Source organism: Xanthomonas theicola, from assembly GCF_014236795.1.
Classification (GTDB): Bacteria; Pseudomonadota; Gammaproteobacteria; order Xanthomonadales; family Xanthomonadaceae; genus Xanthomonas_A; species Xanthomonas_A theicola.
Genome location: NZ_CP049017.1, coordinates 3,278,378 through 3,336,048, shown reverse-complemented (window position 1 = coordinate 3,336,048; position 57,671 = coordinate 3,278,378). Strand labels below are relative to the sequence as shown.

Below are 57,671 nucleotides of genomic sequence, written 5' to 3'. Positions count from 1 at the left end.
GGGTCCAGGCGTTCGGCGCGCGGGGGAACCCGGACCTCCACGCGGTTCGACGCGCTACTCATGCCGCCGTGGGGGCGTCGGGGGTGCGGGCCATCATGGGGGGTCTACGCAGCGCAGCCGTGTGGGGTGCGACATCCTACCGCGTGCCGGGCCGGGTTCACCCGCGTGGCGCGGAGGTCTTCCGGTGCGGGCGGCAGCGGGTGTTCAGCGCGCCTGGCCTGATGAGCACCTCGAACAACTCATAATTTCATTGAGATGAGCGGCGAAGGCGCCGCTGCCGCGTCCTGCCAGACCGCCTGAGGGCATCGCCGGTCGCTGGTCAGAGGGTCGCGGTGCTGGCCCACCAGACTGGTCCACTCCGTTAACCGAAGCACGACGAGAACGCGCCAGGCCGTCTCATACCCGGCCCGCTGCCCCAGTGGGGTTAGAGGTGGGATAGCGGCGCAACTGTCCCAGGTTTGCCAGCGGACTGATGCCCTCTGCGGAACGCAGCATACGCAGAACCTGCCAGCCGTTGCGCTCCAGCGGCGTGAGGTGGGCGTCGAGCATGAGCGATGCGGGCGTAGTGAACAGGGCGTCTTGCCCCAGCGGATTGTGGCGGGCGTGCTGGTCTGCCATGAGAAGTAGGGCCCCAGCGGCCCGTTCCCCTGCACCTCATCGCGTGCCATCTCGAACGTCAGCCAACAATGCGGTCTGCGCCACAACCGTTTTATCCGGCTGGGCGCAGCGCTGGCACCGGCATCCAGACTGATCTATCATCCCCACCCCGATATCCCCTTTGGGGGGTACAACTGGGGGTACTTCCAGCGATTCCTGCAAAGACCGTGGCCCGAACTTCTCCACGAAACCTAGCATTCACGGCCCTTTGCCGACCGATCAAGGTTTAAACGTGTGATCGGCGTCTGGATCTCAGTAGCGTTCGGTAGCGGATCAAACAGCGCAATCTGGCGGTGCTGGAGGAACGCGAGCGCGTCCGTGAAAGCTCGTTCGCCATGGTGGTGCATGCTTACCTTGCGGACATGAAACTTGTTTTCGCATTCAGCTTCTACCGAGCCAAAGAGTCGCGCATCAGGAAACAGCCGTCTCCCAAGTTCGACGGGTTGCCGATAAGCGACATTGGCGTCAAGCAGATTCGCCCGCCGCTGGAAGTGCAAGTCCCATGGCGCGTGGGCGGCCATCCATATCGAAGGCGAGCTGTCGGCCATCTTCGAGTCTGCGGTGGGGCGGGGTCAGGTTGAAGCCCATCCGATTCCCCGCTTGCGCGGGCTGCTGCGTGCGCCAGCGAGCGAGTTCGACGATGCCGCGTGGTGTCGGCCTGCGGCCATGATGGCTTCTTGGCGTCTGTTTTGGAGGGGGCAATACAGCCGTGTGCACTGAAGTCACTGCCGACTCTCAGACACCCGATCCCGGGTAGTTCCAGGGCATGCGCATCAGCACGTGGGCCAAGCCGCAGAAGCCTGTAACGCCGGCGAATACGAGGCCTGCTCCCACGAAGCCCGAAAGCAAGAGAAACCACGGCGAGACACCTGCACCCAGCACGGTACCGAGCACCGCCAACGTGCCTGCGGCGATCTGAACCTGACGTTGCCGTTCCAGAGGCTGCGACCCACCCCCGTTGCCGCAGTCGGCGCTGCGCAGCAAAACGCCTGTGCAGGCCATGAAGAACGGGTGCCAGGAGCATCCGATCCTGTTCCACAAGCGGCCAGATGATCGGCCGGGATGCGACAAATCACGCGCTGCACTCGATTCTTGAGACCGCCCCCCTACCCGAGAACTTTCACATGACCCAAGCCAATGGATACGCCGCACGGGCGTCCGATCAGCCGCTGACCCCCCTACGCGTTCGAGCGCCGCGCGAATGGACCGCACGCGTCAGCATCGAGATTCTCTACTGCGGCGTCTTCCCTTCCGACCTGCATACCGCGCGCAACGAATGGCACAATACCCCGTATCCATCCGTGCCCGGACACGAGATCGTCGGGCGCGTGACCGCGGTCGGCGACCAGGTCAGGCCTTCAAGGTCGGCGATCTGGCCGGGGTCGGTTGCATGGTCGACAGCTGCCGCCAGTGCCTGTCCTGTGCCGACGGCGAAGAGCAGTATTGCGAGAACGGCTTCGTGGGCACCTACAACGGTCCCATGTTCGGTGGCGAGAACACCTATGGCGGCTATTCCGACCACATCGTCGTCGATCAGAAGTATGTGCTGCGCATCCGGCATGGCGAGCAGGACCTGGCCGCGGTGGTGCCGCTGCTGTGCGCCGGCATCACCACCTATTCGCCGCTGCGCCATTGGAAGGTCGAGCCAGGGAAGAAGGTCGGCATCGTCGGCCTGGGCGGGCTGGGCCATATGGGCGTGAAGATCGCGCATGCGATGGACGCGCGTGTGGTGCTGTTCACGACTTCGGTGAACAAGAAGGAGGATGCGCTGCGCCTGGGCGCCGATGAAGTGGTGGTGTCCAAACTGCCGGAAGAGATGGCAGCACACCCCAACAGCTTCGATTCATCCTCAACACGGTCGCTGGGCCGCACGACTTGGACGCGTACCTGACGTTGCTCAAGCGCGATGGCACCATGACGCTGGTCGGCGTACCGGCCGAACCGCATCCGTCGCCGGCAGTGTTCAACTTGGTCATCAAGCGCCGGCAGCTGGCCGGCTCGCTGATCGGCGGCATCCGCGAGACCCAGGAGATGCTCGATTTCTGCGCGAAGCATGGCGCCGTGCCCGACATCGAGATGATCGAGACGGCGCAGATCAACGAGGCCTACGAGCGCGTGCTTAAGGGCGACGCGGAGTACCGCTTCGTCATCGACATGGCCACCCTGGAGAAAACCAGGGTGGCGGCCTGATCCCAGACGTGTGGCAGGACGCCTCGACGCGCGGCCTGCCACACCGGTCGAGCCGCGTCACGCTGCGCCCGGACACGCAAGTGCCCGGGCGTTCCTGTACATGGGGCCGTGCCGTGTGCCGTGTCGGCATCGACGCGCAACCTGACGGTCGGCTGCGCGCGGTTGCGGTTGCGGTACGGACGATGCGAGGGTTTGAACGACAACGGCGCCGCAGCGCCGTCCTCGCCAACGCGGGGGTCGGCCGTTCATTTGCCCGGCGCCGTCGTCGCCGGCTCGGCGCCGCCCATCATGCCGTCGCGTGCCGCCTTGAACGGGTTGTCCGGATACCAGTTCGGCCAGGCGTCGCCTGCCGCCAGTTCCTTGCCGACCCCGTACACGGCCTGCAGGTCGTCCATCACCCCATCGAGCTTCCAGGTGGCCGGATCGTACTGATCGGCGGGCGTGTGGTAGCGGTGCTTGCTGTAGTCCGCGGAGGCGCGCTTGCCGGCATCGATGCCGCCATCGACCAGATCTTCGCCGCCATCGATGTACAGCGCCGGCACCCCGGCCTTGGCGAAGTTGAAGTGGTCGGAACGGAAGTAGAGGCCGCTCTGCGGCGACGACTCGGCATGCAACACGCGGCCCTGCGCGGCGGCGATCGGCTTGAGCAGGTCCTCCAGTTCGGAACTGCCGAAGCCGTTGACCACCAGGTCCTTGGCGCGGCCGGCGACCGCCATGGCGTCGAGATTGATGACGCCGGCGATCTTGTTCAGCGGAAAGGTCGGATGGGCGACGTAGTACTTGGAACCGAGCAGGCCCGATTCTTCCAATGTCACGGCCAGGAACACCACCGAGCGCTCCGGCCTGGGCTGCTGGTGCGCGAAGGCATCGGCGATCTCAAGGATGCCGGCGACGCCGGTCGCGTTGTCGACCGCACCGTTGTAGATGTTGTCGCCGGGTTCGCCTTCATGCTTGCCGAGGTGATCCCAGTGCGCCATGTAAAGCACCGCCTCGTCGGCGCGGCGGCGGCCGGGCAGCACGCCGACCACGTTGCGGGACGTCTTCGCGGAGATCGTGCTCTTCAGGTCCACCGACAGCTTGGTCTTCAGCGGTACCGGCTTGAAGCCGCGCTTGCCGGCGTCCTTGTAGGCCTGCGCCAGATCCAGCCCGGCGTCGGCGAACAGTTGCCCGGCGGCGTCGGCGGTGATCCAGCCCTGCGCCGGGATGCGTGGCTCGGGATCGTCCTTGGCCGGCAGGTCGTACTGCGCGCCGGACCAGGAATGCTTCACCACGTCCCAGCCGTAGCTGGCGCCGGCAGCGTCGTGCACGATCAGTGCGGCGGCAGCGCCCTTGCGCGCGGCTTCCTCGAACTTGTAGGTCCAGCGTCCGTAATAGGTCATGCGCTTGCCTTCGAACAGCGTGCCGTCCTCGCTGTGGAAGCCGGGGTCGTTGACGAACATCACCACCGTCTTGCCCTTCCAGTCCTGGCCCGCGTAGTCGTCCCACTTCTGTTCCGGCGCGTCCACGCCATAGCCGACGAACACCATGTCGCTGGCATCGATCTTGACCTCGGCCTGTCCGCTGCGCGTGCCGATCACCATGTCGGTGCCGAACTTCAGTTCGCGCGGCTTGCCGTTGTGTTCCAGCTTCAGCGTGGTGCCCGGGTCGGCCGTGGTCTCGGTCATCGCCACATCCTGGAACCAGCTGTCGCCGTTGCCCGGCTGCAGGCCGATGCGCCGCATCTGGTCGCGGATGTAGGCGACGGTCTTGTCCTCGCCGACGGTGCCGGGACCGCGGCCTTCGAACGCGTCCGAGGACAGGGTCTTGACCAGCTCGCCGAAGTCGGCCGGGGTGATGCCTGCGGAAAATGCGTGGACCGCGGGGGGCGCCGAGGCGGTCGCCGGGGCGGTATCGGCAGCCGGCGCCGGTGCTTCGCGCTTGCACGCGGTCAGTGCGGCGGCCGCAACCAGGCACAGCACGAGCTTGCGGGACATGGGGCGTCCTGGGGTCTGGGGAATCCCGATTCTATAGGCAAGCCCCACGCTCGCGGCGCCGCCGGCGGCGCTGCCGGATCAGTTGTCCGGCGCGGTATCGCCGTCGAACGACTGCGCGGTGGCGCCGCTGATCGAACCGATCTTGGCGCTACGGTGCACGAGCAGGGTCACCTCGCGTTCGAAGTGCAGCGGGCCGTCGATCACCGCGCGCGGGCCGATGATGACGCGTGGTTTGCGCGACGGTTTGAACGACATGCTGAAGCTCGGCTTCTTGATCTCGATTGCGCCGCCGACGTGCGAGTCGTGGCCGACGGTGATGTCGCCGTTGACCGTCTCGATGCCGCGCTCCAGTTGCGTGGCGACCAGGCCGATGTTGCCGTTGACGCTCTCCACGCCGCCGCCGACGCGGCCGCCGCGGTCGACGAAGATGCCGCCGTTGACCGTCTGGATGGAACCGGCGATCTGCGCCTGCCGGCCCACGCGGATGCCGCCGTTGACCGTGGACAGGTCCCGGGCCTGCGCGTTGCCGGCGAGTTTGATGCCGCCGTTGACGGTTTCCACGTTGCCAGCGGTGGCCCCTGATTCGATGGTGATGCTGCCGTTCACGGTTTCCAGGTCGCCGTATTGCTTGCCGGACTCGGCGGTGATGCTGCCGTTGACCTTGCTGATGTCTTCCGCCGCCAGGGCCGGGCCGGCGGCCAGGGCCAGCGCCAACATGGCCGAGAAATGCGTACGCTTCATCATCCCCTCCAGGGTGCTGGCTGGTCGCGGTGCCAATCGTGGGGCGATCACAACACGCTTCGCTACAATCCGCATCTGCCTGAAGTCACTGGACCACGCCCTTGCCCGCGACTGTCTTCGTTCCGTTGCGTCCCGCGTCACCCGCCGCGGCGGGACGGCGCCCGCGCGGACGCCGGCGCGTCGCGCCGCGGCTACTGGCGGCGACGGCGTTGCTGCTGGCCGCGGCGCTGGCGGCGGCGCAGAACCCGCGCGACGCCGCGCACCGCCTGGAGAAGGTGCGCAGCGAGCTGAAGAACGTGGCCGAGGAGCGGCGCCAGCTCGAAGGCAAGCGCGGCGACGCCGCGCGCCAGTTGCGCGACGCCGACGAGAAAGTAGCCGCCACCGGACGCAGCCTGGCGCAGACCCAGCAGGCGCTGCGCCAGCAGCAGCAGACCCTGGCCGAACTGCAGCGCAAGTGCGACACGCTGCGCGGTGGTCTGCTGCGGCAGCGTGCCGAACTGGCGCAGTTGCTGCGCGCGGCGTATGCGATCGGTAGCAATGCACCGCTGAAGTTGCTGTTGGCGCAGGACCGGGTGGCCGACGCCAACCGGCTGCTGGCCTACCACCGCTACCTGCAGCGCGAGCGCGCGCAACGGATCGCCGCGCTGACCCATGCGCTGCAGGCGCTGGAACAGGTGCAGCGCGACGTGGTGATGCAGCAGCAGCAGCTGAGCGCGGCGCAGCGCAAGCAGCAGGAACAGGCGCTGGCACTGGCGCGCGACCGCAAGCAGCGCGCCAGCCTGGTTTCGGAACTGGACCAGCGCTACCAGGACCGCAGTGAACGCGAGAAGGCGCTGGGCCAGGACGCCAAGGCGCTGGAGACGCTGCTGGCCAATCTGCGCGCGGCCGCCGCGCGGGCCGAGGCCGAGCGCCGTGCGGCGGCCAAGCGCGCCGCCGCGGAGCAGGCCGCGCAGGCCAAGGCCGCGGCGAAGAATCCGACGCGCGGCGGCAGCAAGGCGCCGCCCAAGGTGGTGGCCTTGGCGCCGGCGCTGAAGGTCGGCGGCCTGGGCTGGCCGTTGTCCGGCGACCTGCTCGCGCGCTATGGCGGCAAGCTGCCCGATGGCCGTACCAGCAGCGGGGTGCTGATCGCCGCGCCGGCCGGCAGCACGATCACGGCGGTGGCCGACGGCACGGTGGTGTTCTCCGACTGGATGACCGGTTACGGCATGATCCTGATCCTGGACCACGGCAACGGCTACATGAGCCTGTACGCCCACAACGATGCGCTGTTGCGCGATCCCGGCGAGCGGGTCAAGCGCGGCGATGCGGTGGCCAAGGTCGGCAATTCCGGCGGCCAGGGACGCCCGGCGCTGTATTTCGAATTGCGCCGCAACGGCCAGCCGGTGGATCCGGCAGCGTGGCTGCAGCGGCGCTGAACGCCGCCGCGGCGGTCCAGCCAACGCGAATTCAGTCTGGCTTCGCGCATAATCCAGGCAGTTGCGCCGCCAATGGCGCAGGCCATCCCCCAACCGGAGTGCTTCATGCGCGTAGTCCTGTCCGCTGCCCTGTTGCTGGCCCTGGCGCCGCTGCCGTCGATGGCGCAGCGCGCCGGCGAGCAGACGCCCATGGCCCCGGCGGCCAGCGCCGACGATCCGAATGCCACCGAATCGGCTACCTCGCGCGTGCCGCTGGACGAGATCCGCCGCTACGTGGCGGTCTACAACGCGGTGAAAGAAGCCTATGTCGATCCGGTCGATGACAAGAAACTGATGCAGTCGGCGATCCGCGGCCTGCTGCTCGACCTGGACCCGCACAGCACCTATTTCAGCAAGGAAGACGCCGCGGCCTTCGACGAACAGGCCAGCGGCGCCTACGACGGCATCGGCGTGGAGCTGCTGCAGTTGCCGGACAACACGCTCAAGGTGGTGTCGCCGATCGACGACACCCCGGCCGCACGCGCCGGCCTGCGCTCGGGCGACATCATCGTCGCCATCGACGGCAAGCCGATCAGCGCGGTCAAGGCGATGGAGCCGTTGCGCGGCGAGTCGGGCAGCAAGGTGGTGCTGACCATCGTCCGCGAGAAAGTGGACAAGCCGTTCGATGTGACCCTGACCCGGCAGACCATCCGCGTGGCCAGCGTGCGCAGCCGCATGCTCGAGCCGGGCTACGGCTACATCCGCATCAGCACCTTCCAGGCCGATACCGGCGCGGACTTCCACAGGCAGCTGCAGCAGTTGCAGACGCAGGCCGGCGGCAAGGTGCGCGGCCTGGTGCTGGACCTGCGCAGCAACCCCGGCGGCCTGCTGACCGCGGCGGTGCAGGTCGCCGACGACGTGCTCGACAAGGGCACCATCGTGACCACGCGCGGGCGCATCTCGGTCAGCGATTCCAAGTTCGATGCCACACCCGGCGATGTGCTCGACGGTGCGCCGATGGCCGTGCTGGTCGACGCCGGGTCGGCCAGCGCCTCGGAGGTGCTGGCCGGTGCGCTGCGCGACAACAAGCGCGCGCGCATCGTCGGCAGCCGCACCTTCGGCAAGGGGTCGGTGCAGACCGTGCTGCCGCTGGACAACGGCGACTCGGTCAAGCTGACCACGGCGCGCTACTACACGCCCAGCGGCAAGTCGATCCAGGCCAGCGGCATCGTGCCGGACGTGGTGTTGCGCCCGGAAGGGAGCAAGCAGGACGCGAACCCCCCGGCGCTGCTGGCCGACTACAGCGAAGCGACGCTGCCCGGCCATCTGCATGGCGATGACGAAGGCGCCGAGGGCTATAGGGCCGGCGACGTGCTGCCCGGCGACGCGCCGATCGCGCAGGCGCTGGCCGAGCTGAAGCAGCCCGGCGCAGTGGCCAAGGCTGCCGCCGCCAAGTCGGCCAGGGCGAAGCCGAGGCCGGCCGCGCCGTCCGCGCCGAGGTCGGCCGCGCCCGCGGCACCGAACACCGATGCGCCCAAGGTCGAGGTGCCGGCGTCCGGCGACTGAGCCAGGCGCGGCGGCCGCGCTGCGCCAGCCGCGCGCCCATGCTGCGCGGCCGGGCCAAGCTTCCCAGCGTGGTGTGGGGAGGAACCAATGCGGGTGTCCTGGCTCATGTGTGGCAACCGTTATCGGTCTGGCCTGTCGCGATTGAAGGGCACCTCTAAAAACCGCTCTGTTTTGGCATCGTAAAGGCATGAAAGAACAGCCGATGCCCTGCGATGATCAGCTTGTTTGCCGGACACGAGCGCGAGTCCAAGCGCCAGCAGATGGGCGATTGGCTGGCGCTGCTATCACGCCATATGAACTTGCCCCCTGACAACGGACGCCAAGAAGCTTCGGTCAAGCGGCTTGCCTGAAGCGCTTGGCATAGTCGTTTGGCGACAGGTAGCCGAGCGCGCTATGCAGGCGGATGGAATTATAGAAGCCGTGGATGTAGCTGGCGATGGCGGCGTGTGCATCGGCCTTGGTCGCGTACACGCCAGTGGCTTCTTCGTTCTTGAGCGTGGCGAAGAAACTCTCGGCCACCGCGTTGTGCCCCGAGGGCAGGCTGCGCGCTCCCAGCAGTTGCCCTTGCGGCTCATGCTCTGAACCAGGCCGTGCGCGACCAACGTTTTGCCGAAATCACCGCTAGCGTACTGGCTGCCGCGGTCGGAGTGGAACAGCGTCCCGTCAGTGGCCGGGTGAATCGCGCAGGCATTGAGCAGGGCCTGCTGCACCAGGTCGTCGAGCATGCGCTCGGCCACGCTGTAACCGAGAATCTGGCCGGTGCGCAGGTCGATGACCGTGGCCAGGTACAGCCAGCCTTCCCGGGTTGGCAGGTAAGTGATGTCGCCGACCCACGCCGGCACCTTGCTGTGCACGGCAACCTGGCGAGCAAGCCGGTTGCGGCCACTGGGCGCAGATGCCGGCTGCCGGTGATGCGAGGCTTGAAGCGGCCCTTGGCCTTGCCCCGCAAGCCCTCCTCACGCATCAGCCGGGCCACACGCTTGTGGCCCACCGCATGGGCACGGACACGCAGCGCCTGCACCATGCGGGGCCGGCCATTGCTCCGAGGGCTGGTCGCATAGACAGTGTGCAGTCCGAGCTGGGCACTGTGCATCCGCGCAAGATCCTCGCCCTGGTCGGGCTGGCGCCGTTCAATCGCCCTAGAACACTTCCGATCCAAGTGATGCCACTTGTGGAAGCGACTTCAGTCGCCAATGGCTCTACTTGCAAAGCTTGTCGCGACTGAAGTCGCTCCCACAACACGCCAGTGGCGGCAAATACCCGAATCGAAAATGCGCTAGCGGCCGCTGGCGCGGCCAACGCCGCATCCAGGGCGGACGCGCCGACGTGCGGCGGGGGCTGTCCATGGCCACTTGGGCCTCGATCCACACCGGCTCCCCATTGGCCCACCCCACGCCCGCCTGACCGTCGCAGGCAAACCCGCCGAGATCGCCCTCGTCGCCTGCATGCACAAGTACCTACGATGGCTCGATGCCATCGCGCGCGATCGAGCCCTTACCCCCCTCCTGTCATCGCTTCTGCACGACAGTCGACTTCTACAGGGTGGTTTGCAGAGCAGGGACCGCAATGCCTCAGTCGCACGCCTGCATCCGCGCCTGCTCCGCCAGCGCCGCCCGCAGCGAAAAGATCTGCAGCGCCTCGCGCCATTTCTCGCCCGGCGCCGAGCCCGGCAGCGGTTTCTGGAAGCGCCACATGAGGGCTTCCCACGCCTGCACGCGCGGATCGGCCGTGTCGGCGGCGGCCTTGGCCGCAGGCGCGTAGTCCACGTCCACTTCCATCAGCATCACCAGGCGGTCGCCGCAGCGATGGATGTCCAGTTCGCGGATGCCGGCGGCGCGGATCGAAGCGACGATCTCAGGCCATACCGTGTCGGCGCGATGCCAGCGCTCGTACTCGGCGATCAGCGCCGGGTCGTCGTGCAGGTCCAGCAGATAGCAGTGACGCGGCATCTCAGGCTCCCGTGGGCACGCCAGACGCCGCGGCGGCCGCGCACGGCGCACGCAGCGCGAAGCCGAGGATCACCGCGAAGCACAGCGCCGGCACCGCCATCGCCCAGTGGATGCCGGCATGGTCGGACACCGCGCCCATCAGCGCGGTCAATGCGGCGCCGCCGATGATCGCCATCACGATCAGCGAGGAGCCGAGCTTGCGCGCGTCGTCGTCCAGCCCGTCCAGGCCCAGCGCGAAAATGGTCGGGAACATCACCGACATGAACAGGCTGCTGGCCACCAGCGCGTACAGGCCGGTCCAGCCCGGCAGCGCGATCGCCACGCTGCACAGCAGCAGGTTGAACAGCGCGAATGCACCCAACAGCCGCGCCGGCGCCACATAGCGCAGCAACCCAGTGCCGACGAAGCGGCCGGCCATGAACAGCACCAGCGAGACGGTCAGGAAGCTGGCCGCGGTCTTCTCCGGCGTACCCGGCACCGCGTCCTGCAGGTAGCGGATCAGATAGCTCCAGATGCCGACCTGCGCGCCGACGTAGAAGAATTGCGCGACTACCGCGAACACGAAGCACCCGTTGCGCAGCAGCGGGCCGAAATAGGCCTTGCCGCCGCTGGCGGCGGCGCCGTTGTCGCGGGTGACCGGGAAGCGGGTCAGCGCGATCAACAGCGCCCACAGCACCACCACCGCGCCGATGATGAGGTACGGCGTCTGTACCGCCGCCGATTCGGCGGCGAAGAAGCTGGCGCGCGCGGCCGGCGCCATCGCCTCCAGTTCTTGCGGCGTGTGCTCCACGCCGGACAGGATGAAATGCTGGCCGATCAGCACGCCGGTGATCGAGCCCAGCGGATTGAACGCCTGCGCCAGGTTCAGCCGCCGCGCCGCGCCCTCGGCCGGGCCGAGCACGGTGACCAGCGGATTGGCGGTGGTTTCCAGGAACGCCAGGCCGCTGGCGATCACGAACAGGGCCAGCAGGAACAGCCCGTAGGTGTGCTCCTGCGCGGCCGGGTAGAACAGGAACGCGCCGGCCGCGTACAGCAGCAGCCCGAGCACCACCGCCGCCTTGTAGCTGAAGCGGCGCATGCACATCGCCGCCGGGATCGCGAACACGAAGTAGCCCAGGTAGAACGCGCTCTGCACCAGCCCGGCCTGCAGGTCGGACAGCGCGAAGGCCTTCTTGAACTGTTTGATCAGGATGTCGTTGAGGTTGTTCGCCATGCCCCAGAGGAAGAACAGGCTGACGATCAGGACTAGGGGCATGATGGCGGTACGCGCCAGACTGCCGCCGGGCGCCGCTGTGGCGGTGTCGCTGCTGTGGTGCATGCTGCCTACCCCTCCCAGGATGTGCCCGCGTGGCGTTGGATTGTGCCCGGAGCGTACTGCGACCGCTGGCGCCATGCAAATATAAAATTCGTATTTATATTTGCATGGCCCGCAAGCGTGTTCGATGCTTGGCGCGTGCCGCCGTCGCCGGCGACAGCACCGGTGGGCGCGGGTCGCAACGAACGCGCTATCCGGCCGTCGGCGCGCCGGCCGCGGACCCGATTCGCCGCGCTTCTGTCCACGGACATTCCCTGTACCCTAGCGCCCTTCCACACCCCCCTGCCGGGCCTCGACGGAATGACCACGCCCCCGCCCAAGTACCGTGCCCCCGCCCTGGACAAGGGCCTGGACATCCTCGAATTGCTGGCGCGCGACGCGCGGCCGATGACGATGGGCGAGATCTCGCAGGGGATCGGCCGCTCGCGCGGCGAGATCTTCCGCATGCTGCAGGTGCTGGAGGAGCGCGGCTACCTGACCAAGGGGCCGGGCGAGGGCGGCTACGTGCTGACCAATCGCTTGTTCATGCTGGGCATGCAGCAGCCGCAGGTACGCAACGTCACCGAGGTGGCGCTGCCGGTAATGCGCCGACTGGCCGACGCGATCCGCCAGCCGTGCCACCTGGTGGCGCCGTCGGACGACCAGATCGTGGTGATCGCGCAGATGGACGTGCCCAGCGACCTGGGCCTGGTGGTGCGCCCCGGCCACCGCCGCCCGCTCGCCCATTCCACCTCCGGCCTGGTGCTGTTCGCGTTCCAGCACGCCGACGCGCAGGCGCGGCTGCTGCAGCGCCTGGACGCCGGCGAGGTGGCCTACGACCGCGCCGGCTTCCTCGCCGCCGCCGCGCAGGTGCGCGCGCTGGGCTACAGCATCCACCCCAGCGAAGCGGTGGTCGGGGTGGTCGATCTGACCGCGCCGATCCTGCAGCACGGCAGCGCCGGCTACACGCTGACCGTGCCCTTCATCGAGCGCCGCCCGCAACAGATCGACGCGCAGGCGGCGATGCAGGCGGTGTGCGCGGCGGCGGCGCAGATCAGTGCGGCGTTGGGCGTGTAGGACTTATGGATCGCACTCATGGACGCGAAAGCTAAGGCGAACATCGAAGCACGTTGCCTTCAATCAAGGCAGCGCTGTGTTGATTTGGGTCGGCTCTTGCCTACAACCCGTCCATCTCTGTTACGGGCTGACTTTGCTCGTAAAGCCATTGATCTGGCAATCGAGCATCATTCCGCAATCAAAGGTGCGGGCACTTGGTTGCATAAGTTCATGCACGGTGGCTTGCTTCAACTGGGGCGTCGAGGTAGCGACCAGATGTGGAGTGAACGAGAAATTCTTACGCATCTCGTCATCGGAGATTTGTTCCTTAGGGATGGTCTGAACAACTCCCTCTGATCCTGCGACAATCGTACAAAGCCCAACAGGACAACGACGATGCAATTGTCTTTCGGCGACGCGGAGTACAACGGCAAGCGCAAGCAGACGCGGCGCGAAAGGTTGCTGGCCGAGATGGATCAGGTGGTGCCGTGGAAAGACCTGCTGGCGCTGATCGCGCCGCACTATCCGAAGTCGGGCCATCCGGGCCGTCAGCCGTACCCGCTGGAGACAATGCTGCGCATCCACTTTCTGCAGCAGTGGTACGCACTGAGCGACCCGGGCGCGGAAGAAGCCTTGTACGACACGGCGTCGATGCGCCGTTTCGCCAGGATCGGCGGGTTGGATGAGGTGCCGGACGAGACCACGATCCTCAACTTCCGCCGGTTGCTGGAGACGCACGATCTGGCGCGCACGCTGTTCAACCGGGTCAACGCGCACCTATCGCGCAAGGGCCAGAGCCTGCGCGGCGGCACCATCGTGGACGCCACGATCATTGCCGCGCCCAGCTCGACCAAGAACAAGAACGGCGAGCGCGACCCGGAAATGCACCAGACCAAGAAGGGCAATCAGTACTACTTCGGGATGAAAGCGCACATCGGCGTGGACGATGAGTCCGGGCTGGTGCACCACTTGGAATGCACGGCGGCCAACGCCGCAGATATCACCCAGGCGCACAAGCTGCTGCACGGCAAGGAAGACACGGTATGCGGCGACAGCGGCTACACCGGGCTGGCCAAGCGCGAGGAGATGGCGAGCAAGCGCAAGCTGCGCTATCTGATCGCGGAGAAGCCCTCGAAGCTGAAGCAGATCAAGAGCAAGCGCGAATTGAAGTGGGCACAGCGCTGGGAGCACGCCAAGGCCAGCCTGAGGGCGAAGGTGGAGCATCCGTTCCGGGTGATCAAGCGCCAGTTTGGCTACGTCAAGGTGCGCTATCGCGGCTTGGCGAAGAACACCGCGCAGGTGCTGACGCTGTTTGCGCTGTCGAACCTGTGGCTGAAGCGAAAGCAGTTGCTGCCTGTCGTGGGGAGGGTGTGCCTGTAACCCGGGCAATACCCCGGAAATGCGCCGGAAACGGCGAAAAACCGAGGGTCTGAGCGCCGTGGGCGTGGTCGATATGGCTTGCCTCATCCTCCGACCGCGTTGATCAGACTATCCTTAGTGACCGCGATATCGGTCGGGTCGCTTACCTACGATGTTCCGGAGTTGGGGGCACTTTCTTTCTGGCATCGAGATATGCTCGCTAAGGAATCAGCCGCGCTGCAAGGCCTACAAGATGTGCCGCCGCAAATTCCCAAGTTGCTGCCCCCTCTGAAGTGACTATGGCCTGTTAACACTAATGGCCCGAGCGTTTAAACTATCGGGCATGGAGATCACGCCAGCACAATTTTCCCTACTCGAACACTGCCTGCCGGCACAGCGCGGCAATGTCAGCATGACCAACCTGCAAGTGGTCAACGCCATCCTTTACGTTGCCGAGCATGGCTGCAAATGGCGCGGCCTGCCCAAGCGCTTTGGCAACTGGCACACGGTGTACACACGCATGAACCGCTGGGCCAAGGCGGGTGTGCTGGACCGGATGTTGGCCCAATTGCAGAAGTCCCAGATCGTGCGCATCAAAATCGAAGCAATCTCGCTGGACTCCACCAGCATCAAGGTGCATCCCGATGGCACGGGCGCATTAAAAAAAACGGTCCGCAGGCCGTCGGCAAGTCCCGCGGTGGATGGAACACCAAGATTCATATGGTTGCCGCAGATGCTCGAACAGCCATCACCTTTGGATTGACGCCTGGTAACGTGCATGACGCACCTGCAGGCCGCACGTTGCTTGAACACCTGGGGCCAGTGGAGCGGCCGATTCATTTGTTGATGGACCGTGCCTACGAAGGCAACCAAACCCGCCAGTTGGCGCTCGATCTTGGCTTCGTGCCGGTGGTCCCGCCGAAATCCAATCGGGTCGAGCCTTGGGAATACAACCGGGAGATGTACAAGCGGCGCAACGAAGTGGAGAGACTGTTCCGTCGCCTGAAAGGCTACCGCCGGATTTTCTCGCGCTTCGAGAAGCTGGATGCCATGTTCCTTGGATTCCTCAGCTTCGTCCTGGTCGTTGATGGGCTTCGGATGTGTTAACAGGCCCTAGGTGCACCTAGTCAGAGAGTTGCGCCAGCGCTTCTTGCGTTAGTAGAAGCGCCTGTTGCAGCGCAGCGTGCATTGGTCACGGTTTCATAATTATATCGTAATTACAATTTCGACCGGCCCCGCTGCGAGGTGGGGCCGCCCCTTCATCGGCCGACGGAAAGCCTCATGCCTCAAGACTGGAATACGTTCGCCGACAATCGCCGGCAACGCATGCAGCGCGCCGCCGCACTGGCGCGTGGGCGGCTGGTGCAGGCCGAGGACGCGGTCGCGCTGCTGGAGGCGGTGATCGAGCCCGGCGACCGCGTCTGCGTGGAAGGCAACAACCAGAAGCAGGCCGATTTCCTGTCGCAATGCCTCACCGAGGTCGACCCGGCGCGGGTGCACGGGCTGCACCTGCTGCAGTCGGTGCTGGCGCTGCCCTCGCACCTGGACGTGTTCGAACGCGGCATCGCCCAGCGCCTGGATTTCTCCTTCTCCGGGCCGCAGGCGCTGCGCCTGGCGCGGCTGGTCGCCGACAACCGCATCGAGATCGGCGCGATCCACACCTACCTGGAACTGTTCGGGCGCTATTTCGTCGATCTGACTCCGCGCGTGGCGCTGGTCGCGGCGCAGGCGGCCGATCGCCACGGCAATCTCTACACCGGGCCGAACACCGAGGACACCCCGGTGATAGCCGAGGCCACCGCGTTCAAGGGCGGCATCGTCGTCGCCCAGGTCAATGAGATCCTCGACACGCTGCCGCGCGTGGACATCCCTGCCGACTGGATCGGCTACGTGATGCAGGCGCCGCGCCCGCACTACATCGAACCGCTGTTCACCCGCGACCCGGCGCAGATCTCCGAGATCCAGGTGCTGATGGCGATGATGGCGATCAAGGGCATCTACGCCGAGTACGGCGTGGACCGGCTCAACCACGGCATCGGCTTCGATACCGCGGCGATCGAGCTGCTGCTGCCGACCTACGCCCAATCGCTGGGCCTGCGCGGCAAGATCTGTCGGCACTGGGCGTTGAATCCGCATCCGGCGCTGATCCCGGCGATCGAGTCGGGCTTCGTCGAGTCGGTGCATTCGTTCGGCTCGGAACTGGGCATGGAGCACTACATCGCCGCGCGCGCCGACGTGTTCTTCGCCGGTCCGGACGGTTCGATGCGCTCCAACCGCGCGTTCTCGCAGACCGCCGGCCTGTACGCCTGCGACATGTTCATCGGCTCCACCCTGCAGATCGACCTGCAGGGCAACAGTTCCACCGCCACCCGCGACCGCATCGCCGGCTTCGGCGGCGCGCCGAACATGGGCTCGGACGCGCGCGGGCGCCGCCACGGCAGCAATGCCTGGCTCAAGGCCGGGCGCGAGGCCGCGCGCCCGGGCGAGATGCCGCGTGGTCGCAAGCTGGTGGTGCAGATGGTGGAGACCTTCCGCGAACACATGGCGCCGGCCTTCGTCGAGCGACTCGACGCGTGGGAACTGGCCGAGCGCGCGAGGATGCCGCTGCCGCCGGTGATGATCTACGGCGACGACGTCAGCCACGTGCTGACCGAGGACGGCATCGCCAACCTGCTGCTGTGCCGCAGCGCGGAGGAGCGCGAACAGGCGATCCGCGGCGTGGCCGGCTACACCGCGGTGGGCCTGGGCCGCGACAAGCGCATGGTCGAGAACCTGCGCGATCGCGGCGTGATCCGCCGCCCCGAGGACCTGGGCATCCGCCTGCGCGACGCCAGCCGCGACCTGCTGGCCGCGCGCAGCGTCAAGGACCTGGTGCGCTGGTCCGGCGGCCTGTATGCGCCGCCGCAACGTTTCCGCAACTGGTAGGGACGCCGATGGAAACCCTTCGCTATCGCTACGACGGGCGCCTGGCGCCGAACGGCCGGCGCGACCACGTGCTGGTCGGCGTGGTGTCGTCCGGCAACCTGGAAGTGCTGATCGAACCGCAGGAGCTGGGCGGGGCGATGCAGATCGAGATCGTCACCGCCGCGCACGGCTTCGGCACGATCTGGCAGGCGCTGCTGGACGATTTCGCCGCGCGCCATCCGCTGCGCGACGTGCGCATCTCGATCAACGACGTCGGTGCCACACCGGCGGTGGTCGGGCTGCGCCTGGACCAGGCGGTGGAAGCCTTGCAGGAGGATGCGTGATGCATCGAATCCCGACATCCGCAATCGCGGTGCTTTCTGTAGCAGGGGCTTTGGGTGGCCTCGGGCCGTCAGCCCCGATGGTGTCTGGAGCCAGCGATATCTCGGCGTCGTTCGTCGCCACTGAAGTCGCTCCCACAGGAGACTTCGCGCTATCGAAGGTAGCTTCGGGCGGGGGCGTCATGTACAGGGTTTCAGTGCTTGCGGTTGTGGTGGGGATCGGGTCGCAGCATCGGTGCGCCGCATTCCCTATGGGAGGAGCTTCAGCCCCTATCGTTTTCGTAGCCGGTGATATCAGGGCTGCGTTCGTCGCGGCTGATGGCCCGAGGCCACCCAAAGCCGCTCCTGCAGGAGGCATCGCCGCGGCCAACCATCATTCCGTTCGTCCTGCGCCGCACGCCTATCGCCCACACCGGAGGTGCGCATGAGCGCGATCCCCGACAACCGCCGTCCGCGCAGCTTCTACGAAGCCGATGCGCGCGAGCGCATCGCCGGCGTGCTCGATCCCGGTTCGTTCCGCGAGTTCGTCGGCCCGCGCCAGCGCGCGATGAGTCCGCACCTGGCGCAGCTGGACCAACCCGGCGCGTTCGACGACGGCATCGTGGTCGGCGAGGGCCGGCTCGACGGGCGCGCGGTGCTGGTCGCCGCGCAGCAGGGCCAGTTCATGGGCGGCGCGGTCGGCGAGGTGCACGGCGCCAAGCTCACCGGGCTGCTGCAGCGCGCCGTCGCGACCCGGCCGGCGGCGGTGCTGCTGTTGCCGGATACCGGCGGCGTGCGCTTGCACGAGGCCAACGCCGGCTTGATCGCGATCTCCGAGATCATGCGCGTCACCCTGGACGCGCGCGCCGCCGGCGTGCCGGTGCTGGCGCTGATCGGCAGCGGCAACGGCTGCTTCGGCGGCATGGGCATCGTCAGCCGTTGCTGCTCGCGCATCGTCATGTCCGAGGAAGGACGGCTGGGCCTGTCGGGTCCGGAAGTGATCGAGACCGTGCGCGGGGTGGACGAATTCGACGCGCGCGACCGCGCCCTGGTCTGGCGCGTGACCGGCGGCAAGCACCGCTATCTGCTCGGCGAGGCGCAGGCGCTGGTGGCCGACGCCATCGAGGAGTTCCGCGCTGCGGCGATCGCCGCGCTGGCCGCGCATGCGCCGGCCGCGGACGACGACGGCCTGGCGCGCATCGCCGCCGAACACGCCGCGCTGCGCCAGCGCCTGGACGCCTACGGCGATTGCCGCGACGGCACGGAGATCTGGCGCCGGCAAGGCATCGCCGATCCGGAAGCGTTGCCGCTGCTGGACACCGCCGCCTTCCTTGCCGCCGTCGCCGACCAGAGCCCGTGATGGACCTGCCCCCTCTGTTGCAGCAACTGTTCCCGCTCGGCCACCGGGTCGATGTAAGCGACGGCGTGATCTGCGGCAGCGCCACCACTACGTTGGGCGAGGTCACCGTGATCGGCAGCGCGGACAAGCTGGAAGTGGGTGTGGAGCACGCGCTGGCGCTGGCCGCCGCGGTGCTGGACAGCACCCGCGCACATCCGCAGCGGCCGATCGTGATGCTGGTCGATACCGCCGGCCAGCGCCCGTCGCGCAAGGACGAATTGCTGGGCATCAACGGCTACTTCGGCCACCTGGCGCAGTGCCTGGATCTGGCGCGGCGGCGCGGCGCGCGCCTGCTCACGCTGGTCTACGGCGAATCGGTCAGCGGCGGCTTCCTTGCGTTCGGGCTGATGGCCGACGCGATCTATGCGCTGCCCGAGGCGCAGGTGCGGGTGATGGACCTGCGCGCGATGGCGCGGGTCACCAAGCAGCCGCTGGAGAAACTGCAGGCCCTGAGCGAGAACTCGCCGGTGTTCGCGCCGGGCGTGGAGAACTACGTGGCGATGGGTGCGGTGCAGGCGCTGTGGGTGGACGCTCTGGCGCAGGCACTGGTCGCCGCGCTGCAGGCGCCGCTGCGCGGCGACGAACGCGCGCAACGCGGCGCCGAGCGCAACGGCCGCCTGCTCGCCGCATCGATCGCCGCGGAGGTCGCGGCCGGCCATGCATGAGCCGCTTGCCCGGCACGAGCTGGTCTGGCTCGCGGCCGATGCACCGTGGCAGGCGCGTACGCCGGGTGCGCAGGCGCGCCTGCGCGCCTGGTTCGCTGCCGGCCATCCGGCGATCGTCGCGCGCGGCGATCGCGGCGACGATGCGCAGCAGCTGCGCCTGGGCGTGCCGTTGCCGCCGGCCGAGGGCAAGCAGCGGCTGTCGCTGTCGGCAGCGCCGGGCGCGGTGCTGCGGCAGCGCGCCCCGCCGACGCTGGACGAGGTCTGCGCGCAGGGACAGGCCGTGGCCGACTGGCGGACACCGCTGCACGCATTGCAGACGTTGGCCGCCGGTCATGGCCTGGTGCCGCGCGTGTTCGGCGCCTTCGCCTGGCAGGCGCTGACCGGCCTGCCGTATGTGCGCGCCGGCTCGGATATCGACCTGTTGTGGCAGGTGCCGACGCCGGCGCAGGCGAGCGCGTTGCTCGCCGACCTGGCGCGCTGGGAGCAGCGCCACGGCCGCCGCGTCGACGGCGAAGTGCTGCTGCCCGACGGCAGTGCGGTGAGCTGGCGCGAACTGGCCGGCGACAGCGCGCAACTGCTGGTCAAGGCGCTGCGCGACTGCCGGCTGCAACCGCGTGCGGCGCTGCTGCAAGCCTGGGCGGCGTGATGGACCTGCAGGGGAAGCGCAGCAACGAGGACGGCGATTTCCCCGCGCTGGCGTCCGCCGCCGCGGACATGTTGGCGCCACCGGTGGTCGGGGCTGAAGCCCCTCCTACAGGGGAATCGGCCAGCCACCTGCTGCCCCCTGTAGGAGCGGCTTCAGTCGCGACGAACACAGCGTCAAACCTTCCGGCTTCGGAAGCCGTCGGGACTGAAGTCCCCCTCACAGTGCAGGTAGCCAGCCATCGGCGACTCCCTGTGGGAGCGGCTTCGGCCGCGACGAACGAAACCACGATCTTCCCGGTGCCGGAAGTGGTCGGGGTTGCAGCCCCTCCTGCAGCGCAATTTGCGGGCTCTCTGCGAGTGACTTCGACCGCAGCGGATGCAGTGGCGAACGCTCCATGCACCGCGGCCATGCCGCACCGCCTCGGCCGTCTCGCCGTGGCCAGCCTGCACGCCGAGCTGGCCTGCGCGCCGAAGCCCGGCCTGGTCACGCCGTTCGATCGCGGCAGCCACGAGGACATGGACGCGGCCACCTTCCTGCGCAGCTTGTTCGCATTGCGCGGCTACTTCGTCGCGATCGCCGCCGCCGGAGCGGCGGACGCCGCATTCCCGGCGCTGCGCGAACTCGGCATCGTTGCCGAGCGCGCCATGCTGCGCGCCACCGGCGGCATCAACACCCACCGCGGCGCGATCTTCAGCCTGGGCCTATTGGTCGCCGCGGCGGCGCGGCTGCGCCGCCAGCATCAAGCGGCCACGGATGGCGTGGCGGTCTGCAACGCGGTCGGCCTGTGGCGCGACGCGCTGCCGGACGCGCCGCTGGATCCGCACAGCCACGGCCAACGCATGCGCCGCCTGCATGGCGTGGCGGGCGTGCGCGAACAGGCCGCTGAAGGGTTTCCGCTGCTGCGCGAACTGGCGCTGCCGGCGCTGCGCGGCGCGCTGCGTGCCGGCTTCGCGCACGACGCTGCGATGGCGCAGACCTTGCTGCTGCTGATCGCGCACACCGAGGATCTGAACCTGCTGCATCGCGGCGGCCGCGACGGCCTGCGCTTCGCGCAGCGCAGCGCGCGGGCGTTCCTCGATGCCGGCGGTGCGGCGCAGCCGCAGTGGCGCCAGCGGCTGGCGCGCATCGGCGATGCCTTCGTCGCACGCCGGCTGAGCCCGGGCGGCAGCGCCGACCTGCTCGCCTGCGCCTGCTTCCTGCAGCGCCAGGAGACCGCATGAGCCTGGCGCTGCTATGCCCGGGGCAGGGCGCGCAACATCCGGCAATGTTCGACTACAGCGCCGGCGCGCCTGCGGCCGAGGCGGTGCTGGCCGCGGCCGCGCAGGTGCTCGACGCCGATGCGCGCGCGCTGGCCGGCGCCGATGCGCGCTACGACAACGCGGTCGCGCAGCCCCTGGTCTGCGCCGCGGCATTGGCCAATGCCGCGGTGCTGCTGCCGCAGTTGCCGACGCCGGCCATGCTGCTCGGCTACAGCATCGGCGAGCTGGCCGCGCACGCGCTGGGCGGCGGCATGGATGCGTCGACCTGCCTGGCGCTGGCGGTGCGGCGCGCGCAGCGCATGGATGCCGCCAGCCGCAACGGCGACGGCCTGATCGCGGTGCAGGGCCTGCTGCGCGACGCCGCCGAGGCGCTGTGCGCGCAGACCGGCCTGCACATCGCCATCGTCAACGGCGACGACCATCTGATTCTCGGCGGGCATGCCGATGCGCTGGCGCAGGGCGCGCGCCAGGCGCGCGCCCTGCGCGCGCGGGTCACGCGGCTGCCGGTCGCGGTGGCCGCGCATACGCCGCTGCTGGCGAGCGCGGCGCAGACCTTCGCCGCCGACCTGCGCGCCGCCGCGCTGGCCGCGCCGCGCGCCACGCTGCTGGCCGGCATCGACGGGCACCGCATCGGCGACCGCGACGACGCCATCGGCACGCTGTCGGCGCAGCTGGCGACGACCCTGGATTGGGCGGGCACGCTGCGCCAGGCCGCCGAGCGCGGCGCGCGGGTGTTCCTGGAACTGGGACCGGGCGGTGCGCTGGCGCGCATCGTGCGCGAGCTGTTGCCAGACTGCCAGGCACGCTCGGTGGAAGAGTTCGGCAGCCTGGCCGCGGCGGCGGCCTGGGCGCGGCAGGCGGAGCAACGCATGCAGTGATGCGGCCGTGGCGGCGATGGGGGGCGGCGATGGGAGCCGTCGCGCCGCAACGGCGGTTGGCAGTGGGCGATCGACCCAGGGTGGCGGGTGGCCATTCGCGGCAGTGGTACGGATCCAGCAAGCTCGGGAGGGCGCATGAGTCCACAAATCGCGACGATCATCGGCTTGATCGTCATGTTCATCGTGGCCACGGCGTTGCCGGTCAACATGGGCGCCGTCGCGTTCGCGTTGGCCTTCATCATCGGTGGCGTATGGGTCGGCATGGACGGGAAGGAGGTCCTGGCCGGATTCCCCGGCGACCTGTTCCTGACCCTGGTCGGCATCACCTATCTGTTCGCGATCGCGCGCAACAACGGCACCATCGATCTGCTGGTGCATTGGGCGGTGCGCGCGGTCCGCGGCAAGATCGTGGCGATCCCGTGGGTGATGTTCGTGGTCACCGCGGTGCTGACCGCCTTCGGCGCGCTCGGCCCGGCGGCGGTGGCGATCATCGGCCCGGTCGCGCTGCGCTTCGCCAGGCAGTACCGGATCAATCCGCTGATGATGGGCCTGCTGGTGATCCACGGCGCGCAGGCCGGTGGCTTCTCGCCGATCAGCGTGTACGGCGGCATCACCAACAAGGTGGTGGAGAAGGCCGGGCTGGACGTGACCGAGATGGCGGTGTTCCTGACCAGCCTCGGCTTCAACCTGCTGATGGCGCTGATCTGCTTCTTCGCCTTCGGCGGCCTGGCGCTGCTGCGGCGCGGGCAGGCGCCGTCGCTGGCCAACGCCGAGTACATGCCGGTGGGCGATGAGTCCTCGCACCGCCAGTTCGCGATCGAGGGCCATGGCGTGTTGCTGTCGGCCGGCGGCGGCACCCTGTCGACCGACCCGGCGGCGCTGGACGCGATGCGCCTGAACCGCGACCGGGTGCTGACCCTGTTCGGCCTGCTCGGCCTGGGCATCGCCTCGCTGATCTACAACCTCAACGTCGGCCTGGTGTCGATGACCGTGGCGGTGGTGCTGGCGCTGCTGTCGCCGAAGGCGCAGAAGGGCGCGGTGGACGGCATCAGCTGGTCCACGGTGCTGCTGATCAGCGGCGTGGTCACCTACGTGGCGGTGCTGCAGGAGAGCGGGGCGGTGGACTACATCGGCAACGGCGTGTCCGATATCGGCATCCCGCTGCTCGGCGCCTTGCTGGTGTGCTACGTCGGCGGCATCGTGTCCGCGTTCGCCTCCTCGGCGGCGGTGCTGGGCGCGACCATCCCGCTGGCGGTGCCGTTCCTGCTGCAGGGTCATCTCGGCGCGGCCGGGGTGATCTGCGCCCTGGCGATTTCCTCCACGGTGGTGGACGTGAGCCCGTTCTCGACCAACGGCGCGCTGGTGGTGGCCTCGGCCGCTCCGGACGAACGCGAGTCGCTGTACAAGCGCTTCCTGATCTACAGCGGCCTGGTGGTCGCCTTCGGTCCGCTGCTGGCCTGGCTGCTGTTGGTGGTGCCGGGGTGGCTTTGAGCGGCCGGGGTTGGGATTGGGGAGTGGTTAGAGCGGATCGCGGTCCCTGATCCAACATGCGTTGAACAAAAAAGCGCCGGCCCTGGGGGGCGGCGCTTTTTTGTGCGGCACTTGCAAGGCGTGCTCTGGAGCGGAGCCGCCGCCGCGGTTATGAATCCCCAATCCCCGCTCCCGAATTCCTGCCGTCCAACGATTCCCTATTCCCCATTCCCGGCTCCCCGCCACCAGGCAACGGCGCCGGCACGTTGAGCTTGCCGCCGGCGGCGACGTACATCGCCAGGGCGTTGCCCTGGCTGCGCAGGTGCTGGTTCATGGTGCGCTCGGCGCCTTCGGCGTCCTGGCGACGGAAGCAGTCCATCAGGTCGCGGTGTTCGGACAGCGACTGCTGCAGGCGTCCCGGCGCCAGCAGCTGCCGGCCGCGGTGCATCTTCAGGATGCGGTGCAGATCGTGGGTGACGCGGATCAGCCACGGGTTGCCGGCGAGCTCCTGCACCGATTCGTGGATCAGGTAGTTCTGCCGGTAGTATTCGGCCAGGTCGCCTTCGCCCGCGGCCTGTTCCATGCGCGCGTGCAGCGCTTCCAGTCGCGCCAGGCCGGCGGCGTCGACCTTGCGCACCGCCTCGTAGGCGCAGCGGCCTTCCAGCAGCGCCATCACCGGGAACAGCTCGTTGAGGTCTTCCAGGTTCAGCCGGGTCACGCGCGCGCCGCGCCCGGGTTCGATCTGCACCAGGCCTTCGGCGGCGAGCAGCTTCAGGCTCTCGCGCAGCGGGGTGCGGCTGATGCCCAGTTCGGCGACCAGCGCCGGCTCGTCGATCCAGTCGCCCGGCGGCAGCACGTAGTCGTAGATCTTCTGCCGCAGCCGCTCGGCCACGTCTTCGTACAGCGCCACGCGCTTGCGCGGCGTGCGGGTGTCGGGCGCGAGGGTCATCGGCGGATCGAAGCGCTCTGGAGCCTGGTGACGGCAATGCGGCATTCTAGCGGCCAGCGGGACACCCCGTCGGCGCCGGGCTCGCGCCCATGCGCCCTATTCGCTCTTCTTCTTGTCCGGGCGCTGCGACAGCGCCGATCCTGCGGCGCTCTTGCTGTCCTTCCCGGTGCGGCCGTCCTTGAGCACCCTGGATGCGGCCTTGTCGGGCTCGTCGCCGCTTTATCTCGTCGTTCGCCATGCGCTGTCTCCCTTGTGCCGTCGCTTCGGCAGATTGCTGGGCGCCTGGCCGCGACAACGCCATGTCACGCGCGGCGCGGCGGTTCACGCGGGTTTGCGCGGCGCTTGGGCAAGGTGGAGGCCGACCAACCAGGAGCACCCCATGACCCAGAGGCTCAACATGTCCCGGCCTTCGATTCTCGCGGCGCTGGCCGCCTTGGCGCTGAGCGGCTGCGGCAAGCCGGGCGACCAGACCTCGCGCACCGCGCCGGCGACCTCGCCGCAGCCGACCACGGCGGCGGTCGGCGGCGAGAGCGGACGCGCGCCGATCGCCGGCGACGCCTCGGCCAAGGCGATGCTGCAGGTGCTGGAAGGCAATGCGGTGGCGCTGTCGCAGCAGGCGCTGTCGCGCAACGTCAGCGGCAGCGTCGCCGATTTCGCCCGCGAAGTGGTCGCCGCCCACCATGGCGCCGCGGCTGCGGATGCCGGCAAGGGCGGTCCCGGCGATGCGGACAAGATCGCCGCGCAGGCGGCCAAGGGCCGGGCGCAATTGCAGGCGCTGAGCCAGGAGCCCGACGATTCCGCGTACATGAACGCCTACATGGCGACGATGGTGCGCAGCTATTCCGATGCGCTGGCGGTGATCGACGCCGAGCTGGTGCCGGCGGCGCAGCAGGAGGCGACCAAGCGCGAACTGCAGCAAGCGCGCAGTCGCATCGCCGAGCGCTTGGAGCGCGCCCAGGCACTGGCCTCGGCGCGCTACTGAGGAGGCGCGGCGGGGGCTGGCCGGACGCGACGGAGCGGCCGTGGCGCGGCCGTATCGTCATGACCCACCGCGGCGGCGTGGCGCACAACGCCCCGCTTGGCGCATGCGCTGCCGGCCATTGCCGACGCCGGGCCGCGCGCGCCGCCGCGGCGCGCCATCACGGCTCGCAACGCAGTCGAGGCCGACCATCGCGGTTCCCACGCTGCGCACGGCGCGGCGCCGCCTCCATCCAGGTCCACTGTCATGTCCCACACCGCTGCCGCTTCGCTGCCCGATTCGATGACCGCGATCGAGATCCAGCACCCCGGCGAGCCCGAGGTGCTGGTGCCGGTGCGCCTGCCGCTGCCGCATCCGGGCCGCGGCGAACTGCTGGTGCGGGTGGCCGCCGCCGGGGTCAACCGCCCCGACGTGATGCAGCGCCGCGGCGCCTATCCGCCGCCGCCCGGCGCCTCGCCGCTGCCGGGGCTGGAGTTCGCCGGCGAGGTGGTGGCGCTGGGCGAGGGCGTGCAGCGCTATCGGCGCGGTGACGCGGTCTGCGCGCTGGTCGCCGGTGGTGGCTACGCCGAGTACGCGGTGGTACACGAGCGCAACGCGCTGCCGGTGCCGGCGCCGCTGAGCCTGGCCGCGGCCGCGGCGCTGCCGGAGACCTTCTTCACCGTGTGGGCCAACGTGTTCCAGCGCGGCCGCCTGCAGGCCGGCGAGACCTTGCTGGTGCACGGCGGCACCTCCGGCATCGGCAGCGTCGCCACCCTGCTCGGCAAGGCGTTCGGCGCGCGCGTGATCAGCACCGTCGGTGGCGCCGCCAAGCGCGCCGCCAGCCTGGCGCTGGGCGCGGAGGCGGCGATCCTGTACCGCGACGAGGACTTCGTCGCCGAGACCCTGCGCCTGACCGGCGGCCGCGGCGCCGACGTGATCGTCGATCTGCTCGGCGGCGACTACCTGGCGCGCAACTACCAGGCGGCGGCGCTGGAAGGGCGCATCGTGCAGATCGGCATCCAGCAGGGCAAGGTCCGCGAACTGGACCTGATGCCGCTGCTGGCCAAGCGCCTGACCCACACCGGCTCGACCTTGCGCTCGCGTTCGGTGATGGAGAAGGCGGCGATCGCGCACGAACTGGAGCAACAGGTGTGGCCGCTGCTCGCGCAGGGCCGGCTCAAGCCGCAGCTGGACCGCTGCTTTCCGCTGGCCGAGGCGGCGCAGGCGCATGCACGGATGGAATCCAGCGCGCATATCGGCAAGATCGTGCTGCTGACCGAGGCGGGGGCGGCGCGGTGAGAACCTGTCGCGGCTTCAGCCGCGACAGGTTCTCACCGGCCACGCGCCGCTGGCTCCGTTCAAGCGCTACGCCGTATATTGCGCCGCACGCGCGGTGGTCCGCGCCCGACTGCCGGTCCCCCGCGTGCGCTTGCCTTCCCGTTTCGCCTTGCCGATGCCGTTGCTGCGCCGTTTCCTGCTGGCGCTGTTGCTGTGCCTGAGCGCAGCGGCGGGCGCACAGCCGCAGGACGAGGCCGCGGCGCCGGATCCGCAGGCCCTGCTGAGCCGTGCCGAGCAGGTGCTGCAGGACGCCCGCCGCGACGAGGACAGCGCCGCCGACCAGGAAACGCTGCGCAAGCTGATCGGGCAGGTGGCCGATGCGCAGCGCGACGCCGAGACCGCGGTCGCGGCGCTGACCACGCAGTTGGCTCAGGTCGACGTGCGCCTGCAGCAGCTCGGCGTCGCCGCCGGCGGCGAGGCGCGCGACATCGCCGCGCAGCGCAGGGATCTGGCCAGGCAGCGCGCGCCGCTGGATTCGGGGATCAAGCGCGGCAAGCTGCTGGCGGTGGAAGCCAAGCAGCTCGGCGAAGAGATCGAACGCGTGCGCGCCGAGCACTTCAGCCAGGAACTGTCGTTGCGCTCGGCCTCGCCGTTGTCGCCGGCGCTGTGGCGGCAGATCGCCAGCGATTTTCCCGCCGACCGCGACCGCCTGCTGGGCCTGTACCGGCTGGGCGCGCAGGCGCTGGCTGCCGCCATCGCCGAGCGCGGGGCCGGGGCGCTTGGCATCGGCGTGACCATCGCGCTGCTGTTGCTGTTCCCGCTGCGCTATCTGCTGCGCTGGCTCGGCAAGCGCTATGCGATGTCGCACGCGCCGGGCAGCCGCCTGCGCCGCTCCGGGCTGGCGTTGTGGTTCCTGCTGCTGGGCACGCTGTCGCCCGGCCTGGCCGCGCTGGTGCTGGTCGAGACCCTGTACAGCATCGGTGCGGTGCCGGCGCGGCTGGAGAGCGTGCTCAGGGGCTTCGTGGTGGTCAGCTTCGCCACGGCGTTCCTGGGATCGCTGAGCGCCAGCGTGCTGCTGCCGAAGCAGCCGTCATGGCGCCTGTTCCCGATCGACGACGCCACCGCGCGGCGCCTGCGCAAGTACACCTGGGCGACCGCGGCGCTGGCCTGGCTGAGCGGGCTGCTGCTGGTGGTCAACCAGGCCAGCCGCACCAGCGAGTCGGCCACGCTCGCCGCCGACGGCATCGTCGCGCTGGCCCATGCGGTGCTGATCCTGGCGATCCTGACCAGCCTGTCGCGGCTGCGCCGGCGCCAGCACGCCGAGGCCGCGGCGCAGGCGCTGGCCGATGCGCAACCGCCGCCGGGGCAGCATGGCGGTGCGCTGGCGCTGGTCGGGCTGCTGGCGCGGGTGGCGGTGGTCGTGGCGCTGCTGGCCGCGCTGCTGGGCTATCTGCACCTGGGCCTGTTCATCACCCGGCAGATCATCTGGATCACGATGATCGTCGGCGCGGTGCGCCTGCTGATGATCTTCGCCGACGACTTCGCGCTATGGCTGTTCGCCAGCCAGGGGCGCATCGGCCGCGCCGCCAACGGCGCTTTCGGGGTGCGCGCCAGCCGCCTGGAACAGGCGGGGGTGCTGACCTCCGCGGCGCTGCGCGTGGCCCTGCTGCTGATCGGCCTGGGCGCGTTGCTGGTGCCGTTCGGGACCAACGTGTCGACCATCGCCGACGGCTTCTCGATGCTGTCCAACGGCATCAAGCTCGGCGAGAACACCACGCTGCATCCGGGCGCCGTGGCGCGCGCGGTGCTGGTGCTGATCCTCGGCCTGGCGGCGATGCAGTACATGCAGCGCTGGCTGGTGCAGACCTACCTGCCCAAGACCGAACTGGACGACGGCTCGCGCAACTCGATCAGCACCGTGGCGCGCTACGCCGGCATCCTGCTGGCCGCATTGTGGGCGCTGGCGGCGCTGGGCATCGGCATCGAGAAGATCGCGCTGGTGGTCAGCGCGCTGTCGGTGGGCATCGGCTTCGGCCTGCAGGCGATCACCCAGAACTTCGTGTCCGGGCTGATCCTGCTCGCCGAGCGCCCGGTCAAGATCGGCGACTGGGTCAAGATCGGCGACCAGGAAGGCGACGTGCGCCGGATCAGCGTGCGCTCCACCGAGATCCAGGTCGGCGACCGCTCCACCCTGATCGTGCCCAACTCCGAGCTGATCACCAAGACCCTGCGCAACATGACCCTGGCCGGGCCGCTGGGCCGCGTGCAGATCCAGTTCGCAGTGGCGCTGGGCACCGACGTGGTCAAGCTGCGCCAGTTGCTGCTGGAACTCTACGCCGCGCATGCGGGCGTGCTGGAGGATCCGGCGCCGTCGGTGTTCATCGATTCCATCGCCAGCGGCCACGTCACCCTCAACAGCTTCGCCTACGTCGGCAGTCCGCGGCTGAGCTACGGCATCCGTAGCGACCTGTTCTTCGCCTTGCTGCAGTGCCTGGCGGAACAGGGCATCGCGCTGGAGTCGCCGCAGGAAGTGCGGCTGCTGCGCAAGGCGCCGTGAGCGCGGACGATGCCAGGCGTCCGAACCTGCGCCGCTGCGCGCGTCGCGGGCGATGGCCCACGACCACCCGCAACCGCTGCCGCAAGGGACGTGCGGCAAGCCGGCCGGATGCGGCAAGCCGGCCGGATGGATGCACTGTAGGAGGGGCTTCAGCCCCGACGCTGTTGCGCGCAGACAACGCTAACGCCACGCTGGTCCTGGGACCGATCCGAGGCCCGAAAAAGCCTAGCGCCGCCCGCGCTCCTCGCGCGCACGCGTGCGCCGATCCAACAGCACCGCGCTGGCGACGATGCCCAGCCCCAGCACCACGCCCAGCAGGAACAGCACCATCGCGATGGCCGGATAGCCGAACAGCTTGGCGCCGGTGTCGATGCGCATCATCTGCGTGGAGGCCAGGATCAGCGCGGCGGTGACGATGCCGGCGGCGACGCGGTTGGCGATCTTCTGCAGGCTTTCCATCAGGTGCGATTCTTCCAGCCCGGCCACGCGCACCTGCAGGCGGTTGTCGGCGGCCAGCGACAGGATGTCCGACAGCTTGCGCGGGCCTTCGCGCAGCAGCGCCTGCAGTTCCATCGCCTCGCTGGCCAGGTTGGCCGCCGACAGGGATTTCTTCAGCCGCGCGCGCACCACGTGCGGCAACTGGTCCTCGACCACGCTGCGGGTGTCCAGGTTGGGCGAGAGCGCACGGCACACCGCTTCCAGGTTCAGCAGGGTCTTGCCGAGCAGGCTCAGCTCCGGCGGCGTGCGCAGCCCGTAGGCGGTGGCGATGCGTACCAGGTCCAGCACCACGCGGCCCTCGGAGGTGGCGTCGTGCGCGGCATAGCGCGCGATCATCTGCCCGGTCTCGCGCTGGTAGCGGTCCTCGTCGAAGTCCTCCAGGCGCGTGCTCAGCGCGATGGCCTCTTCGGCCACCTCTTCGCCGCGGCCGTCGACCGCGGCGAACAGCAGTTTGAGCAGGCGCTCGCGCAGCTTCGGCGGCACGTGCGCGACCATGCCCAGGTCGAAGATCGCCAGGCGCCCATCGCCGAGCACGCGCAGGTTGCCGGGGTGCGGATCGGCATGGATCTCGCCGTGCACGAACATCTGGTCCAGGTAGCCGCGCACCAGCACCGCGGCCAGGTCGTCCATCGGCTGCTCGGTACGGCGCAGCCCGGAGATCCGGTCCACGCGCACGCCCTCGGCCAGTTGCATGGTCAGCACCTTGCGGCCGCACAGGTCCCAGACCGGCTGCGGCACCCACAGCAGCGGGAACGGCTTGAGGTGGTCGCCGAAACGCGCCAGGTTTTCCGCCTCGGCCTCGTAGTCCAACTCGGCCAGCAGGGCCTTGCCGAACTCCGCCAGCCAGTCGGCGAAGCGGATGCGCCGGCCCAGGCCGGTCAACCTGTCGGCGGCGCTGGCGAAGCTCTTCAGCACCTCCAGGTCCGAGCGCACCTGCGCGGCCACCTCCGGCTTCTGCGCCTTGATCGCCACCGGCGTGCCGTCGCGCAACGCGGCGCGGTGTACCTGCGCCAGCGAAGCGGTGCCCAGCGGGGTGTCGTCGAATGCGGAAAAGGCCTTGTTGACCGGCACGCCGAGTTCGGCCTCGACGATCTCGCGGATGCGCTCCGCCGGGATCGGCGCGGTGTTTTCCTGCATCCGTTCCAGCGCGGTGGCGAACTCCGGCGGCACCACGTCCGGGCGCGTGGACAGCATCTGCCCGAGCTTGACGAAGGTCGGGCCGAGCGCCTCCAGGTCGGTGACGAACTGCTCGGGCGTGCCTTCGGGGGGCAGCGCGTGCGCGCCGGCGGCCGCGTCCATGGCCATACCGGAAAACACCCCGGAACTGCGGTAGCGCAGCAGCAGGCGCAGGATCTGGGTGCGGCGGCCGAGACCGCCGATGACGTGCGGGATCTCCGCAGTGTCGGGCGTCGCGCTCAAGGTTCGGCTCCGGGATGGCGGGGATGGCGAAGGCGAGTGTGGTGCCGGCCGGGTCGTCGCGCGGTGAACCCGCCGCCGGTGCCGCCGCGGTGGGACCGGGCCGCCGGGCATGGGCCAGCGGCCCACCGGCACGTGCCGCTGCCGCGCTGCCTGTGGAATCCTTTGCTCTGGCACAGGTTGCCGCGGTCCGGGACGTGCCGTGCCGTCGTTCTCGGCGCGTGTTCTCCCGCTCCCGTGCGCGCCGTGTGGTGCGGCGGCGTCGCCCTGCTGGTCGCGCTGTTGCCGGCGCAACGGCGTCGGCCGAGCCGCAGCGCTATGCCGGCGACGGCTTCGATGCGCAGGCCTTCGCCGGCAGCCAGCGCCGCGCCTATGAGGTGCAGGATTTTTCCGAACGCTATCCTATCGGGCGATGCTGGGGGTGGAGGCGAACGACGTGGTGTTCCGCCCCGGCGTCGTGCGCGTGTTCGCGCGCGGCAGCGCCACGTCGCGGGTCGAGGTGGCCTCGCCGAGCTGGTGCTGGACACCGACGCGAAGCGCACCAGGGCCAAGGCCGATGTGCACGCGTTGCCGTACGCCGAGCAGAGCGTGTTGATCTACGCCGATTTCAACTTCGACGGGATCAAGGACCTTGCGTTGATGGATGGGCAGAACAGTGGCTTGTGTCTTATACGGATCTATCGTTGAGGTGAGAGCGGAGTGCGGCAGGCCGTTAAACCGCAGTGCCTCGCGAGCACGAGGAGGAGTCAGCGCCGCCACACCGGAAACGGATCGGCCAGCGCCTGCCAGGCGACCGGCCCGCGCCCCAGTTCCGCGTCGTCGAGCAGGCAGGCGTCGAGTTCGGCGCGTACCCGCGGCTCGTCCAGGCCGACGCCGATCACCGCCAGTTCCTGGCGGCGGTCGCCCCACAGCGGATGCCACAGCGCGCGCAGCGCGGCGTATTCGCGCGCGTCGCCGACCTCTTCGGCGCGCGGCGGCGGCGCGCTCAAGCACGCGCTGTGCTGGCGCTGCCAGCCCAGCTCGGTATACGGCAGCGGCCGCGGCGGCAACGGCAGCGGCGTGTCCAGCAGGCCCTGCTCGACGCGTTCGCGCGCGGCGTACCAGAAGCCGGCGGCCTGGGTCTGGGTGGCGGCGCCGGCGATCGACAGTTCGCCGACCCAGTCCATGCGGCTGGCCAGCCAGAAGAAGCCCTTGCTGCGGACCACGTCGCGCAGGCCGTTCTGCGCCAGCCGCGCGAAGCGCAACGGATGGAACGGGCGCCGCGCGCGGTAGACGAAGCTGCCGATGCCGAACTGCTCGGTTTCCGGCGCGTGCTCGCCGCGCAATGCCTGCATCCAGCCCGGCGCCAGCTGCGCGCGCACGAAGTCGAAGCGGCCGGTGTCCAGCACCAGGTCCAGCGGCACCTCGCCGTGGCTGGCCTCGACGATGTGCGCGTCGCGGTTGAGTGCGCGCAGGACCGCGCGGGTGCGCGCCAGCGTGGCCGGGGTGGCCAGGTCGCACTTGCCGATCACGATCACATCGGCGAACTCGATCTGCTCCACCAGCAGGTTGACCAGCCCGCGCTCGTCGTCGGCGCCGGCTTGCAGGCCACGCTCGGCCAGGCGCTCGGCCGAGCCGAAATCGCGCAGGAAGCTCACTCCGTCGACCACGGTGAGCATGGTGTCCAGCCGCGCCACGTCGGCCAGGCTGCGGCCGTGCTCGTCGCGCACCGCGAACGTGGCGGCGACCGGCATCGGCTCGGAAATGCCGGTGGATTCGATCAGCAGGTAGTCGTAGCAGCCGCTGTCGGCCAGGCGCTGCACTTCCTGGCGCAAGTCGTCGCGCAGCGTGCAGCAGATGCAGCCGTTGCTGAACTCGACCAGGGTCTCCTCGGTGCGGCTGAGCGCGGCGCCGCCGTCGCGGATCAGCGCGGCATCGATGTTGATCTCGCTCATGTCGTTGACGATCACCGCCACGCGGCGGCCATCGCGGTTGCGCAGCACGCGGTTGAGCAAGGTGGTCTTGCCGACGCCGAGGAAGCCGGACAGGACGGTGACGGGAAGGCGGCGGTCGAGCACGGCGGGCAGTGGCATGGCGGCTTGGACGTGGCGGGAGAAATGTTACTATATAACACTTCAATGCCGGAGTCGCCGCCCATGAAATCCCTGCCCCAGCCGTTCTTCGATGCCTCCGCCGTGCTGTTGTCCGGGCTGTGCCTGCTGCACTGCCTGGCGCTGCCGCTGCTGGCCGCGGCCCTGCCCCTGTTCGGCGTGTGGGCACAGGCCGAATGGGTGCATGCGCTGTTCGTGGCGATCGCGCTGCCCTTGGCCGGGCTGGCGCTGTGGCGCGCGCAGCGGCAGCGGCCGCTGCCGTGGCCGCTGTGGACGATGGCCGTGCTCGGGCTATGCGGATTGCTGGCCGGTGCGGTCGGATTCCCCAGCGCGCAGGCCGAAACCCCGGGCACCGTGATCGGCAGTCTGCTGCTGGCGAGCGCGCACCTGTGGAACTGGCGGCGCAGCGGGCATCGCCACGGCTAGCCGGGATTGGGGATTGGGGATTGGCAAAAGCGGGATTCGCGGCCTGCGGCCCGCCCCATCCCAATCCCGACTGTTCAACAGCCGAATGGCTGGTCATTCCACGCTCTTTTCCCGAAACGCAGACCGCAAAACCGACCGCTTGCGACCCTCCGCTTCAACGAATCCCGAATCCCGACCAACCAACCCCCGCTCTCAAAGCGCCAAGCCCAGCAGCAGAGGATCGTGATCGGAGCTGCGCCACGGGCCAGGCAGGTTGCGTTCGCGGTAGCCGTCCGCGTTGGGCGAGTCGGCGTTGACGTGCCATTCGGCGGCGCCGCGCAGCAGCGGCGCCAGCGCCGGGCTCAGCAGGGCGTGGTCGAGGCGGCCGCTGAGGCCGCGGTAGACGAAGCTGTAGGGCTGTTCGGCGTGAGCCTCCGACAGCGCATCGCGCCAGCCGGCGTCGCGCAACAGGCGCAGCGGGTCCTCCATCGCGTAGGCGTTGAAGTCGCCGAGCAGGACGCTGACGTGGCTGCCGCTGCCGGTGGGATCGGTGCGCAGCCAGGCGTCCAGGCGCCGCGCCGACTCGGTGCGGGTGGCGTTCCAGCAGCCCTGGCCGTCGCCGCGGTCGGCATCGTCCGCGGCCGCGTCGCCGCAGCCCTTGGACTTGAAGTGGTTGGCCACGACCACGAACGGCTGCCCGTTGCCGCGCCGGAACGTCTGCGCCAGCGGCATCTGGCTGTGCGCGGCGAATGGGCCACCTTCCAGCAGCGCCGGCTTGCCGACCGCGCTGACCCGCGAGGCGCGGTAGATCAGCCCGACCCGGATCGGGTTGTCGCCGGAGCCGTGCCCCACCGCGACGAAGCGCCAGTCGCCGCCGTCGCCGGCGTTGAGCGCGGTCACCAGCGTGGCGATCGCCGAGGTCGGCCCGTCGCCATCGTTCTCCAGTTCCATCAGCGCGGCGACATCGGCCTGCAGCGGGCCGATGGTGGCGACCAGCTTGGCCAGCTGCGCCTGGAACTCGGCCGCGCTGCGCGCGCCGCGCAAGGTCGGGAAGCCGCCGCCGTGGCCGTCGCCGTTGAAGAAGTTCTCCAGGTTGAACGCGGCCACGCGCACGCTGCCGGCGACCTGCGGCGGCGCCGGTAGCGGCGGCGGGACCATTTGCAACGGCGCGGTCGGATACAGCCGCGCCGCGCCCTCGACCACGCCGCCGACGCTGCCTTCCACACCCTGCAGCGTTGTGCCGGCGCGCGGCACAACGGCCGCCTGGCCGGTGCCCAGGTAGGCGGGCAGGCCGTCGGGCGCATGCGCCGCGGTCTCGCCCAGGCGCAGCAGGCGCCGCGCGTTGTCGGCGATCGCCGCGGCCTGCTCGGCGCTGCCCGGTGTGGCGATCTCGCTGGGTTGCCACAGGCGCCCGCCGAAGGCGGCGCCGAGTTCGCCGGCCTTGGCCAGCGCGTGGGTATCGACCACGGTCAGCGGCGCGTCGATGCGCACGCGCATGCCGGCCAACGCCGACCAGTCGGCCGGCGCGGCGTCGAGCACCTGCAGTGGCAGCGGCTGCGCGCGCGCCAGCACGGCATGCCCGGCCGCGTGCACGCGGCGCCCGGCGAACGGCACGCCGGCGCCCGTCGCGCCGGCCGCGCGGCGCGGCGCCAGCTCGCCCCAGACCCGCACCCGGTCGCCCGGAACCAGCGTGGCGTCGGCGTCGCCCTGCACCAGCAGCGCGTCGGCAGTGAGCGGGTCGCCGTCGCCGGCGTCCTGTACCAGGTAGCCGTCGCCGCCGGCCTGCACGCGCGCGGTGACCACGCCTTCGAACACCACGCCCTGCGGCGTGGTGTCGGACGGCCGCAACTGCCCGATCGGGACCAATTGCGGCAGCGTCAACGCATGCGCGGCGGGCGCGCCGGCGATCAGCAACAACGACAACATCGGGGGCAGCACGCGCATGCGATCACGCTCCTTAGCTCGTCGGCACGCGGCCGGCATCGAACACGAAAGCGCCGCCCGGAGGCGGCGCTGGAACCCGCAGGATGCGCAGGTTACTTCAGGTTGGATAGCATCCAGTCGACCGTGGCATGGACCTGCGCCTCGCTGAGCGCCGGATTGCCGCCCTTGGGCGGCATGATCCCGCCGTCGGGGCCGGTATAGCCTTCGATCGCGTGCTTGTACAGGGTGTCCTTGCCTTGCGCGATGCGCGCATCCCAATGCGAATGATCCAGGGTCGGCGACTTGCCGACGCCGGTGGTGTGGCAGGCGGTGCACAGGTTGTCGAAGATCACCTTGCCGTCGGTGGTGCCGCCGTAGGCCACCTGCGCCGAGGCCTTGGCCAGCGCCGCCGCCTGCGCGGCGGCCTGTGCCGCGGCGCCGGTGCTGCCGGCATAGACCGCGCCCGACGGCGCGATGCGTTCCTCGGTGCGTTTGAGCGCGACCGGCGAGACCTCCGGCGGAATCACGCCGTGCAGGTAGGCCGCGAACGCGATCAGGCCCAAGGTGATGACGGCCAGCAGGCCGATCACCAACGAGAACCGCTTGAGAAATTCGAGGTCGTAATTCCGCACATCACACCCCTTTGGCACGTGGTGACCGGACCACCGCTACGCGGCCGAGTATAGCCAGCGTTTGCCGCGCACGGCAGCCCGGCGATGCAGCGGACCGCAGACGATGCGTGCTGCATCGCAGCAGTTTGCCGCGGACCGGGAAACGCCTCAGCATCGCGGCTGTTTCGGTGCGCTGCCCGGTCGCAGCGTTGCGCCGCCGCCCTACCGCATACGTGGCCCGGTCGCCGCCGACACTGCGCCGGAGCGTAGCTGCGCAAGCGCCGCTATCCCGCCTGTGCACTGCCGACCGCGCGCAGGCAGAAACCGCATACCGCCTCGACCAGGCATTCGCTGTCGCGCGGGCCGTCGCGGCTGGGCGCGGTCGGCCCGACCAGGGCTTCGGTATAGGCGCCGACCAGGCAGGCCGCGGCCGCGTCCAGGTCCTGCGCCGGGAATTCGCCGGCGGCCACGCCGTCGGCCAGAATGCCTTTGAACAGATCGCCGAACAGGCGCCGGCAGCGGATGCGTTCGGCGTCCACTTCCGGCTCCACCGGTTCGGCGATGAAGGCGTAGGCCAGTCCCGGCCCGGCCAGCGCGCGGCGCACGAACGAGGCGATCGCCGCGCGCAGGCGCTGCGCCGCCGGCGCCGGTTCGGCGGCGATGCCGTGCAGGATCGCCAGTTCGTGGTCCACCGCCGCGGTCAGCACTTCCACGAACAGCTCGGCCTTGGATGGGAAGTGGCGGTAGATCAGCCCGGTGGACACCCCCGCCGCGGCCGCCACCGCCGTGACCGGCGCGCCGCGGAAGCCGCCGGCCGCGACCAGCCGCCGCGCCGCCAGCAGGATCCGCTGGCGGTTGCCGGCAAGGCGTTCTTCCATCAGGGCGGAGCGTTTGTAGGCCATGGGGTGATTCTAGGTTCAATTAATGAATAATTGTTCACTTCTTTACCGTTCCCGGCTACGCTGGCGTTCATTCCCCGGCGCCGCCTGGTCTAGGCGCCCCATCCGCCGCACGCCCGCTTCCGGAGCCCGCCCGCCATGCTGATGCCGTCGTTGAATTTCGAACTGGGGGAGGACATCGACCTGTTGCGCGACACGGTGGCCGCCTTCGCCGCGCGCGAGATCGCGCCGCTGGCCGAACAGGCCGACCGCGACAACGCGTTCCCGTCACCGCTGTGGCGCAAGCTCGGCGAGCAGGGTCTGCTCGGCCTGACCGTGGAAGAGGCCTATGGCGGCAGCGCGATGGGCTATCTGGCGCACGTGGTGGCGATGGAGGAGATCTCGCGCGCCTCCGGCGCCATCGGCCTGTCCTACGGCGCGCATTCGAACCTGTGCGTCAACCAGCTGCGCAAGAACGGCAGCCAGGCGCAGAAGGCGCGCTACCTGCCGCGGCTGTGCAGCGGCGAGCACGTCGGCGCGCTGGCGATGAGCGAACCGGGCGCCGGCTCGGACGTGGTCTCGATGAAACTGCGCGCCGAACTGCACGGCGACCATTACCGGCTCAACGGCAACAAGATGTGGATCACCAACGGCCCCGACGCCGACGTGCTGGTGGTCTACGCCAAGACCGACCCGGCCGGCGGCGCGCGCGGCATCACCGCGTTCCTGGTCGAGAAGGGCATGCCCGGCTTCGGCACCGCGCAGAAGCTGGACAAGCTCGGCATGCGCGGCTCCAACACCTGCGAACTGGTGTTCCAGGATTGCGCGGTGCCGGTGGAGAACGTGCTGGGCAGCGTCGGCGGCGGCGTGCGCGTGCTGATGTCCGGCCTGGACTACGAGCGGCTGGTGCTGTGCGGCGGCCCGCTGGGGCTGATGGCCGCGGCGATGGACGTGGTGATGCCGTACGTGCACGCGCGCCGCCAGTTCGGCGAGGCGATCGGCAGTTTCCAACTGATGCAGGGCAAGCTGGCCGACATGTACGTGGGCCTCAACGCCTGCCGCGCCTACGTGTATGCGGTGGCGCGCGCCTGCGACGCCGGCCGCACCACCCGCCAGGACGCGGCCGGCGCGATCCTGTATGCCGCCGAGAAGGCGACCTGGCTCACCGGCCAGGCGATCCAGGTGCTCGGCGGCAACGGCTACATCAACGATTACCCGACCGGGCGCCTGTGGCGCGACGCCAAGCTGTACGAGATCGGCGCCGGCACCTCGGAAATCCGCCGCATGCTGATCGGCCGCGAACTGTTCGAGCGGACCAAGTGATCCCCTGCAGGAAGGGTTTGAACCCCGACGCTTTTTCGGTAAGGCCGCCTCGGGGCTGAAGCCCCTCCTGCAGAAACGCCTTCTTCCATCCTCCACGGTCCCGTGCCATGAGCGTGATCCAGACCCAGCTGCAACCCGGCAGCGACGCCTTCGCCGCCAACGCCGCGGCGCTGCGCGCGGTGGTCGACGACCTGCAGCAGACCCAGGCACGCATCGCCCAGGGCGGCAGCGAGGCCGCGCGCGCCAAGCACCAGGCGCGCGGCAAGCTGCTGGCGCGCGAACGCATCGACGCCTTGCTCGATCCCGGCAGCGCCTTCCTGGAGATCGCCGCGCTCGCCGCGCTGGGCCTGTACGCCGACGAGGTGCCGTGCGCCGGGGTGGTGGCCGGCATCGGCCGCGTGTCCGGGGTGGAATGCGTGATCGTCGCCAACGACGCCACGGTCAAGGGCGGCACCTATTACCCGATGACGGTGAAGAAGCATCTGCGCGCGCAGGAGATCGCGCAGCAGAACCGGCTGCCGTGCATCTACCTGGTCGATTCCGGCGGTGCGTTCCTGCCGCTGCAGGACGAGGTGTTCCCGGACCGCGAGCACTTCGGCCGCATCTTCTACAACCAGGCCAACCTGTCGGCGCAGGGCATCGCCCAGATCGCCTGCGTGATGGGTTCGTGCACCGCCGGCGGCGCCTACGTGCCGGCGATGAGCGACGAGACGGTGATCGTGCGCGAGCAGGGCACCATCTTCCTCGGCGGCCCGCCGCTGGTGAAGGCGGCCACCGGCGAGGACGTCAGCGCCGAGGAGCTGGGCGGCGCCGACGTGCACACGCGCATCTCCGGCGTGGCCGACCATTTCGCCGACAACGACCTGCAGGCGCTGGCGCGGGTGCGCGCGATCGTGGCCCAGCTCAACTGGCGCAAGCCCGCGCCCGCCCTGGCGCTGCGCGTGCCGGAGCCGCCGCTGTACCCGGCCGAGGAGCTGTACGGGATGATCCCGGCCGACCCGCGCAAGCCGTTCGACGTGCGCGAGGTGATCGCGCGGGTGGTCGACGGCTCGCGCCTGGACGAGTTCAAGGCGCGCTACGGCACCACCCTGGTCACCGGTTTCGCTCACCTGCACGGTTATCCGGTCGGCATCCTCGCCAACAACGGCATCCTGTTCTCCGAGTCGGCGCTGAAGGGCGCGCACTTCATCGAACTGTGCGTGCAGCGGGGCCTCCCGCTGCTGTTCCTGCAGAACATCACCGGCTTCATGGTCGGGCGCAAGTACGAGCACGGCGGCATCGCCAAGGACGGCGCCAAGCTGGTGATGGCGGTGGCGTGCGCGAAGGTGCCCAAGTTCACCGTGGTGATCGGCGGTTCGTTCGGCGCCGGCAACTACGGCATGTGCGGCCGGGCGTATTCGCCGAATTTCCTGTGGATGTGGCCGAACGCGCGGATCGGGGTGATGGGCGGAGAACAGGCGGCGAGCGTGCTGGCGACGGTACGCCGCGACGGCATCGAGACCAAGGGCGGCAGTTGGTCGGCCGAGGACGAAGTCACCTTCAAGACGCCGATCCGCGAGCAGTTCGAGCGCCAGGGCCATCCCTACTACGCGAGCGCGCGGTTGTGGGACGACGGGATCATCGATCCGGCGCAGACGCGGCGGGTGCTGGGGCTTGGTCTGTCGGCAGCGCTGAACGCGCCGGCGGAACCGACCCGGTTCGGGGTGTTCCGGATGTGAGCGGGCGCGATCGCCCTGCTGTGCAAGCGCGGCGGTCGTCGGCCGCCCCACCGACCGTGCCAGCCAGCTCCGCTGTTGCTGTTGCCTCTGCCGTTGCCGTTGCTGTTGCTGTCGCCTTTGCTCTGCTTTTGATCTACCGGGCCCCCTCAGCGCGGCAGACCCAACGGGCGAATACCCGAAGGGCGACGCGCAGGATGCGCGTCGTTTTCCGCCGGCACATGGATGTGCCGTCGGAAAATGCCCGTTGGGTCTGCGGACCCGGAGCGCGCAGCGCGGAGGGCGCGCTGCGGGGTGTGCTTTCTTTTGGTTACTTTTCTTTGCACAAGCAAAGAAAAGTGACCCGCGCCAGCGGAAGCTCTTGCTCTTGCTTCAAAGCTTCAAGCTCCAAAGCTTCAAAATCTCAATGCCAGAACCAAGGCAAAGGCAAAAGCTTTCGCCTTGCGGCGAGTCACTTTTCTTTGCTCGCGCAAAGAAAAGTAACCAAAAGAAAGCGCGCCCTCCGCGCTGCGCGCTCCGGGTCCGCGTCCATGACGGGGATTCGCGGAAGGGGCATCCTGCCCCTACCGCGAACGGCGCACATCCATGTGCGCCGCCCCTTCGGGGTTTTTCCCCGCCATGGCCGCCGCTGCGGAAGGGAACCCGGTAAGTCAAAAGCAATGGCAACAGCAATGGCCAAAGCAACTGCAACTGCAACTGCAACTGCACAAGCAACACACGACACCTCTTCTCCAGGCAACTGACCATGGCCACGCCCGACCTGCCGATGTTCGACAAGATCCTGATCGCCAATCGCGGCGAGATCGCCTGCCGCGTGATCGCCACCTGCCGCAAACTCGGCATCGCCAGCGTCGCCGTCTATTCCGATGCCGACCAAGACGCTCGCCACGTGCGCCTGGCCGATGAAGCGATCCACATCGGCGCCGCCCCCGCGCGCGACAGCTACCTGCGCGGCGAGCGCATCCTCGACGCCGCCCAGGCCAGCGGCGCCCAGGCGATCCACCCCGGCTACGGCTTCCTTTCGGAGAACGCCGACTTCGCCGACGCCTGCGCCGCGCGCGGCATCGTGTTCATCGGGCCGCCGCCGGCGGCGATCCGCGCGATGGGCGACAAGAGCGCGGCCAAGGCGCTGATGCACGCGGCCGCGGTGCCGCTGACTCCCGGCTACCACGGTCAGCGCCAGGAACCGGACTTCCTGCGCGCACAGGCCGACGCCATCGGCTATCCGGTGCTGATCAAGGCCAGCGCCGGCGGCGGCGGCAAGGGCATGCGCCGGGTCGAGCGCAGCGAGGAGTTCGCCGCCGCGCTGGCCGCCTGCCAGCGCGAAGCGCAGTCCGCGTTCGGCAACGCGCACGTGCTGGTGGAGAAATACGTGCTGCGCCCGCGGCACATCGAGATCCAGGTGTTCGGCGATACGCACGGCGAGCTGGCCTACCTGTTCGAGCGCGATTGCTCGGTGCAGCGCCGCCACCAGAAGGTACTGGAGGAGGCGCCGGCGCCGGGCATGAGCGCCGAGCGCCGCGCGGCGATGGGCCAGGCCGCGGTGGAAGCCGCGCGCGCGGTCGGCTACGTCGGCGCCGGCACGGTGGAGTTCATCGTCGCGCCCGACGGCGCGTTCTACTTCATGGAAATGAACACGCGGCTGCAGGTGGAACACCCGGTCACCGAGTGCATCACCGGCACCGACCTGGTCGAGTGGCAGCTGCGCGTGGCCGCCGGCCAGCCGCTGCCCAGGCGCCAGCACCAACTGGCGATCCGCGGCCATGCGCTGGAGGCGCGGCTGTACGCCGAGGATCCGGCGCGCGGCTTCCTGCCCTCGACCGGCCGCCTGCAGCATCTGCGCCTGCCGACGGTGGACGCGCACACCCGGGTCGATGCCGGGGTCGAACAGGGCGACGTGATCGGTCCGCACTACGACCCGATGATCGCCAAGCTGATCGTCTGGGACGAGACCCGCGAACGCGCGCTGCGGCGCATGCAGGCGGCGCTGGCCGCGTGCCAGTTGGTCGGCGTGGCCACCAATGCAGCGTTCCTGCAGCGCCTGGTCGGCACCGCGGCGTTCGCGGGCGCCGACCTGGATACGGCGCTGATCGAGCGCGAACATGCGGCGCTGTTCGCGGCCGCAGCGGCCCCGGCCGAGTCGGCCTGGACCCTGGCCGCACTGGCCTGTCTGCTGCACGAGCGCGCCACCACCGCGCAGCCGGGCGATCCACATTCGCCCTGGGACCTGGGCGACGGCTGGCGCCTGGGCGCACCCGCGCCGCGCAACCTGACCCTGCAGCATGGCGACACGCGCCGCACCCTGCGCGCGACCGCGACCGATGCCGGCTGGCGCGTGCACGACAGCGCCACCGCCACCACCCGGCTCGCCGCCGGCGAGCTGCGCGACGGGCGCCTGCAGATACATCTCGATGCGCAGCGCGTGCACGCCGACGCGGTGTTCGCCGGCACCTGCCTGCATTTGTTCGTCGATGGCCAGGTGCACCTGTTCGAACGCCACGATCCGCTGGCCGAGGACGACCGGCCCGTGGCCGACAGCGGCGGGCTGACCGCACCGATGCCTGGCCGCATCGTCGCCCTGTTGGTCGCCCCCGGCACCCGCGTGGCGCGCGGAACGCCGCTGCTGGTGCTGGAAGCGATGAAGATGGAGCACACCCTGCAGGCCCCTGCCGACGGCGTGGTGCACGGCTACCGCGTGCGCGAGGGCGAGCTGGTCGGCGACGGCGTGGCGCTGCTGGACTTTGAGGTGGACTGAACCTGCCCCACAGGAACGTACGCCAGGAAGCGATACTTTGATCGCATCCTGGAGGTTTCCATGCAACACATTACTCGTCGTCGCTACACGGACGACGCTACACGGACGACTTCAAGGCTCAGGCTGTCGGCCTGGCTGAGTCGATCGGGCCGGCCAAGGCCGCCCGGCAACTGGACATGTCAGCCAAGACACTGGCCAACTGGCTTGGTGCATCCCGAGCCGGCCAGCCGCTGAGCTCTCCCAGCCGCAAGCCGGTCAGCGAGATGGAGAGCGAACTGGCCCGGCTGCGGGCCGAGAACGCCACGCTCAAGATGGAGCGCGAGATCCTAAAAAAAAGCGACGGCGTTCTTCGCCAGGGAGTCCAAGTGAGGTACGCCTTCGTCGCACGTGAACGGGCTCGCTATCCACTGCGGATGCTGTGCCGCCTGCTGGCGGTGTCGGTCTCCGGCTTCCACGGCTGGCTACAGCGTCGGGATCGCCCGGACCCCGAGGCGGCCCTGCGTGCCGACCTGCGCACGCTGCATGCTGGCAGCCGCGGCACGTATGGGCGGCCGCGCATGGTGCGGGCGCTGCGCGCCTGTGCCCACGCGGTGGGCCATAAGCGCGTGGCCCGGCTGATGCGCGAGGAAGGCCTGTGCGGCAAGACCAAGGGCCGCTTCACGCCGCGCGCCACCGACAGCCGGCATGGCCGGCCGGTGGCCGGGAACCGGCTGGATCGGCAGTTTGCCGTGAACAACCCGGTGCCGGCCTGGGTGGGCGACATCACCTACTTGCCGACCCGCCAGGGCTGGCTGTATCTGGCCACGGTCATCGACCTGCGCACCCGGCAAGTGCTTGGCTACAGCTTGTCCGAGCGCCTGCCCGACACGCTGGTCCAGCAAGCCTTCCTCAACGCCTGGTCGGTGGCACCGGTCGGTGCTGGCGTGCTGTTCCACCCCGATCGCGGCGCCCAGTACGCCAGCGGCGACTTCGGCAAGACCTTGGCCGCGCACGGCTTCGTGCCCAGCATCAGCCGCAAGGGCAACGGCTGGGAGCGCGCAGCCTGCCCTCGGGGCACAACGCCGTGGCCGAGAGCTTCTTCGCCACGCTCAAGAACGAAGAGGCGACCGGCGTGTACGAAACCAAGGCGGCCGCCCACGCCGCTATCGCCCGCTACATCCACGGCTTCTACAATCCCACCCGCCTGCACTCGGCGCTTGGCTACCTGTCGCCCAACGACTACGCCAGGAAAATGAAGCACGCCGCTTGACCTCGTGCTTCTTGGCGTCCGTTCTCTGGGGGCAGGTTCAGTCCCTGCGGGGAGCACGGAACGGCAGCCACGAACCGGGTCTTGCCCGGGCTGCCACGGCCTGCCCCGCGCCCTGCCGCTCTCCACCCCCCAAGGCGTCGTCCCGTTGCACATCCCCGCTCAACGGATGGCAGCAGGCTTCGCGTTCGACCCTGGCCTGCATCCAGTTGTGTTTGATCAGCCTGGCGGTGTCCTCGCCCGCTCCGAGCTGCCGGCGCAGCGCCAGGGCCGGGATGCCGTTCCGTGCTGGCTGAGCGAGTAGATCGCCAGGAACCAGCTGCGCAACGGCAATGTGGCATCGGCGAACAAGGTGCCGCGCGTCGAGCAGGCCTGCTGTTGGCAGCGATTGCATTGGAGCAGGTCGCGGCTGTGCAACGGGCAAGACCGCCGATGTCCACACGCTGGGCAAAAGAAGCCTTGCGGCCATCGTTGTTCAAGTACGGCTTGCCGGCATGGGGCCTGGCTCCCCTAGGACCGCAAGAGCGCCGGCAGGCCCATGCCCGCCTGGAACCGGATCGGGTGCTTCTTGGCCATCGTCGCACCGCCTCTGTCGAATCAGCGGCTTGCCGCATCGACCCTCTCCAGCTCAGCGGAGGCGACGGATGGGGAATCAGATCGCGGTAAAGCCCGTCGCGGCTGAAGCCGCTCCTGCAAGATTCAAGCGATCGAAAAAATCTCTGGAAACCGGCGAGGAATCCACCGTTTTTCCCGTGTGCGTTGCCGATGTCCGCGAAATGCGTCGAATCCGGCCTGCCGCGGCGGCGAAGCGCCGGCCGCGGCAGGTGGCGCCGCCGCGTCATGGCGCGGGCGCGCAGCGCGGGTCGTCGGCCTGGCAGTCGCCGAAGCCGATGACCTGCACGCTGATCACCGACGGCGCCTCGCGCGGCGTGGGCGCGCTGCGCGCGGCCAGGTCGCCGGCCGCCTCGGAGACCGCCGCCGCGGCGTTGGAGGCCGCGTTCAGCGCGCCGGCGTCGGCGCCGCGCGCGGTGTGCACGCCGATGGCGTCGCCCTGTACCTGGATGTTGTCGGCGTTGGCGACGAACTGCGCGGCCACGACCAGGTTGCCGCTGGCGCGGATGCCGGCGTCGCCGGCGTCGACGGTGCCGCGCGGGGCGACCAGCACCGCGTTGCCGCGCGGATCGCCTGGGTTCGCCTGCAGGGTGGCGATGCCGGCGCCGCTGACCTGGCCGCTGGCATCGACCGTGCAGAACTGGTCCTGGTCGCACCGGTAGCGCACCCGCGCGCGCTCGGCGCTGGTCTTGCTGCCCTTGCCGGCGTTGATGTCGCCGTTGGAACTCCACAGCGTCAGGTCGCCGCCGCGTTGGGTGAAGATGCGGCTCTGCGCGAGCAGCACGCTGGCGTCGGTGAACACGCCGATGTCGCCGCGGCCCACCGCCAGGATGCCCTGTTGGGCGGGGCCGATCAGCACGTTGCCCTGGAAGTCGATCACCGTCGGCGGCGCCAGCGCGCTGCCGATCTGCAGCCCGCCGCCGGGGCCGAGGATGCGGATGTCGCCGCCGCGTTCGGTCTGCACGGTGGTGCCGCGCATGTCCAGGGTGCCGGTGGCGCTGCGGCTGGCGGCGCCGCTGGCGCCGCCTTGCAGGTTGTTGCGGGTGTAGCCCAGCCGTGCCGGGAACAGCGCCTCGATCGCGGCGTAGCCGCGCGCGTATTTCTGGAAGTCCGCGCTGGCCGGGTTGGCGTAGCCCAGGCCGACCTGCTTGAGCACGTCCAGGAACACCCGTTCGGCCAGCAGGCGGCGGGTGTCGGCCGGCAGTTGCGCGAAGCGCTGCCAGGCCGCGGCCGCAGTCGGCGGCTCCTGCGCGTCCGCTGCCGCATCGGCGTCCTGCCGGCCGACGAACTCCACCAGCCACTGCCGGTAGGTCGGGCTGCTCTGCGCGCTGGCCGGATCCAGGTACAGCGCGGCCAGCGCATCGGCATCCTCGCCGTTGGCCACGCCATAGCGCAGCACCAGGTCCGCGCCGCTGTCCGGCAGGCTTGGGTTGCCGCGGTTGCCGGTGGTGCGGATGCCGCCGTCGTTGCGGTCCGGCAGCACGTTGGCCGCCAGTGCCTCGTTGGCCGAGGTCAACGGCCCCAGGTGGCGCCCGGTCTCGACCTCGAAGGTGCCGGGGCCGGCCAGTTCCATCCAGCCCCGGCGGATGTTCTCGGCCGCATTGGTCGGCCCGCCCAGGATCGGGGTGTAGTACAGGTCGCGCCCGGCGTGCACGCGGGTGACGTCGGCGGTGCGGTAGTTGCGCGCGCGCAGGTCCAGGTTGACGATGTCGCGGCCGGCGCGGATGTCGGCGGACTTGGGCAGTTGCAGGGTCAGCGGGTTGACCAGGAAGCCGCCGGCCGCATAGCCGCCGACCAGATCGCCGCCGCGGCTGTACAGGCGCACCGGCTGCGCGTCGCCGCGGTGCAGGTCGAGCTGGCGGCCGGAGCCGACGCCGCCGTCGTCGCCTTCGTACGCAGCGGCTTCGTCCAACATCGCCAGCTGGAATTTGCTGCGTTTCCTATCGACCAGCGAATCGTCGAACAGACGGATGTCGCCCTGCGCCATCGCCTCCAGCTGTCCCTGCGCGGAAGGGTACAGGCGCGCGCTGGCCTCGAACTGCACCGCGCCGCCGTGCGCCAGCGCCTGCACGCGCGCCGGCAGCACGTTGTCGAACACGCCGCCGGTCAGGATCAGGCTGTCGGGCCGGGGACGGTTCTGCACGCGCTCGCCGTAGCCGAACAGCACGCCGGGCAGCTTGAGCGTGCCGAGGCGGATGTCGCCGTTCAACGTCTCCACGCCGATCGCCGAGTCGTTGCCGTAGTCGGTGCTGGCGCGGCCGCTCTGGCCGAGCAGCGCGGCGACGCCGTCGGCGGCGATCACGTAGCCGGGATTGGCGATGGCGCCGATCGCCGCGGCGCCGCCGGCGCGGATCGACCATTGCCCGTCTTGCAGGGCGAACACCGGGTCCACCGCGCTGCGCACCTCGCGCAGGGTGCCTCCGCCGTCATAGCCCTGCCCGCTCAGCGCGAAGGCGCTGCCCAGGCGGCCGCCGGCGCGCAGCGTGCCCTGGCCGCGGGCGACGAAGTAGTCGCCGCCGAGCACGTCGCGCCCGGCCTCCACCCGCAGGTCGCCGCCGCCATAGGTCTGGCGGCCCTGCGCGCCCAGCCGGTAGCTGGTCGGCAGCGACACCGACAGTTCGCGGATGTCGCGCCCGGCCTGCGCCGCGACGTCGCCGCCGCTGCTGAGCACGCCCTGGGCGAAGCCGCCGTAGTTGATCAGGCCGGCGCGCGGGGTGGTGCCATCGGTGCCGAGCGGATTGCCGATCTGCAGCCACGGCCACCAGTACTGGCCGACGTAGTTGCCGGCCACGCCGGTGCGGCTGCCATCGCGGTCGAACACCTGGCGGTTGCCGAGGATGTCGCGCCCGGCCTGCAGCAGCAGGTCGCCGGCGGCCTCGGCGTTGGCCTGGGCGGAGACCACCTGGTCGGCGCTGCGGCTGATGGTGCCTGCATTGGGGTCGTCGTTGCCGCGCACGATGTGAGGGTCGTCGCCGCTCTCGCCGTCGGCGGCGGGCCGGCCGGCGCTGTAGACGCTGGCCGGCGCGTCGGCATCGGCGAAACGCAGGTCGCGCGCGGCGGCGATCTGGATGCCGCCGGTGCCGGTGCGGACCACGGTCGGCAGCAGCAGGTCCTTCTTGCCGTTTTCCTGGTAGCGCTGGTGGCCGTCGAGGACCACGTCGGCATCGCTGCCGGCGCGCAGCGCGTCGGGGCGGACGCCGGCGAAATCGGCGCCGGCGACGAGGCGGTAGCGGCTGCTGTCGCCGCCGATCAGGTTGGTGGTGGCGATCGGCAGCGGGTTGCCGGCGCCGGCCTGCAGCGACGGGGTGTTGTAGGTCTTGGACGGCAGCAACGGCCCCAGCACCGGCGCGGCGGGCCGCGCCAGGGGGGCCAGGCCGAACACGCCGTTGTTGCTCAGGTCGGCGTTGAACGCGTACAGGTCGAGCAGGTAGCGCTGGTAGCCGGCCAGATAGGTGGCGTAGTCGACGGGCGAGGTCGGCGCGCGCGGCGCCTGCGGCTGGCCGGGGTAGTCCTGGACCGGGAAGCCGCTTTCCGGCGCGTAGTTGTGGATCACCGACTCCAACAGGGTCGTCGGCAGGCCGCCCAGCACGCGCTTTTGCTGCAGCATGTCCAGCAGCTGCAGGTATTGCCCGTAGTACTGCGCGGCCTGCTCGGGATCCGGGCCGAGACCGGGCGGCGGCGCCGGCAGCAGGCCGTCGATGCTGAGGAAGTTGGCGTTGGCGTTGTCGATCAGGGTGCGGTACGCGGCCGCCGCGCTGGCGTAGGGCGCCCTGGGCCCGCCGCCGCCGCCGAACGGATTGCGCAGCTGGTAGAAGCCGTCGCTGAGGCTGGCCTTGACCACCACGCCTTCTTGGGCGCGCAGGCTCAGCACCGGCGCGTTGCCGTGGTAGCGGAAGTCCAGCTGGTCGCGGCTGGCGCCGGCGCCCAGGTTCCAGTTGCTCAACACCCGGATCTCGCCGTCGTTGCGGGCCGGATCGGGATTGCGCAGCTCGATGCCGGGGCGCGCGCGCAGGTTGGGCAGGTGGTTGCCCAGGCGCGCTTCGAAGGTGAAGCCGGGACGCTGCACGAAGCCCATCAGGGTGCCGGGGGTGCGCGCGGCGTCGTCGGCGTAGCCGTAGAAGCGGCGGTGCGCGGTGTTGGCGGTGTCCGGGGTGAACACGTAGCGGGTCAGGTAGTCGGCGACCTGCGCCGGGGTGCTCGGCGCGGCCACCGCCTTGCCGGCCAGGTCGGTCCAGCTGCCCGGCAGCAGTGCGCCGTGCGTGTCGTACCAGCCGGCCGGGTCGACGATGCCGTCGAAGTGCTTGCCCGGGTCGGCGCTGGCGTCGGTGGTGCTCCACACCGCATAGGCTTCCAGGCCCACTTCGCGGGCGCCGCGGACGCGGGCGCCGTCGGCCACGGTCACGTTGACTTCGCCGTCGGCGAGCAGCGGCGTGCGGATCTGCACGCTGCCGCCGGACAGGCCGCCGGCGCTGCCGCCGGACACGTCCAGCAGCGCGCCGGCGCCGATGGCGATGCTGCCGGCGGCGCCGGCCTGCACGTGCTGGTAGCCGTATCCGGGGTCGAGGGTGCCGTCGCCGCGGCCGCTGCTGCCCAGTGCGATGCTGCCGCCGCGCTTGTCGGCGGCGCTGCCGCGCGCCAGCAGGCGGCCGTCGATGGCCACGCCGTGGCGGCCCCACAGCGCGATGCTGCCGCCCTGCGCGCCGGAGGCGTCGATGCTGCCGGCGATGCCGACGTTGCCGTTGGCCGCGTCGCGGCCAACGGCCTCGGCGCCGCCGTCGGCGGTCAGACTCACCGTGTCGGCGCGCAGCGTGCTGCCGGCCGACAGCTGCAGGTTGCCGCTGCGCGCGCGCAGCGCGATGGCGCCGTCGAAGCCGCTGCCGGCCAGTTGCACGGCCAGCGGATCCAGCGTGATGGGGCCGCCCGAATCCAGCAGGAAACGGCCGCCGCGGCCGTGTGGGGAGTGGCCGTCGAGGCTGCCGGCCAGGACCACGCGGCCTTGCGCCGCGGCCAGGTCCAAGGCGCCGGCGTCGGCGCTGCCGCGCGCCGACACGTCGATGCGGGTGGAGGCGTCGGCGCGCACGTCGCCGCCGCTGGCCTGCAGCGCGACCGTGCCGCCCGGCGTCGGCCGGGCGATGCCGAAGAAGCTGCCGGCGGTGCCGGCCGCGTCCAGCGCGGCGCCATCGTGCAGGTTCACCGCGCCGCCGGTGCTGCGCAGCGTGATCGTGCCGGCGTTGGCGCGGATCAGTCCGCTGCTGTCGATGCTGGCGCCGACCAGGCTCACCCGCCCGCCCAGCGGCTGTGCCGTGTCGGCGCTGCCCGCGCTGCGCTGCAGGCGCAGCGCGCCGCCAGTGAGCAGGGTCTGGTCGGCGCCGGTGTCGGCCAGCAGCAGCGGCGTGCGCAGGTCCACGTCGCGGCTGCCGAAGTCGAACTGGCCGCGGTCGCGCACGTACAGCGTCTGCGCCGCGTCCACCGCGACCGCGCCGAACCCGCCGAGCTGCTTGTCGCTGCCGGCGAAGGCGACCTCGCGCCCCTGCAGGTGCAGCCGGCCGCCGCCGGCCGCGCCGCCGGCCGCGGCCGCGCGGCCGCCCTGGTTGGACAGGGTCAGCTGGTCCGCGCGCAGGCTGACGTCGCCGCCGTCGCCGATGAAACGGCCGGCGCTGAGGGTCAGCGCGTTGCCCACGCGCAGGTCCAGGCCGCTGCCGAACTGCATGTCGCCGTAGCTGTGCAGGGTCACGTGCTTGGCCTGCGCGAACTGCGCCAGACTGCCGGCGCCGAGCACCAGGCCGCCGTCGCCGCCGCTGGTGGCCTGCGCGTCCAGGCGCACGCGCCCGCCGCTGGCGTCGATGCGCTGGCCGCGCAGCAGCGCGCTGGCGTCGAGCATGGTGTCGCCGGTGGAATCCAGGCTCAGCGCCGCGCCGCCATCCAGCAGCGCGCCGGCGCCGATCCGCAGCTTGGCGCGCGCCTGTGCCGGGTGCGGCACGTTGTCGCGCGCGATCGCGCCCGGGCCCAGGCTGGACAGGCGCAGCAGCGCGCTGTCGCCGCCGTCCTGGCCGATCCGCAGCGGCGCGGCGGTGCGATCGCCGCTGCCGCTGTTGCCGCCTTGGGCCTGCAACACGCTGCCGGGGTCCACGTGCAGGCCGGCGTCGGCCGCGTCGCCGGCCTTGGCCGCCAGCAGCAGTTCCGGCGCGCGCAGCGCGCTGCCGGCGGCGTTGCTGACCCGCAGCCGTTCCGAGGTGACCTGCAGGTGCACGCCGTCGGCGCTCCGTTCGCGGGTGCCGCCGAGCAGCAGGCTGCCGGCGTTCATCGCGCTCAGTGCGCTCGCGTCCACGCCGACGTAGCCGGGCGCCGCGCTCTGGCCGCTGCCCAGCACCTGCAGCGCGCGTGCGGCGATGTCGACCTGGGCGGCGTTGCCGCCGCTGGCGGCGGCGCTGGCCAGGCTGGCGCCCAGGCCGAGCGTGCTGCCGGCGCTGAGGATCAGTTGCCCGCCGTCGCGCGGCAGCTGCGCGGCCACGGTGTCGCGGCCGGCCGCCTGCGCGGCGAAGAACGCATTGGCGCCGTTGCGGGTGTATTCCGAGTACAGGCCCCAGGTCGCTGCCGACTGCACCTCGAACACCTGGCTGCGCGGGCTGCGGGTGCCGCTCAGGGTGTCCAGCAGGTAGCCGGCGACCACGGCGGTGCCGTCCGGTGCGATCAGGTTGTGCGCGGCGCTGGCGTCGGTGCTGCCGCTGCGCGCGACCACCCGGTAGGCGCCGGGCAGCGTGGCGTACCGGGCCGGCAGCAGGGTGTAGTCGCCCTCGGCCAGCCCGGGCACGCCGCTCAGGTGCACCGCGCTGCCGAGCGCGGGCGCGCCGCCCTTTTGCTCGAACGCCGCGTCGCTGGCGGCGACCGGGGCCTGCACCCCGGGCACGATCGCGTAGACCGCGCGGCCGTCCGGGTACAGCGGCACCTGCTCGGCGCCGCCGTTGGCGTAGCTGGTGTTGGTGTTGGCCAGCAGGTCGCGACTGCCGCCGGTGCCGGGCACCCATTCGCTGGCCTGCAGGTCGCCGCCGCCGGACAGGTCGATCCGCGCGCCGGGCGCCAGCGCGACGTTGTCGGCGGCCACCCGGATCTGCCGCTGCGGCGGCGCGGTGAGCGCGGCGTTGTTGCCGCGCGGGCTGCCGTCGTAGCGCCACTGCGCGCCGTCGACGGTGCTGCCGTAGGGCAGCACCGCGCCTTCCAGCGACACCGAGGTCAGGCTGCCGGCGCCGAGCCGGACCTCGCGGGTCGGGGTCAGCGCGCGCTCGCCGAACACCGCGCGCACGGCTGCGTCGTCGAGCGCGCCGACCCCCAGCAGCAGCCGCCCGCCGGGCGCGCGCAGGCGCCCTTCCTGGGCGATGCGGGTGGCGTCCAGCGCCAGCGCGCCGCCGGCCGCCAGCGGCAGCGCCGGCAGTTCGCCCTGGGCCTGGATCTGGATGCGGGTGTCGGCACGGGTGCCGTCGCCGCGCAGTGCGCCGAGCGCGCGCACCAGGAAGGTCTGGCCGCTGGCCGGGTACAGTTGTGCGGCGCTGAAGTTCAGGTCGCCGGCGCTCAGCAGTTCGCCGGCGCGCGGCGTGGCGAGGTTGGTGCGGGTGTCGAGCTGGTAGGCGTAGGCGGCCGGGGTGTGGAAGCGCAGCGCGCCGCTGCTTGAAAAGCGCGCCTGGCCGACCCCGTCCAGCGCGAACTGGCCGCCGAGATCGATGTGCGCGGCGGCCACGTCCAGCGTGGCGGCGCCGGGCGCGCGCGGTTCGGCCGGGGGTGTGGCCGGGCTGTCGGGCAAGCGCCAGCCGTTGAGGCCGACGTAGGCGGCGCGCAGTGTGACCTGGCCGCGCTCGGCCAGGGTGCCGAAGCCGGTGGCGTCGCCGGACAGCAGCGCGTAGCGCGGCGCATTGAATACCAGTGCGCGCGGCAGCGACAGCGCGACGTCGCCGGCGAAGCCCACCGGCACCTGCGGGCGCAGGTTGGCGGTGGTGGGCGCCTGATCGCCGACCAGCAGGGTGTCGATGCCGCTGCCGCGCAGGCGATCGGCGGCGAAGTACAGCGGGCCGGGCGTGGTCGCGGGGTTGGGCAGCGGTGCGTCGGGCCGCGCGCCCTGCGGCAGGCGGCTGTCGTGCTGGGTGAAGATCACCCCGCTGGGACCGGGCAGCAGTTGGTTGTTGCCTTCGCGCAGTTTCAGCGGCTGCAGGGCCAGGGTGCCGCCGCGGTCCTGCGCACCGCCGCCGCCGGCGCGGATGGCGCCGTCGAAGAACAGGCCGGTGCTGGCGGCCAGGTCCAGGCGGCCGCCGGCGCTGCCGACGGTCCGCGCCTGCAGCGCGTCGCCGCCGCCGATCGCGGGCGTGCCGCTGGGCAGGTCCAGCGGCGCGGTGGTCCCGGACAGGTCCAGTTGTGCGCCGGCGGCGGCCACGATCGCGCCGCTGTCGTTGCTGAGCGTGATCCGGCCGCCATCGAGCACGCGTCCGCTGCGCGGCCGTACCGCGCCGTGCGCGCCCGGTTGCAGGGCGGCGCGCGGATCGAGCAGAGCCACGCCGGCGACGTCCAGACGGCTGTCCGCGCCCAGCCACAGCGCCTTGCCCGGCGGCGCATAGGCGCGGCCGAGGTCGGCGGCCGGCGCCGGCGACAGGCCGGAACCGCGCGAGGTATCGCCGGAGATGGCGATGCTGCCGCCCGGGGCCTGGATGCCGCCCAGCACCGCGACCTGGCCGCGCCCGCCGATGCGCACGCTGGCGCCGGGATCCAGCCGCAACTGCGCGCCCTGGTCCAGCAGGACGCGGCCGCTGGCGCCGCTCAGGCTGGGGTTGCCGGCGACGCGGCCGAGGAAATCGCCGCCGCGCAGCGCGAAATCGGTGGCCGGGCGGTAGAACGCATCCAACTGGCCGAGCGTGGCGTAGCCGTTGCCGCCGGGCTGCGCCGCGCCGGCGGTCACCGCGCTGCCGCTGGGCGCGGCGCGCAGCGCCTGCAGCTCGGGGAGCAGGTTGCGCTGGCTCACCCGCAGCTGCGCGCCGGCGGCGATGGTGGCGTCCTGCTCGGCGGCCAGGTCATAGCCGCCGAAGCTCTTGTCGGCGAAGAAGTCCGGGTCCAGGTGCAGCACCCGCGCATCGCCCGGCGCGGCGCCGCCGATCTGCACGCCGAAGGCGCGCAGGCGCAGGGTGCCGCCGCCGGCGAAGTTGTCCGCGCGCAGGCTGGCCGGGTCGAACTGCAATTGCCCGGCGCCGGCGGCGACCGGGTCGTTGGCGGTGTAGGTGGGCGCGCCGGGATTCTCGTCGTCCGGGCGCGCATAGGTGCGCAGCGCGATGTCGCCGCCATGGCCGAGCGGGCGTCCGTCGCGCAGCGCCAGCACGCCGTTGGCGTCGACGTAGCCGCCGCTGGAGGCGTCGAGCACGGCGCCGGGCGCGATCCGCAGCGATCCGCTTTGGTCGCTGTTGCGGCCGGTGGCTGGATCGGTGACGCGCGCCTGCAGCGCATCGAGGGCGATGCTGCCGCCGTCGACGAAGGCCCTGCCCTGCGGTTCGGCGCCGAAGCGGCGGTCGTCGTTGATCCAGCGCCCGCTCACGTCCAGGCGCGCACCGGCGCCCAGCAGCAGGTCGCCGCGGCCGAGCGGCCGCGGCGTACCCGTGCCGCCGACGTGCCGCGGATCGTACACAACGGCCTGGCCGCCGTCGCTGCGCAGCGCGATGCTGCCGGCCTGCGCGGCCAGCGTGCCGTCGATCTCCAGCCGCTGCGCGCGCAGCGACAGCGTGCCGCCGTCGGCCAGTTGCAGGGTGGTGCCGGCGGCCACCTCGATCAGTGGCGCGTTGCCGATCGCCAGCGTCTGCAATCCGCTGCCGTCGACCATGCGCGTGGACAGCCGCGACCAGAACAGCGGGTTGTCGCGCTCCTGCGCCGGCGCCGCGCTGCCCGGCACCGCGGCGGCGCGGGTGCCGAGCGCCAGTCCCGGCGGCAGCGCCGCGGCGGCGTCGACGATCCGCCAGCTGCGTGGATCGCGGATGACGCTGCCGGCGTTGGTGGTGCCGATGGTCGCGCTGTACACCCCGGTATCGCTGTCGATGCGCAGCGCGCCGCCCCGCGGCAGTGCGCCGCTGGCGCGCTGGTGGCGGCCGGCGAGCGCCTGCGCGGAGAGTTCGCCCTCGAGCAGCGCCAGGCCCGGTTCGAATCCGCTGCCGTTGGAATGGCGTCCGAGTTCGACGTTCAGCGCGCCGGCGTCGCCGCCGTGCAGGTAGTCGCTCTCGTAGTAGCGGCGGCTGCCCAGCAGCGGATTGCTGAACTGTTCGCTCATCCCCCAGCGCGCGTGCGCGACGGTGCGGGTGCCGGCGACGCCCAGGTAGCGCAGCGCCGGGTCGGCGCCGGCCAGGTCGTACAGGCGGCCGTCGGCGCCGAGCAGGCGCGGCGTCTCGACCATGCCGCCGAGCGTGTGCAGGTAGCCGCCATCGATGTTCACCCGCGCCCCGGGCGCGATCACCAGGTCGCGCGCGCCGATGTTGATGGTGCCGCCGTCGAGCAGCATCTCGTCGATCTTGCGCGGCACCTGGTCGGCATGGCCCTGCGCGTTGAGCAGCGGGCTGCCGACCCAGGCCCGGCCGTCCTCGCCGACGCCGCTGGCGCGGCGGTCGAACTGCAGCGACTGGCGCAGCAGCGCGCCGTTGCGCTGCAGCGGCGCGTCGGCCAGTTCGTTCTGGCCCACGCGCGGGATCCGCACCAGGTTGCTGCTCATCGCCTGCTGCACGTCGGCGATGCCGGACACATCCAACTGCGCGCCGCTGTCGATCAGCAGCCGGTTGTTGAGCGGCGCCCGGCCCTGCAGCCGGGTGGCCTCGGCGCCCAGGCCGACCAGATCCACCTGGCCGCCGGGGGCGAAGGTCAGCGACTGCCCGCGCAAGGCCATCTGCGCCCCGGCCAGGACCATCCGGGGGCCGACGAATGCCAGGTCCGCGGCGGCGCCGGAGGTGGTGGTCTCGCCATCGCGCTCGGGCAGGATGGCGGTGACCGAGCCCGGTGCCAGTTCCAGCGCGCCGCCGCTGTAGTCGGCGAGTTTGCTATCGCCCCCCTGGCCCTCCTGGTCGATCGCCAGCAGCAGCGCGCTGCCCGGGCGGCTGATGCTGGTGGTCGCCTGGACCAGGCCGCGCTGGCGCACGCTGTAGCCGGCCAGGGTGACGTTGCCGCGGGTCGCCGCGACGATGCCGCTGTTGTCCAGCTTGCCGACTGCGGACCTGTCGCTGCCGGTGGGGGAGGTGAAGCTGGTGAAACCCAGCGGCGCGACGGTGCCGCTGCTGGAGCCGAGCAGCCCCTGCAGTTCCTGCGACTGACGCAGGCCCAGCACCGCCGCCAGCATCGCCTGCCCGTCCTGCGCGGTCACCGTGCCGGCGTTGCCGACGTTCGGCGCGGCGATCAGGGTGTAGCCCTGGCTGCCGCTGGACAGGCGCGCGCCGCTGTCGATGCGGATGTCGCCCGGGGCCTGCCCGGCGGCCATCGCGGCCACGCCGGTCAGCACCACGTCATTCCCGCTGCCGCCGAACAGGCCGCGGGCGAGGAAGGTCCGGTCGCTGCGCGCGCGGTCCCGGTCGAACAGGTCCAGCGAGGACACCAGCAGCGCATGTGCATTGACCTGGCTGGCGCCGCCGAACAGCACGCCGTTGCGGTTCAGCAGGTAGACCTGGCCGGGTGCCTGGATGCTGCCCAGGATCCTGCTCGGCGCCGCGTCCGGATCGTTGACCCGGTTCAGTGCGATCCATTGCGCCGCCGCGCTGCCGCCGGCGGACTGGTCGAACTGCAGGCGGGTGCGGCTGCCGACGTTGAACGTCTCCCAATTGAGGATGGCCTTGGGCTGGGTCTGCTGGATGGTGACCTGGACGCCGCCGTCGACCGCCTGTTGGGTCGGCGCGCGCGCGCCCAGCCAGACGTTGCGCTGGCCCAGGCGCGGATCGTCGCTGCGCACCGCGCCGGGGTCGACGAGGGTGCCGGCGGCCAGTTGCAGGCCGCCCTTGCCCAGGCCATCGGGCACCAGGCCGGCCTGCGCCGCTTGCGCGGCGGCGCGCGCGGCGGCCTGCGCCGCGTCCAGCGTCTGCCGGGTCTGCGCGGCGCGCTGGAACGCCTGCAGCGAGGTCTGCGCCAGCTTGCTGGCTGCGGCCGACTGCAGCCCCTGCCGCTGTGCGGCGGCCGCGGCCTGCGCCGCCGGATCCGCGCCGCGGCGCGCGAACGGACTGCTCTGCGCCTGGCTGCGGTCGACCAGGGCGGCCGAGATCGCCACGCTGAGCAGCAGCAGGCGCAGGGGACGGTGGGAGCGGCGGCGATTGCGGGACATGGCGGCGGTCTCGGTAGCGGCGCGTCAGCGCGCCGGAGCGAACGGAGCGGGAAGGTAATCCGGCCGTGGCCGCTGCGGGGGCAGCGAATGGCCGTAGGTGCTGCCGTAGCGTTGGCGCAGCGCGGCCGGCGTGGGTTGTCCGCGCTGCAGCGGATCCAGCGCGGTCGCGGCGGCGGCCAGCGGCGGGACGCCGCCGGTGCGGGCGCCGGCGGCCGCGGTGCGCAGCGCCTGATTGAGGCAGTGCAACTGGCCGGCGACCTGCGTGCCGGCCTGCACCTGCACGCAGGGCGCCGTCGCCGCCGGCGGCGCGGCCGCCGCGCCACTGGCGTGCGCGGCCAGCGCCAGCCATGCCAGCCATGCCAGCCATGCCGGCCAGGCCAGCGCGGCGCCGGCGCGGCTCATCGCCGCGGATCCTGCGTGTTGGTGG

40 protein-coding genes and 6 pseudogenes (2 of these 46 running past the window's edge) are annotated in these 57,671 nt (G+C 70.6%); 26 read left to right on the top strand and 20 right to left on the bottom strand.

What is annotated here, in order from left to right; genetic code table 11:
- From G4Q83_RS15545 to G4Q83_RS15530, 4 genes are all read right to left on the bottom strand, one after another.
- A protein-coding gene (locus tag G4Q83_RS15545) for a type II toxin-antitoxin system RelE/ParE family toxin (RefSeq protein ID WP_128420048.1) crosses the window boundary here: on the bottom strand, nt 1–62 show its 5' portion. It extends 835 nt beyond the left edge of the window; 62 of the gene's 897 nt are visible here — the first part of the coding sequence; the start codon lies at nt 60–62; the stop codon falls past the left edge of the window.
- 334 nt (nt 63–396) lie between these two features.
- Entirely contained in the window at nt 397–618 is a 222-nt protein-coding gene (locus G4Q83_RS15540) for a hypothetical protein (RefSeq protein WP_211288287.1), read from the bottom strand.
- A gap of 230 nt (nt 619–848) precedes the next feature.
- A complete protein-coding gene (locus tag G4Q83_RS15535; RefSeq protein WP_158255006.1) occupies nt 849–1,205 on the bottom strand; it encodes a hypothetical protein in 357 nt (118 codons plus the stop codon).
- Nucleotides 1,206–1,392: 187 nt separating this feature from the next.
- Nucleotides 1,393–1,659 (bottom strand): YgaP family membrane protein, encoded by a 267-nt coding sequence (locus G4Q83_RS15530; protein WP_211288286.1) that lies wholly within the window; start codon nt 1,657–1,659, stop codon nt 1,393–1,395.
- A gap of 122 nt (nt 1,660–1,781) precedes the next feature.
- On the opposite strand from G4Q83_RS15530, the pseudogene G4Q83_RS15525 reads away from it, so the two are divergent.
- Nucleotides 1,782–2,847 (top strand): annotated as a pseudogene (locus G4Q83_RS15525) (NAD(P)-dependent alcohol dehydrogenase).
- A 245-nt stretch (nt 2,848–3,092) separates the two neighbouring features.
- Here G4Q83_RS15525 and G4Q83_RS15520 read toward each other — a convergent pair.
- Complete coding sequence (locus tag G4Q83_RS15520; protein ID WP_128420047.1) at nt 3,093–4,820, bottom strand: M28 family metallopeptidase; 1,728 nt, start codon at nt 4,818–4,820, stop codon at nt 3,093–3,095.
- A gap of 78 nt (nt 4,821–4,898) precedes the next feature.
- Nucleotides 4,899–5,561, bottom strand: a complete 663-nt coding sequence (locus G4Q83_RS15515) for a DUF4097 family beta strand repeat-containing protein (RefSeq protein WP_128420046.1) — start codon at nt 5,559–5,561, stop codon at nt 4,899–4,901.
- Between the two features lie 125 nt (nt 5,562–5,686).
- On the opposite strand from G4Q83_RS15515, the gene G4Q83_RS15510 reads away from it, so the two are divergent.
- Nucleotides 5,687–6,976, top strand: coding sequence for a murein hydrolase activator EnvC family protein (locus tag G4Q83_RS15510; protein ID WP_128420064.1), 1,290 nt, complete (start codon nt 5,687–5,689; stop codon nt 6,974–6,976).
- A gap of 105 nt (nt 6,977–7,081) precedes the next feature.
- Nucleotides 7,082–8,521, top strand: a complete 1,440-nt coding sequence (locus G4Q83_RS15505; RefSeq protein ID WP_128420045.1) for a S41 family peptidase — start codon at nt 7,082–7,084, stop codon at nt 8,519–8,521.
- Between the two features lie 333 nt (nt 8,522–8,854).
- Here G4Q83_RS15505 and G4Q83_RS15500 read toward each other — a convergent pair whose 3' ends face one another.
- The 4 genes and pseudogenes from G4Q83_RS15500 to fucP form a co-directional block, all read right to left on the bottom strand.
- Complete coding sequence (locus G4Q83_RS15500) at nt 8,855–9,040, bottom strand: IS3 family transposase (RefSeq protein ID WP_158255004.1); 186 nt, start codon at nt 9,038–9,040, stop codon at nt 8,855–8,857.
- A 95-nt stretch (nt 9,041–9,135) separates the two neighbouring features.
- A pseudogene (locus G4Q83_RS24720) lies at nt 9,136–9,363 on the bottom strand (DDE-type integrase/transposase/recombinase); the annotation flags it as partial.
- 729 nt (nt 9,364–10,092) lie between these two features.
- On the bottom strand, nt 10,093–10,470 hold the full coding sequence (locus G4Q83_RS15490; protein ID WP_128420042.1) for an L-rhamnose mutarotase: 378 nt from the start codon (nt 10,468–10,470) through the stop codon (nt 10,093–10,095).
- Nucleotide 10,471: 1 nt separating this feature from the next.
- A complete protein-coding gene (fucP, locus tag G4Q83_RS15485) occupies nt 10,472–11,788 on the bottom strand; it encodes an L-fucose:H+ symporter permease (protein WP_128420041.1) in 1,317 nt (438 codons plus the stop codon).
- Nucleotides 11,789–12,085: 297 nt separating this feature from the next.
- Between fucP and G4Q83_RS15480 the strand changes: the two genes are divergently transcribed.
- From G4Q83_RS15480 to G4Q83_RS15425, 12 genes are all read left to right on the top strand, one after another.
- On the top strand, nt 12,086–12,841 hold the full coding sequence (locus G4Q83_RS15480; protein WP_128420040.1) for an IclR family transcriptional regulator: 756 nt from the start codon (nt 12,086–12,088) through the stop codon (nt 12,839–12,841).
- A gap of 18 nt (nt 12,842–12,859) precedes the next feature.
- The gene (locus G4Q83_RS15475) at nt 12,860–13,177 is read left to right on the top strand and encodes a hypothetical protein (protein ID WP_128420039.1); all 318 of its coding nucleotides are present in this window, start codon (nt 12,860–12,862) and stop codon (nt 13,175–13,177) included.
- A 39-nt stretch (nt 13,178–13,216) separates the two neighbouring features.
- Nucleotides 13,217–14,200, top strand: coding sequence for an IS5 family transposase (locus tag G4Q83_RS15470; protein WP_185817191.1), 984 nt, complete (start codon nt 13,217–13,219; stop codon nt 14,198–14,200).
- A 322-nt stretch (nt 14,201–14,522) separates the two neighbouring features.
- Nucleotides 14,523–15,286 (top strand): IS5 family transposase gene (locus G4Q83_RS15465; RefSeq protein WP_246432117.1). Its coding sequence is split into 2 segments (ribosomal slippage): nt 14,523–14,838 and nt 14,838–15,286, totalling 765 coding nucleotides; the frame shifts between segments, so codons are not numbered across the junction.
- Nucleotides 15,287–15,460: 174 nt separating this feature from the next.
- On the top strand, nt 15,461–17,104 hold the full coding sequence (mdcA, locus tag G4Q83_RS15460; RefSeq protein WP_128420564.1) for a malonate decarboxylase subunit alpha: 1,644 nt from the start codon (nt 15,461–15,463) through the stop codon (nt 17,102–17,104).
- An 8-nt stretch (nt 17,105–17,112) separates the two neighbouring features.
- Nucleotides 17,113–17,427, top strand: a complete 315-nt coding sequence (gene mdcC, locus G4Q83_RS15455; protein WP_128420563.1) for a malonate decarboxylase acyl carrier protein — start codon at nt 17,113–17,115, stop codon at nt 17,425–17,427.
- Nucleotides 17,428–17,848: 421 nt separating this feature from the next.
- A complete protein-coding gene (locus G4Q83_RS15450; protein ID WP_128420562.1) occupies nt 17,849–18,763 on the top strand; it encodes a biotin-independent malonate decarboxylase subunit beta in 915 nt (304 codons plus the stop codon).
- Nucleotides 18,763–19,467 carry a biotin-independent malonate decarboxylase subunit gamma gene (gene mdcE, locus G4Q83_RS15445; RefSeq protein WP_128420561.1) on the top strand — a complete coding sequence of 235 codons (705 nt, stop codon included), beginning with the start codon at nt 18,763–18,765 and terminating at the stop codon, nt 19,465–19,467. Before G4Q83_RS15450 ends, mdcE begins: the two co-directional genes overlap by 1 nt.
- Complete coding sequence (mdcG, locus tag G4Q83_RS15440) at nt 19,460–20,113, top strand: malonate decarboxylase holo-[acyl-carrier-protein] synthase (protein ID WP_128420560.1); 654 nt, start codon at nt 19,460–19,462, stop codon at nt 20,111–20,113. Before mdcE ends, mdcG begins: the two co-directional genes overlap by 8 nt.
- 407 nt (nt 20,114–20,520) lie before the next feature.
- Entirely contained in the window at nt 20,521–21,333 is an 813-nt protein-coding gene (mdcB, locus tag G4Q83_RS15435) for a triphosphoribosyl-dephospho-CoA synthase MdcB (RefSeq protein ID WP_128420559.1), read from the top strand.
- Nucleotides 21,330–22,250 (top strand): acyltransferase domain-containing protein, encoded by a 921-nt coding sequence (locus G4Q83_RS15430; protein ID WP_128420558.1) that lies wholly within the window; start codon nt 21,330–21,332, stop codon nt 22,248–22,250. Before mdcB ends, G4Q83_RS15430 begins: the two co-directional genes overlap by 4 nt.
- 135 nt (nt 22,251–22,385) lie before the next feature.
- A complete protein-coding gene (locus G4Q83_RS15425) occupies nt 22,386–23,741 on the top strand; it encodes an SLC13 family permease (RefSeq protein WP_128420557.1) in 1,356 nt (451 codons plus the stop codon).
- 148 nt (nt 23,742–23,889) lie between these two features.
- Here the strand turns inward: G4Q83_RS15425 and G4Q83_RS15420 are convergent, their stop codons facing one another.
- Complete coding sequence (locus G4Q83_RS15420) at nt 23,890–24,669, bottom strand: GntR family transcriptional regulator (RefSeq protein WP_128420556.1); 780 nt, start codon at nt 24,667–24,669, stop codon at nt 23,890–23,892.
- A 379-nt stretch (nt 24,670–25,048) separates the two neighbouring features.
- Here G4Q83_RS15420 and G4Q83_RS15415 point away from each other — a divergent pair, with 379 nt between their 5' ends.
- From G4Q83_RS15415 to G4Q83_RS15405, 3 genes are all read left to right on the top strand, one after another.
- A complete protein-coding gene (locus G4Q83_RS15415) occupies nt 25,049–25,651 on the top strand; it encodes a DUF4142 domain-containing protein (protein WP_128420555.1) in 603 nt (200 codons plus the stop codon).
- Between the two features lie 243 nt (nt 25,652–25,894).
- On the top strand, nt 25,895–26,926 hold the full coding sequence (locus tag G4Q83_RS15410) for an NAD(P)H-quinone oxidoreductase (protein ID WP_128420554.1): 1,032 nt from the start codon (nt 25,895–25,897) through the stop codon (nt 26,924–26,926).
- A gap of 154 nt (nt 26,927–27,080) precedes the next feature.
- Complete coding sequence (locus G4Q83_RS15405; RefSeq protein ID WP_343068493.1) at nt 27,081–29,462, top strand: DUF3772 domain-containing protein; 2,382 nt, start codon at nt 27,081–27,083, stop codon at nt 29,460–29,462.
- Between the two features lie 225 nt (nt 29,463–29,687).
- Here G4Q83_RS15405 and G4Q83_RS15400 read toward each other — a convergent pair whose 3' ends face one another.
- Nucleotides 29,688–31,379 carry an ABC1 kinase family protein gene (locus G4Q83_RS15400; RefSeq protein ID WP_128420553.1) on the bottom strand — a complete coding sequence of 564 codons (1,692 nt, stop codon included), beginning with the start codon at nt 31,377–31,379 and terminating at the stop codon, nt 29,688–29,690.
- Between the two features lie 513 nt (nt 31,380–31,892).
- Here G4Q83_RS15400 and G4Q83_RS23505 point away from each other — a divergent pair.
- On the top strand, nt 31,893–32,063 hold the full coding sequence (locus G4Q83_RS23505) for a hypothetical protein (protein ID WP_246432115.1): 171 nt from the start codon (nt 31,893–31,895) through the stop codon (nt 32,061–32,063).
- Nucleotides 32,064–32,122: 59 nt separating this feature from the next.
- Here the strand turns inward: G4Q83_RS23505 and G4Q83_RS15390 are convergent, their stop codons facing one another.
- Complete coding sequence (locus tag G4Q83_RS15390; RefSeq protein WP_128420552.1) at nt 32,123–33,448, bottom strand: GTP-binding protein; 1,326 nt, start codon at nt 33,446–33,448, stop codon at nt 32,123–32,125.
- A gap of 63 nt (nt 33,449–33,511) precedes the next feature.
- Here G4Q83_RS15390 and G4Q83_RS15385 point away from each other — a divergent pair, with 63 nt between their 5' ends.
- Nucleotides 33,512–33,892, top strand: coding sequence for a MerC domain-containing protein (locus G4Q83_RS15385; protein ID WP_128420551.1), 381 nt, complete (start codon nt 33,512–33,514; stop codon nt 33,890–33,892).
- 192 nt (nt 33,893–34,084) lie between these two features.
- Here G4Q83_RS15385 and G4Q83_RS15380 read toward each other — a convergent pair whose 3' ends face one another.
- From G4Q83_RS15380 to G4Q83_RS15370, 3 genes are all read right to left on the bottom strand, one after another.
- Nucleotides 34,085–35,815, bottom strand: a complete 1,731-nt coding sequence (locus G4Q83_RS15380; protein ID WP_128420550.1) for an ExeM/NucH family extracellular endonuclease — start codon at nt 35,813–35,815, stop codon at nt 34,085–34,087.
- Nucleotides 35,816–35,907: 92 nt separating this feature from the next.
- On the bottom strand, nt 35,908–36,426 hold the full coding sequence (locus tag G4Q83_RS15375) for a c-type cytochrome (protein ID WP_128420549.1): 519 nt from the start codon (nt 36,424–36,426) through the stop codon (nt 35,908–35,910).
- Nucleotides 36,427–36,689: 263 nt separating this feature from the next.
- On the bottom strand, nt 36,690–37,307 hold the full coding sequence (locus tag G4Q83_RS15370; protein ID WP_128420548.1) for a TetR/AcrR family transcriptional regulator: 618 nt from the start codon (nt 37,305–37,307) through the stop codon (nt 36,690–36,692).
- Between the two features lie 135 nt (nt 37,308–37,442).
- Between G4Q83_RS15370 and G4Q83_RS15365 the strand changes: the two genes are divergently transcribed.
- The 6 genes and pseudogenes from G4Q83_RS15365 (at nt 37,443) to G4Q83_RS24710 (ending at nt 44,325) form a co-directional block, all read left to right on the top strand.
- Nucleotides 37,443–38,606 carry an isovaleryl-CoA dehydrogenase gene (locus G4Q83_RS15365; RefSeq protein ID WP_128420547.1) on the top strand — a complete coding sequence of 388 codons (1,164 nt, stop codon included), beginning with the start codon at nt 37,443–37,445 and terminating at the stop codon, nt 38,604–38,606.
- A gap of 107 nt (nt 38,607–38,713) precedes the next feature.
- On the top strand, nt 38,714–40,324 hold the full coding sequence (locus tag G4Q83_RS15360) for a carboxyl transferase domain-containing protein (RefSeq protein ID WP_128420546.1): 1,611 nt from the start codon (nt 38,714–38,716) through the stop codon (nt 40,322–40,324).
- A gap of 763 nt (nt 40,325–41,087) precedes the next feature.
- Nucleotides 41,088–42,767, top strand: a pseudogene (locus G4Q83_RS15355) (acetyl-CoA carboxylase biotin carboxylase subunit); the annotation flags it as partial.
- Nucleotides 42,768–42,809: 42 nt separating this feature from the next.
- Nucleotides 42,810–43,076: pseudogene (locus tag G4Q83_RS24715) on the top strand (acyl-CoA carboxylase biotin carboxyl carrier protein subunit); the annotation flags it as partial.
- A gap of 131 nt (nt 43,077–43,207) precedes the next feature.
- Nucleotides 43,208–44,062 (top strand): annotated as a pseudogene (locus G4Q83_RS15350) (IS3 family transposase); the annotation flags it as partial.
- Nucleotides 44,063–44,139: 77 nt separating this feature from the next.
- Nucleotides 44,140–44,325 (top strand): IS3 family transposase, encoded by a 186-nt coding sequence (locus G4Q83_RS24710; RefSeq protein ID WP_185817229.1) that lies wholly within the window; start codon nt 44,140–44,142, stop codon nt 44,323–44,325.
- A gap of 216 nt (nt 44,326–44,541) precedes the next feature.
- On the opposite strand, the pseudogene G4Q83_RS24705 reads toward G4Q83_RS24710, so the two are convergent.
- From G4Q83_RS24705 to G4Q83_RS15325, 4 genes and pseudogenes are all read right to left on the bottom strand, one after another.
- Nucleotides 44,542–44,769: pseudogene (locus tag G4Q83_RS24705) on the bottom strand (hypothetical protein); the annotation flags it as partial.
- Between the two features lie 391 nt (nt 44,770–45,160).
- Nucleotides 45,161–57,244 (bottom strand): filamentous haemagglutinin family protein, encoded by a 12,084-nt coding sequence (locus G4Q83_RS15335; protein ID WP_128420969.1) that lies wholly within the window; start codon nt 57,242–57,244, stop codon nt 45,161–45,163.
- A 24-nt stretch (nt 57,245–57,268) separates the two neighbouring features.
- The gene (locus tag G4Q83_RS15330; RefSeq protein WP_128420970.1) at nt 57,269–57,646 is read right to left on the bottom strand and encodes a hypothetical protein; all 378 of its coding nucleotides are present in this window, start codon (nt 57,644–57,646) and stop codon (nt 57,269–57,271) included.
- Nucleotides 57,643–57,671: the 3' portion of a hypothetical protein gene (locus tag G4Q83_RS15325; RefSeq protein ID WP_128420971.1), read on the bottom strand. 646 nt of this gene lie beyond the right edge of the window; the window shows 29 of its 675 coding nt (coding positions 647–675); the start codon falls outside the window, past its right edge; its stop codon occupies nt 57,643–57,645. The genes G4Q83_RS15330 and G4Q83_RS15325 overlap by 4 nt, the downstream gene beginning before the upstream one ends.

Excerpts from the sequence above, each read along its gene's own strand:
- G4Q83_RS15530 (WP_211288286.1), bottom strand. The coding sequence starts at position 1,659 with ATGGCCTGCACAGGCGTTTTGCTGCGCAGCGCCGACTGCGGCAACGGG.
- G4Q83_RS15480 (WP_128420040.1), top strand. The coding sequence starts at position 12,086 with ATGACCACGCCCCCGCCCAAGTACCGTGCCCCCGCCCTGGACAAGGGC.
- G4Q83_RS15475 (WP_128420039.1), top strand. The coding sequence starts at position 12,860 with ATGGACGCGAAAGCTAAGGCGAACATCGAAGCACGTTGCCTTCAATCA.
- G4Q83_RS15415 (WP_128420555.1), top strand. The coding sequence starts at position 25,049 with ATGACCCAGAGGCTCAACATGTCCCGGCCTTCGATTCTCGCGGCGCTG.
- G4Q83_RS15470 (WP_185817191.1), top strand. The coding sequence starts at position 13,217 with ATGCAATTGTCTTTCGGCGACGCGGAGTACAACGGCAAGCGCAAGCAG.
- G4Q83_RS15535 (WP_158255006.1), bottom strand. The coding sequence starts at position 1,205 with ATGGCCGACAGCTCGCCTTCGATATGGATGGCCGCCCACGCGCCATGG.
- G4Q83_RS15515 (WP_128420046.1), bottom strand. The coding sequence starts at position 5,561 with ATGAAGCGTACGCATTTCTCGGCCATGTTGGCGCTGGCCCTGGCCGCC.
- G4Q83_RS15365 (WP_128420547.1), top strand. The coding sequence starts at position 37,443 with ATGCTGATGCCGTCGTTGAATTTCGAACTGGGGGAGGACATCGACCTG.
- mdcC (WP_128420563.1), top strand. The coding sequence starts at position 17,113 with ATGGAAACCCTTCGCTATCGCTACGACGGGCGCCTGGCGCCGAACGGC.
- G4Q83_RS15505 (WP_128420045.1), top strand. The coding sequence starts at position 7,082 with ATGCGCGTAGTCCTGTCCGCTGCCCTGTTGCTGGCCCTGGCGCCGCTG.
- G4Q83_RS15540 (WP_211288287.1), bottom strand. The coding sequence starts at position 618 with ATGGCAGACCAGCACGCCCGCCACAATCCGCTGGGGCAAGACGCCCTG.
- G4Q83_RS15450 (WP_128420562.1), top strand. The coding sequence starts at position 17,849 with ATGAGCGCGATCCCCGACAACCGCCGTCCGCGCAGCTTCTACGAAGCC.
- fucP (WP_128420041.1), bottom strand. The coding sequence starts at position 11,788 with ATGCACCACAGCAGCGACACCGCCACAGCGGCGCCCGGCGGCAGTCTG.
- G4Q83_RS15425 (WP_128420557.1), top strand. The coding sequence starts at position 22,386 with ATGAGTCCACAAATCGCGACGATCATCGGCTTGATCGTCATGTTCATC.
- G4Q83_RS15520 (WP_128420047.1), bottom strand. The coding sequence starts at position 4,820 with ATGTCCCGCAAGCTCGTGCTGTGCCTGGTTGCGGCCGCCGCACTGACC.
- G4Q83_RS15410 (WP_128420554.1), top strand. The coding sequence starts at position 25,895 with ATGTCCCACACCGCTGCCGCTTCGCTGCCCGATTCGATGACCGCGATC.
- G4Q83_RS15420 (WP_128420556.1), bottom strand. The coding sequence starts at position 24,669 with ATGACCCTCGCGCCCGACACCCGCACGCCGCGCAAGCGCGTGGCGCTG.
- G4Q83_RS15370 (WP_128420548.1), bottom strand. The coding sequence starts at position 37,307 with ATGGCCTACAAACGCTCCGCCCTGATGGAAGAACGCCTTGCCGGCAAC.
- G4Q83_RS15330 (WP_128420970.1), bottom strand. The coding sequence starts at position 57,646 with ATGAGCCGCGCCGGCGCCGCGCTGGCCTGGCCGGCATGGCTGGCATGG.
- mdcG (WP_128420560.1), top strand. The coding sequence starts at position 19,460 with ATGCATGAGCCGCTTGCCCGGCACGAGCTGGTCTGGCTCGCGGCCGAT.
- G4Q83_RS15335 (WP_128420969.1), bottom strand. The coding sequence starts at position 57,244 with ATGTCCCGCAATCGCCGCCGCTCCCACCGTCCCCTGCGCCTGCTGCTG.
- G4Q83_RS15385 (WP_128420551.1), top strand. The coding sequence starts at position 33,512 with ATGAAATCCCTGCCCCAGCCGTTCTTCGATGCCTCCGCCGTGCTGTTG.
- mdcB (WP_128420559.1), top strand. The coding sequence starts at position 20,521 with ATGCCGCACCGCCTCGGCCGTCTCGCCGTGGCCAGCCTGCACGCCGAG.
- mdcA (WP_128420564.1), top strand. The coding sequence starts at position 15,461 with ATGCCTCAAGACTGGAATACGTTCGCCGACAATCGCCGGCAACGCATG.
- G4Q83_RS15490 (WP_128420042.1), bottom strand. The coding sequence starts at position 10,470 with ATGCCGCGTCACTGCTATCTGCTGGACCTGCACGACGACCCGGCGCTG.
- G4Q83_RS15360 (WP_128420546.1), top strand. The coding sequence starts at position 38,714 with ATGAGCGTGATCCAGACCCAGCTGCAACCCGGCAGCGACGCCTTCGCC.
- G4Q83_RS15380 (WP_128420550.1), bottom strand. The coding sequence starts at position 35,815 with ATGCGCGTGCTGCCCCCGATGTTGTCGTTGTTGCTGATCGCCGGCGCG.
- mdcE (WP_128420561.1), top strand. The coding sequence starts at position 18,763 with ATGGACCTGCCCCCTCTGTTGCAGCAACTGTTCCCGCTCGGCCACCGG.
- G4Q83_RS15405 (WP_343068493.1), top strand. The coding sequence starts at position 27,081 with ATGCCGTTGCTGCGCCGTTTCCTGCTGGCGCTGTTGCTGTGCCTGAGC.
- G4Q83_RS15390 (WP_128420552.1), bottom strand. The coding sequence starts at position 33,448 with ATGCCACTGCCCGCCGTGCTCGACCGCCGCCTTCCCGTCACCGTCCTG.
- G4Q83_RS15430 (WP_128420558.1), top strand. The coding sequence starts at position 21,330 with ATGAGCCTGGCGCTGCTATGCCCGGGGCAGGGCGCGCAACATCCGGCA.